General features: G+C 54.0%; 66 protein-coding genes and 1 tRNA gene (2 of these 67 cut by a window edge). 46 read left to right on the top strand and 21 right to left on the bottom strand.

Annotated features, from left to right (window positions below; translation table 11 throughout):
- Nucleotides 1–309, top strand: partial view of a 30S ribosomal protein S3 gene (gene rpsC, locus ACXLHR_RS12720; RefSeq protein ID WP_458791794.1) — the 3' portion only. Its footprint begins 393 nt before the window's first position; 309 of the gene's 702 nt are visible here — the last part of the coding sequence; the start codon falls outside the window, past its left edge; the stop codon is at nt 307–309.
- Between the two features lie 12 nt (nt 310–321).
- Nucleotides 322–735 (top strand): 50S ribosomal protein L16, encoded by a 414-nt coding sequence (gene rplP / locus ACXLHR_RS12715; protein ID WP_458791793.1) that lies wholly within the window; start codon nt 322–324, stop codon nt 733–735.
- A 69-nt stretch (nt 736–804) separates the two neighbouring features.
- Here the strand turns inward: rplP and ACXLHR_RS12710 are convergent, their stop codons facing one another.
- Both ACXLHR_RS12710 and ACXLHR_RS12705 read right to left on the bottom strand, forming a co-directional pair.
- The gene (locus tag ACXLHR_RS12710; RefSeq protein WP_458791792.1) at nt 805–1,614 is read right to left on the bottom strand and encodes a TerB family tellurite resistance protein; all 810 of its coding nucleotides are present in this window, start codon (nt 1,612–1,614) and stop codon (nt 805–807) included.
- Nucleotides 1,611–2,060 (bottom strand): hypothetical protein, encoded by a 450-nt coding sequence (locus tag ACXLHR_RS12705; protein ID WP_458791791.1) that lies wholly within the window; start codon nt 2,058–2,060, stop codon nt 1,611–1,613. Before ACXLHR_RS12705 ends, ACXLHR_RS12710 begins: the two co-directional genes overlap by 4 nt.
- Before the next feature lie 191 nt (nt 2,061–2,251).
- Between ACXLHR_RS12705 and ACXLHR_RS12700 the strand changes: the two genes are divergently transcribed.
- The gene (locus ACXLHR_RS12700; protein ID WP_458791790.1) at nt 2,252–2,746 is read left to right on the top strand and encodes a DUF2127 domain-containing protein; all 495 of its coding nucleotides are present in this window, start codon (nt 2,252–2,254) and stop codon (nt 2,744–2,746) included.
- A gap of 49 nt (nt 2,747–2,795) precedes the next feature.
- On the opposite strand, the gene gdhA is transcribed toward ACXLHR_RS12700, so the two are convergent.
- From gdhA to ACXLHR_RS12685, 3 genes are all read right to left on the bottom strand, one after another.
- Complete coding sequence (gene gdhA, locus ACXLHR_RS12695; protein WP_458791789.1) at nt 2,796–4,145, bottom strand: NADP-specific glutamate dehydrogenase; 1,350 nt, start codon at nt 4,143–4,145, stop codon at nt 2,796–2,798.
- 66 nt (nt 4,146–4,211) lie between these two features.
- Nucleotides 4,212–4,832 (bottom strand): 2OG-Fe(II) oxygenase family protein, encoded by a 621-nt coding sequence (locus tag ACXLHR_RS12690; RefSeq protein WP_458791788.1) that lies wholly within the window; start codon nt 4,830–4,832, stop codon nt 4,212–4,214.
- A gap of 49 nt (nt 4,833–4,881) precedes the next feature.
- On the bottom strand, nt 4,882–5,034 hold the full coding sequence (locus ACXLHR_RS12685; protein WP_458792548.1) for a DUF465 domain-containing protein: 153 nt from the start codon (nt 5,032–5,034) through the stop codon (nt 4,882–4,884).
- 212 nt (nt 5,035–5,246) lie between these two features.
- On the opposite strand from ACXLHR_RS12685, the gene rpmC reads away from it, so the two are divergent.
- The 29 genes from rpmC (at nt 5,247) to ACXLHR_RS12540 (ending at nt 25,852) form a co-directional block, all read left to right on the top strand.
- Nucleotides 5,247–5,453, top strand: coding sequence for a 50S ribosomal protein L29 (gene rpmC / locus ACXLHR_RS12680; RefSeq protein WP_458792547.1), 207 nt, complete (start codon nt 5,247–5,249; stop codon nt 5,451–5,453).
- A 3-nt stretch (nt 5,454–5,456) separates the two neighbouring features.
- On the top strand, nt 5,457–5,687 hold the full coding sequence (gene rpsQ, locus ACXLHR_RS12675; protein WP_458791787.1) for a 30S ribosomal protein S17: 231 nt from the start codon (nt 5,457–5,459) through the stop codon (nt 5,685–5,687).
- Between the two features lie 84 nt (nt 5,688–5,771).
- Nucleotides 5,772–6,140: a 50S ribosomal protein L14 gene (gene rplN, locus ACXLHR_RS12670; protein WP_458791786.1), complete on the top strand. Its 369-nt coding sequence runs from the start codon at nt 5,772–5,774 to the stop codon at nt 6,138–6,140.
- A gap of 2 nt (nt 6,141–6,142) precedes the next feature.
- Nucleotides 6,143–6,448 carry a 50S ribosomal protein L24 gene (rplX, locus tag ACXLHR_RS12665; protein WP_458791785.1) on the top strand — a complete coding sequence of 102 codons (306 nt, stop codon included), beginning with the start codon at nt 6,143–6,145 and terminating at the stop codon, nt 6,446–6,448.
- Nucleotides 6,448–7,011: a 50S ribosomal protein L5 gene (gene rplE / locus ACXLHR_RS12660; protein WP_458791784.1), complete on the top strand. Its 564-nt coding sequence runs from the start codon at nt 6,448–6,450 to the stop codon at nt 7,009–7,011. Before rplX ends, rplE begins: the two co-directional genes overlap by 1 nt.
- 21 nt (nt 7,012–7,032) lie before the next feature.
- Nucleotides 7,033–7,338 (top strand): 30S ribosomal protein S14, encoded by a 306-nt coding sequence (gene rpsN, locus ACXLHR_RS12655; protein WP_458791783.1) that lies wholly within the window; start codon nt 7,033–7,035, stop codon nt 7,336–7,338.
- 15 nt (nt 7,339–7,353) lie between these two features.
- Complete coding sequence (rpsH, locus tag ACXLHR_RS12650; protein ID WP_458792546.1) at nt 7,354–7,746, top strand: 30S ribosomal protein S8; 393 nt, start codon at nt 7,354–7,356, stop codon at nt 7,744–7,746.
- A 12-nt stretch (nt 7,747–7,758) separates the two neighbouring features.
- Nucleotides 7,759–8,292 carry a 50S ribosomal protein L6 gene (gene rplF / locus ACXLHR_RS12645; protein WP_458791782.1) on the top strand — a complete coding sequence of 178 codons (534 nt, stop codon included), beginning with the start codon at nt 7,759–7,761 and terminating at the stop codon, nt 8,290–8,292.
- A gap of 11 nt (nt 8,293–8,303) precedes the next feature.
- Nucleotides 8,304–8,669, top strand: coding sequence for a 50S ribosomal protein L18 (rplR, locus tag ACXLHR_RS12640; RefSeq protein ID WP_458791781.1), 366 nt, complete (start codon nt 8,304–8,306; stop codon nt 8,667–8,669).
- Nucleotides 8,670–8,808: 139 nt separating this feature from the next.
- A complete protein-coding gene (gene rpsE / locus ACXLHR_RS12635; RefSeq protein WP_458791780.1) occupies nt 8,809–9,393 on the top strand; it encodes a 30S ribosomal protein S5 in 585 nt (194 codons plus the stop codon).
- Between the two features lie 12 nt (nt 9,394–9,405).
- Complete coding sequence (gene rpmD / locus ACXLHR_RS12630; RefSeq protein ID WP_458791779.1) at nt 9,406–9,594, top strand: 50S ribosomal protein L30; 189 nt, start codon at nt 9,406–9,408, stop codon at nt 9,592–9,594.
- Between the two features lie 560 nt (nt 9,595–10,154).
- Nucleotides 10,155–10,637, top strand: a complete 483-nt coding sequence (rplO, locus tag ACXLHR_RS12625; RefSeq protein WP_458791778.1) for a 50S ribosomal protein L15 — start codon at nt 10,155–10,157, stop codon at nt 10,635–10,637.
- Between the two features lie 103 nt (nt 10,638–10,740).
- Nucleotides 10,741–12,102 carry a preprotein translocase subunit SecY gene (secY, locus tag ACXLHR_RS12620; RefSeq protein WP_458791777.1) on the top strand — a complete coding sequence of 454 codons (1,362 nt, stop codon included), beginning with the start codon at nt 10,741–10,743 and terminating at the stop codon, nt 12,100–12,102.
- Nucleotides 12,099–12,743 carry an adenylate kinase gene (locus ACXLHR_RS12615; protein WP_458791776.1) on the top strand — a complete coding sequence of 215 codons (645 nt, stop codon included), beginning with the start codon at nt 12,099–12,101 and terminating at the stop codon, nt 12,741–12,743. The genes secY and ACXLHR_RS12615 overlap by 4 nt, the downstream gene beginning before the upstream one ends.
- A gap of 248 nt (nt 12,744–12,991) precedes the next feature.
- On the top strand, nt 12,992–13,360 hold the full coding sequence (gene rpsM, locus ACXLHR_RS12610; protein ID WP_458792545.1) for a 30S ribosomal protein S13: 369 nt from the start codon (nt 12,992–12,994) through the stop codon (nt 13,358–13,360).
- 15 nt (nt 13,361–13,375) lie between these two features.
- Complete coding sequence (gene rpsK, locus ACXLHR_RS12605; protein WP_007206630.1) at nt 13,376–13,765, top strand: 30S ribosomal protein S11; 390 nt, start codon at nt 13,376–13,378, stop codon at nt 13,763–13,765.
- Nucleotides 13,766–13,878: 113 nt separating this feature from the next.
- A complete protein-coding gene (locus ACXLHR_RS12600; protein ID WP_458791775.1) occupies nt 13,879–14,895 on the top strand; it encodes a DNA-directed RNA polymerase subunit alpha in 1,017 nt (338 codons plus the stop codon).
- 113 nt (nt 14,896–15,008) lie between these two features.
- Nucleotides 15,009–15,431 (top strand): 50S ribosomal protein L17, encoded by a 423-nt coding sequence (rplQ, locus tag ACXLHR_RS12595; protein WP_458791774.1) that lies wholly within the window; start codon nt 15,009–15,011, stop codon nt 15,429–15,431.
- Nucleotides 15,432–15,648: 217 nt separating this feature from the next.
- On the top strand, nt 15,649–16,260 hold the full coding sequence (locus ACXLHR_RS12590; RefSeq protein ID WP_458791773.1) for an autoinducer binding domain-containing protein: 612 nt from the start codon (nt 15,649–15,651) through the stop codon (nt 16,258–16,260).
- A gap of 63 nt (nt 16,261–16,323) precedes the next feature.
- On the top strand, nt 16,324–16,914 hold the full coding sequence (locus ACXLHR_RS12585; RefSeq protein WP_458791772.1) for an acyl-homoserine-lactone synthase: 591 nt from the start codon (nt 16,324–16,326) through the stop codon (nt 16,912–16,914).
- A 38-nt stretch (nt 16,915–16,952) separates the two neighbouring features.
- The gene (locus ACXLHR_RS12580; protein ID WP_458791771.1) at nt 16,953–18,263 is read left to right on the top strand and encodes a replication-associated recombination protein A; all 1,311 of its coding nucleotides are present in this window, start codon (nt 16,953–16,955) and stop codon (nt 18,261–18,263) included.
- 31 nt (nt 18,264–18,294) lie between these two features.
- Nucleotides 18,295–18,654, top strand: coding sequence for a fluoride efflux transporter CrcB (gene crcB / locus ACXLHR_RS12575; protein ID WP_458792544.1), 360 nt, complete (start codon nt 18,295–18,297; stop codon nt 18,652–18,654).
- Nucleotides 18,651–19,706, top strand: a complete 1,056-nt coding sequence (locus ACXLHR_RS12570) for an RluA family pseudouridine synthase (RefSeq protein ID WP_458791770.1) — start codon at nt 18,651–18,653, stop codon at nt 19,704–19,706. Before crcB ends, ACXLHR_RS12570 begins: the two co-directional genes overlap by 4 nt.
- The gene (locus tag ACXLHR_RS12565) at nt 19,699–20,367 is read left to right on the top strand and encodes an HAD-IA family hydrolase (RefSeq protein WP_458791769.1); all 669 of its coding nucleotides are present in this window, start codon (nt 19,699–19,701) and stop codon (nt 20,365–20,367) included. The genes ACXLHR_RS12570 and ACXLHR_RS12565 overlap by 8 nt, the downstream gene beginning before the upstream one ends.
- Before the next feature lie 4 nt (nt 20,368–20,371).
- The gene (locus tag ACXLHR_RS12560; RefSeq protein ID WP_458791768.1) at nt 20,372–21,082 is read left to right on the top strand and encodes an ATP12 family chaperone protein; all 711 of its coding nucleotides are present in this window, start codon (nt 20,372–20,374) and stop codon (nt 21,080–21,082) included.
- Between the two features lie 213 nt (nt 21,083–21,295).
- Entirely contained in the window at nt 21,296–22,315 is a 1,020-nt protein-coding gene (locus ACXLHR_RS12555; RefSeq protein WP_458791767.1) for an amino acid ABC transporter substrate-binding protein, read from the top strand.
- Nucleotides 22,316–22,451: 136 nt separating this feature from the next.
- The gene (locus ACXLHR_RS12550) at nt 22,452–23,729 is read left to right on the top strand and encodes an amino acid ABC transporter permease (protein WP_458791766.1); all 1,278 of its coding nucleotides are present in this window, start codon (nt 22,452–22,454) and stop codon (nt 23,727–23,729) included.
- 3 nt (nt 23,730–23,732) lie between these two features.
- The gene (locus tag ACXLHR_RS12545; RefSeq protein WP_458791765.1) at nt 23,733–25,046 is read left to right on the top strand and encodes an amino acid ABC transporter permease; all 1,314 of its coding nucleotides are present in this window, start codon (nt 23,733–23,735) and stop codon (nt 25,044–25,046) included.
- 14 nt (nt 25,047–25,060) lie between these two features.
- Nucleotides 25,061–25,852, top strand: a complete 792-nt coding sequence (locus ACXLHR_RS12540) for an amino acid ABC transporter ATP-binding protein (protein WP_458791764.1) — start codon at nt 25,061–25,063, stop codon at nt 25,850–25,852.
- Between the two features lie 49 nt (nt 25,853–25,901).
- On the opposite strand, the gene ACXLHR_RS12535 is transcribed toward ACXLHR_RS12540, so the two are convergent.
- The 7 genes from ACXLHR_RS12535 to ACXLHR_RS12505 form a co-directional block, all read right to left on the bottom strand.
- On the bottom strand, nt 25,902–26,414 hold the full coding sequence (locus ACXLHR_RS12535; RefSeq protein WP_458791763.1) for a SixA phosphatase family protein: 513 nt from the start codon (nt 26,412–26,414) through the stop codon (nt 25,902–25,904).
- Complete coding sequence (locus ACXLHR_RS12530) at nt 26,411–27,025, bottom strand: ferredoxin (RefSeq protein ID WP_458791762.1); 615 nt, start codon at nt 27,023–27,025, stop codon at nt 26,411–26,413. Before ACXLHR_RS12530 ends, ACXLHR_RS12535 begins: the two co-directional genes overlap by 4 nt.
- A complete protein-coding gene (argB, locus tag ACXLHR_RS12525; RefSeq protein WP_458791761.1) occupies nt 27,025–27,879 on the bottom strand; it encodes an acetylglutamate kinase in 855 nt (284 codons plus the stop codon). The genes ACXLHR_RS12530 and argB overlap by 1 nt, the downstream gene beginning before the upstream one ends.
- 17 nt (nt 27,880–27,896) lie before the next feature.
- Entirely contained in the window at nt 27,897–28,544 is a 648-nt protein-coding gene (gene yihA / locus ACXLHR_RS12520) for a ribosome biogenesis GTP-binding protein YihA/YsxC (RefSeq protein ID WP_458791760.1), read from the bottom strand.
- Nucleotide 28,545: 1 nt separating this feature from the next.
- Complete coding sequence (locus ACXLHR_RS12515; protein WP_458791759.1) at nt 28,546–29,301, bottom strand: MOSC domain-containing protein; 756 nt, start codon at nt 29,299–29,301, stop codon at nt 28,546–28,548.
- The gene (gene yidC, locus ACXLHR_RS12510; protein ID WP_458791758.1) at nt 29,302–31,134 is read right to left on the bottom strand and encodes a membrane protein insertase YidC; all 1,833 of its coding nucleotides are present in this window, start codon (nt 31,132–31,134) and stop codon (nt 29,302–29,304) included.
- Between the two features lie 154 nt (nt 31,135–31,288).
- Nucleotides 31,289–32,278, bottom strand: coding sequence for a putative bifunctional diguanylate cyclase/phosphodiesterase (locus ACXLHR_RS12505; RefSeq protein ID WP_458791757.1), 990 nt, complete (start codon nt 32,276–32,278; stop codon nt 31,289–31,291).
- 215 nt (nt 32,279–32,493) lie between these two features.
- Here ACXLHR_RS12505 and ACXLHR_RS12500 point away from each other — a divergent pair, with 215 nt between their 5' ends.
- On the top strand, nt 32,494–33,432 hold the full coding sequence (locus ACXLHR_RS12500) for an IS110 family RNA-guided transposase (protein ID WP_458789636.1): 939 nt from the start codon (nt 32,494–32,496) through the stop codon (nt 33,430–33,432).
- Here ACXLHR_RS12500 and ACXLHR_RS12495 read toward each other — a convergent pair whose 3' ends face one another.
- From ACXLHR_RS12495 to rpmH, 5 genes are all read right to left on the bottom strand, one after another.
- The gene (locus ACXLHR_RS12495; RefSeq protein ID WP_458791756.1) at nt 33,433–33,876 is read right to left on the bottom strand and encodes a diguanylate cyclase domain-containing protein; all 444 of its coding nucleotides are present in this window, start codon (nt 33,874–33,876) and stop codon (nt 33,433–33,435) included.
- A gap of 85 nt (nt 33,877–33,961) precedes the next feature.
- Entirely contained in the window at nt 33,962–34,807 is an 846-nt protein-coding gene (gene ttcA, locus ACXLHR_RS12490) for a tRNA 2-thiocytidine(32) synthetase TtcA (RefSeq protein WP_458791755.1), read from the bottom strand.
- 32 nt (nt 34,808–34,839) lie between these two features.
- The gene (gene yidD, locus ACXLHR_RS12485) at nt 34,840–35,061 is read right to left on the bottom strand and encodes a membrane protein insertion efficiency factor YidD (RefSeq protein ID WP_458791754.1); all 222 of its coding nucleotides are present in this window, start codon (nt 35,059–35,061) and stop codon (nt 34,840–34,842) included.
- The gene (rnpA, locus tag ACXLHR_RS12480; protein ID WP_458791753.1) at nt 35,058–35,450 is read right to left on the bottom strand and encodes a ribonuclease P protein component; all 393 of its coding nucleotides are present in this window, start codon (nt 35,448–35,450) and stop codon (nt 35,058–35,060) included. Before rnpA ends, yidD begins: the two co-directional genes overlap by 4 nt.
- A 44-nt stretch (nt 35,451–35,494) precedes the next feature.
- Nucleotides 35,495–35,629, bottom strand: coding sequence for a 50S ribosomal protein L34 (rpmH, locus tag ACXLHR_RS12475; protein WP_458791752.1), 135 nt, complete (start codon nt 35,627–35,629; stop codon nt 35,495–35,497).
- Nucleotides 35,630–35,921: 292 nt separating this feature from the next.
- On the opposite strand from rpmH, the gene ACXLHR_RS12470 reads away from it, so the two are divergent.
- From ACXLHR_RS12470 to ACXLHR_RS12455, 4 genes are all read left to right on the top strand, one after another.
- Nucleotides 35,922–36,644 carry a TVP38/TMEM64 family protein gene (locus ACXLHR_RS12470; protein ID WP_458791751.1) on the top strand — a complete coding sequence of 241 codons (723 nt, stop codon included), beginning with the start codon at nt 35,922–35,924 and terminating at the stop codon, nt 36,642–36,644.
- Nucleotides 36,645–36,646: 2 nt separating this feature from the next.
- Nucleotides 36,647–38,065, top strand: coding sequence for a dihydrolipoyl dehydrogenase family protein (locus tag ACXLHR_RS12465; protein ID WP_458791750.1), 1,419 nt, complete (start codon nt 36,647–36,649; stop codon nt 38,063–38,065).
- A 17-nt stretch (nt 38,066–38,082) separates the two neighbouring features.
- Nucleotides 38,083–39,483 carry a sensor histidine kinase gene (locus ACXLHR_RS12460; RefSeq protein ID WP_458791749.1) on the top strand — a complete coding sequence of 467 codons (1,401 nt, stop codon included), beginning with the start codon at nt 38,083–38,085 and terminating at the stop codon, nt 39,481–39,483.
- 61 nt (nt 39,484–39,544) lie between these two features.
- A tRNA-Arg gene (locus ACXLHR_RS12455) sits at nt 39,545–39,621 on the top strand.
- 336 nt (nt 39,622–39,957) lie between these two features.
- Here the strand turns inward: ACXLHR_RS12455 and phoB are convergent.
- Together phoB and phoU are read right to left on the bottom strand one after the other, a co-directional pair.
- A complete protein-coding gene (phoB, locus tag ACXLHR_RS12450) occupies nt 39,958–40,641 on the bottom strand; it encodes a phosphate regulon transcriptional regulator PhoB (RefSeq protein ID WP_458792543.1) in 684 nt (227 codons plus the stop codon).
- 9 nt (nt 40,642–40,650) lie between these two features.
- Nucleotides 40,651–41,358 (bottom strand): phosphate signaling complex protein PhoU, encoded by a 708-nt coding sequence (phoU, locus tag ACXLHR_RS12445; RefSeq protein WP_458791748.1) that lies wholly within the window; start codon nt 41,356–41,358, stop codon nt 40,651–40,653.
- On the opposite strand from phoU, the gene ACXLHR_RS12440 reads away from it, so the two are divergent.
- Nucleotides 41,344–41,592, top strand: coding sequence for a hypothetical protein (locus ACXLHR_RS12440; protein ID WP_458791747.1), 249 nt, complete (start codon nt 41,344–41,346; stop codon nt 41,590–41,592). The genes phoU and ACXLHR_RS12440 overlap by 15 nt on opposite strands.
- A 73-nt stretch (nt 41,593–41,665) precedes the next feature.
- Here the strand turns inward: ACXLHR_RS12440 and ACXLHR_RS12435 are convergent, their stop codons facing one another.
- On the bottom strand, nt 41,666–42,730 hold the full coding sequence (locus tag ACXLHR_RS12435) for a sensor histidine kinase (RefSeq protein WP_458791746.1): 1,065 nt from the start codon (nt 42,728–42,730) through the stop codon (nt 41,666–41,668).
- Nucleotides 42,731–42,903: 173 nt separating this feature from the next.
- A complete protein-coding gene (locus ACXLHR_RS12430) occupies nt 42,904–44,283 on the bottom strand; it encodes a mechanosensitive ion channel family protein (protein WP_458791745.1) in 1,380 nt (459 codons plus the stop codon).
- A gap of 480 nt (nt 44,284–44,763) precedes the next feature.
- On the opposite strand from ACXLHR_RS12430, the gene leuC reads away from it, so the two are divergent.
- The 8 genes from leuC to ACXLHR_RS12390 form a co-directional block, all read left to right on the top strand.
- On the top strand, nt 44,764–46,170 hold the full coding sequence (leuC, locus tag ACXLHR_RS12425; RefSeq protein ID WP_458791744.1) for a 3-isopropylmalate dehydratase large subunit: 1,407 nt from the start codon (nt 44,764–44,766) through the stop codon (nt 46,168–46,170).
- A gap of 137 nt (nt 46,171–46,307) precedes the next feature.
- Nucleotides 46,308–46,913 carry a 3-isopropylmalate dehydratase small subunit gene (gene leuD, locus ACXLHR_RS12420; RefSeq protein WP_458791743.1) on the top strand — a complete coding sequence of 202 codons (606 nt, stop codon included), beginning with the start codon at nt 46,308–46,310 and terminating at the stop codon, nt 46,911–46,913.
- A 22-nt stretch (nt 46,914–46,935) separates the two neighbouring features.
- Complete coding sequence (locus ACXLHR_RS12415; protein ID WP_458791742.1) at nt 46,936–47,142, top strand: hypothetical protein; 207 nt, start codon at nt 46,936–46,938, stop codon at nt 47,140–47,142.
- 55 nt (nt 47,143–47,197) lie between these two features.
- Nucleotides 47,198–48,136 (top strand): hypothetical protein, encoded by a 939-nt coding sequence (locus ACXLHR_RS12410; protein WP_458791741.1) that lies wholly within the window; start codon nt 47,198–47,200, stop codon nt 48,134–48,136.
- A gap of 17 nt (nt 48,137–48,153) precedes the next feature.
- Nucleotides 48,154–49,191, top strand: coding sequence for an endonuclease/exonuclease/phosphatase family protein (locus ACXLHR_RS12405; RefSeq protein ID WP_458791740.1), 1,038 nt, complete (start codon nt 48,154–48,156; stop codon nt 49,189–49,191).
- A 70-nt stretch (nt 49,192–49,261) separates the two neighbouring features.
- A complete protein-coding gene (gene leuB / locus ACXLHR_RS12400; protein WP_458791739.1) occupies nt 49,262–50,365 on the top strand; it encodes a 3-isopropylmalate dehydrogenase in 1,104 nt (367 codons plus the stop codon).
- 83 nt (nt 50,366–50,448) lie between these two features.
- Nucleotides 50,449–51,423: a DMT family transporter gene (locus ACXLHR_RS12395; RefSeq protein ID WP_458792542.1), complete on the top strand. Its 975-nt coding sequence runs from the start codon at nt 50,449–50,451 to the stop codon at nt 51,421–51,423.
- 554 nt (nt 51,424–51,977) lie between these two features.
- Nucleotides 51,978–54,040, top strand: the 5' portion of a protein-coding gene (locus tag ACXLHR_RS12390; RefSeq protein ID WP_458791738.1) for a cation:proton antiporter. The gene runs 451 nt beyond the window's last position; 2,063 of the gene's 2,514 nt are visible here — the first part of the coding sequence; it begins with the start codon at nt 51,978–51,980; its stop codon lies beyond the right edge, outside the window.

Below are 54,040 nucleotides of genomic sequence, written 5' to 3'. Positions count from 1 at the left end.
CGCGCTATGAAGCGCTCGGTACAGAACGCAATGCGCATGGGCGCACTTGGTATTCGTGTGAACCTTGCCGGCCGTCTTGGCGGTGCAGAGATCGCACGTACCGAGTGGTACCGTGAAGGTCGTGTGCCGTTGCACACATTGCGTGCGGATATCGATTACGCACTTTTCGAGGCTATGACACCCTACGGTATCATCGGCATCAAGGTCTTCATCTTTAAAGGTGAGATCATGGAGCACGATCCGCAGGCTCATGACCGTAAACATGCTGAGCTGCAAGAGGGCGCTGTCCCTCGCGGCCCACGTCGCTAAGGAGCTAGATAGATGCTACAACCAAAGCGTACAAAACACCGCAAGCTGCACAAAGGTCGTATTCGTGGTGAAGCAAAGGGCGGGTCTGACCTGAACTTTGGCACATATGGCCTGAAAGCAATCGAGCCTGAGCGTATCACTGCGCGCCAGATCGAAGCTGCACGTCGTGCAATGACACGTCACATGAAGCGTCAGGGCCGCGTCTGGATCCGTATTTTCCCAGACACACCTGTCACCTCCAAGCCCGTCGAAGTGCGTATGGGTAAAGGTAAAGGCTCCATCGATTTCTGGGCATGTAAAGTGAAACCAGGTCGCGTGATGTTCGAAATTGACGGCGTCAGCGAGGCAACTGCACGCGAGGCCCTGCGCCTTGCTGCGATGAAGCTGCCAATCAAAACACGCACAGTCGTGCGCGAAGACTGGTGATATTGCCTTAGGCAAACTCGCTAGGCATTCATGAAAGAGCCCCCGCCGAGAGATCGGCGGGGGCTTTTGCTATTGTTGACTTCGCTTGAATTTGGGCAGCCAAGCCGAGAACGAGAATGCCCCTTCTTTACTAAAGATCGCGGCGACCCGTTCGATCGCTAGTTCTTCGCGTTCGTCCAGAACATGGTCGGCCTGCGCGATCTCATTGAGGAAGTTTAGAAGGTCGGTGGTCATGTGGCTGTAGTTACAGTCGGGATTGGCTTTTACAAATGCAGACACCTGTTTGGCGATTGCTTTAACCGTGCCATCGTCGGTGTTTTCGTCGATGACTTTCAGCGCTGCGTCGACATAGTCAGCGTTGATCCCCCATTCGCGCACAAAATACTGCTGAATGACTGTGGCTTCACGGCTGTCAAAGTCACCATCGATTTTTGCAATCCGTACCGCCAGCGGCGCAATAAGATCCACGAGATTTGCGCCCAGAATATCGATGGGTGTGTTGATGAACTGTGGGACTTCGGCGACGCGGTTTGAAGAATAGCCGCGCAAAATGCGTGTAACACCGTAGTAGGCTGCGCCGGAAACTGCACCTGCGGCAACGATCCATCCAACGGGCGTTGCGGCGGCACCGCCAAGACCCACTGCCGCAAGCACACCAGTCTTTGCAAAGAATGTGCTCGCGACGGTCGCTGATGATGCCAGGCCTGCGCCTGTCGCAACAAAGCCGCTGACGTCCCATAGCTCTTGGACTTTTTTGCCATATTTCAGCGAGGTAAATGCATCCGCTCCAATGCCAAGTTTTAACTTGAAGCGTAATTCGTCCGAGACGACTTCAACCACGTCGTCAAAGTAGTGGACTTGCTCTTCATGTGTGCTCATGGGCGTAGCACCGCATACTCGGCCTCTACAGCATCCATGCGCGCCCGAAAGCTACTGGCTTGAAAATCCGCAATTGCGCCCATTCCCACGCCAAACGCCAAAAATATTGGCATCAAAATCGGACCAACCAACACGCCTATCAAAGGGATACTGCTGATGAGTAGGGTTAAAACAGCCCCGACGATGACGCCAAAAGTTGTCTGCGGAAAAGCCTTCAGAACGTTGAAGATGGTTGTCACAATCTTGAGCCCAATCGAGATCACCGCCTTGCCAACGGTGACTGTCATTTCAGACACTTTCACAATCCACATTTTTGCATCGGCGGAAATATCCTGCCGATCAAGCCAGCGCTTCAGAGCACTTTTTTCTAATAGGTCCTGATGGAACGTTGAAAAGTCGTGGCCCGCAAGCGGCGTCGTATATTCGTTTAGTTGATGTTCTGTCATTCGTGACGCGCTCCATTATGTTCACACGAATGAATAGGTGCGTTTGCTCAAGATAAACTTAAAATGTGAAACACTGCATGATATTTCGGATAGATGGCAAACGGGCTGCACGTCAGTTGCGTATTATTTCACCCCTGTGAATCACCCTACAGAAGCCCTATATGCGAGCGACACGAACACGAGAGCCTAATATGCACGAACCTACCCCCGCAGAAATCAGTCGCTTCGCGCATATCCTGTTTTTGGTGACGATCATCGGCAAGCTGGTGTTGGGCGTGTCTCAGTTGTTGATTGCTCTAACGATTTTTTGGGGGCTGATCACAAAACTGCCTGCTTTGGCGCGGTGGTTTTTTCAGGATGAGTTGGCTGAAAACCCGACCGACTTTCTGGCGAATTGGATACTCACGCAGGTTGGCACGTTGCCCTCGATGGATCTGACGTTCTACCAAACCTACTTTGCGGCGCACGGGATGCTGCATGTGGTGGTGGCTGGTGCGCTGCTTTACGGGGTTGGCTGGGCCTATCCTGCATCGATCGCGACGCTTGCGGTTTTTGTCGTGATCCAGATGGTAGAGTGGGCGCAGGTGGGTGGTGTGGTGCTGTTGGTGCTGACGGCCATTGATCTGATCGTGATCGGGCTGACGTGGATTGAATGGCGCAGTCGCGGACCCAAACAACGTGGGTGACGTGAAAGCCCCCGCCAGTTAACGGCGGGGGGGGGGGGCAGTCGATATCTTAGATCACACCCATTGCGCGCATCGCTTCGGCCACGCGCACAAATCCGGCGATATTGGCACCCAGAACATAATCGCCCGGCGCGCCATATTCGTCGGCGGTCTCGTAGCAGGCGGAATGGATATTCGTCATGATTTCTTCCAGCCGGCTTTCGGTTTTTGCAAAACTCCAGCTATCACGGCTGGCGTTTTGCTGCATTTCCAGCGCAGAGGTTGCAACACCGCCCGCGTTGGCCGCTTTGCCCGGTGCAAACAGAACACCGGCCTCGCGGAACATCTGCACGGCCTCGGGGGTGCAGGGCATATTCGCGCCTTCTGCCACCGCGATCACGCCATTCTCGATCAAAGTCTTGGCGTGCTTGCCGTGCAGCTCGTTCTGCGTGGCGCAGGGCAGTGCGATGTCGCAAGACACATCCCAGATCGACCCGTCGCTTACATAATGCGCGCCATCACCGCGCAGTGCGACATACTCTGAAATGCGACCACGGCCGCCTTCTTTAATTTGCTTGACCAAATCCAGATCAATGCCGTTTTCATCGAAAATATAACCGCCGGAATCAGAGCAGGCGACGATTTTCCCACCAAACGATAGTATTTTTTCCATCGCATAAATCGCGACGTTGCCGGACCCTGACACGACGCAACGCTTGCCGTCAAAATCTGTGCCTTTTTGCGCCAGCATCGAGCGGACAAAGAACGCGGTGCCAAATCCGGTGGCTTCCTTGCGGGCACGTGATCCGCCGTAAGCCAAACCTTTGCCGGTCAAAACGCCCGCTTCAAAGCGGTTATTCAGGCGCTTGAACATGCCAAACATATAGCCGATTTCGCGCGCGCCAACGCCGATATCACCCGCAGGCACATCAACATATTCGCCGATATGGCGGTGTAACTCGATCATAAACGACTGGCAGAACCGCATGATTTCGCGGTCCGATTTACCTTTGGGATCAAAGTCGGACCCACCCTTGCCGCCGCCAATCGGCATACCTGTCAGGGCGTTTTTGAACGTCTGCTCAAAACCCAGAAACTTGATGATGCCTACGTTGACCGATGGGTGAAACCGGATGCCACCTTTGTAGGGACCTAGCGCAGAGTTGAACTGCACCCGAAAACCACGGTTGATTTGCACCTGATTATTGTCGTCGATCCATGGGATACGGAAAATGATCTGGCGCTCTGGTTCGCAAATGCGCTCGATCAGCGCTTCTTCGGAGTATTCAGGATGGCGTTCAATCACGCGGCCCAGGCTTTCCAGCACTTCACGCGCGGCTTGGTGGAATTCAGGTTCGCCCGCGTTCCGGTGTAGTACTGTCTTGAGAATAGGTTGTAGTTTTTCGTCGATAGTGTTCACAAGGTGATCCTTTTGTTTTGATAGCTAACAGGTTGGGAAAGTCCGCCCTAAAATCGCGATAGGGGACTACTCCCAGCCGTAATTGAAACTCACTGAAATTCTCTCTTCCTCGGACATGTTCATCGGCACCTCATGGCGCAGCCAGCTTTCCCAAAGCAGCACATCACCAACGTCAGGGGCTGCATATATAAACTGGCGCATCTCGGGGCGGGCATCCTTGATCCGCATCGGCGCGGCCATCATCATCGCGGAACGCGGGTCCTCGAATTTGATCGCACTTGCCCCCTCAGGCATCGCCACATAGGTCGTGCCGGAAATTACTGAATGAGGGTGAATGTGGCTGGTATGAATGCCGCCTTCTGGCAGGATATTGATCCACAAGCTGTCCAGCTTTAACGCCTTATCGCCCAGATCAAATTGCAGGTCCTTGGCAAACTCGGCCACATGCTTGTCCAGCACCTTGACCAGATCTTTGAAAATCGGAAACCGCCATGCAAGATCGGCAAGCGACGCGTAGGAGGTATATCCGGGATAACCGTTATCCTCGCACCATTGCTGGCCCGCCTCGTCATCGTCGGCTATCGACAGACATGACGCTTCCAGCTCGGCAGGATCTACAGATTTACCTAATTCGCCCAAGGTGGCGCGATACAGGCGGGTGACAAAAAGTGATTCAATATGTGACATGACCGCTCTTTACCGCAGCTTGGCGGTCATGGCGAGAGGGCCCCGTAACTTACTCCGTGTGCTGGTTTAAATAGGTGTTGATCTGCTCTTTCAGCGCTATGCGCAGCCTGCGCATGTCAACCAGATGAACGTCCGATGTTGGCGCGACATCGGTTTCGGCACGATGAACAGTGCAGTTCACCACATGATAGCCGTCTGCCAGTTTTACGAAATGCAGATCAAAAGCGGGCAGGGGCCTTGATGTGGCGCAAGCGAGTAGTCATAAAACATGTCCATACACCAACCTGCTAACCCTGTGCTGCAAGGGGTTGCCAGCACAGGCCGCACGTCCTATACGGCCAACTTCTACCCACTCCATTGGATTCGGGGTGACCTGTCATGGGCCCGCCAATGTATGAAAAAAGGAATATGGCTATGAATGCCAATGAACTGCGTAACAAGACGCCCGACGAGCTTCGTGGCGAACTTGTGAACCTGAAAAAAGAAGGTTTTAACCTTCGTTTTCAGCAAGCGACCGGCCAGATGGAAAACACATCCGGTATTCGCAAAGCACGTCGCGCTGCGGCGCAAGTGAAAACAATTCTGAACGAAAAAGCGGCTGCTGCTGCCAAGGAGGCTTAATCAATGCCTAAGCGTATCCTGACCGGGGTTGTCACAAGCAACCAGAACGAACAGACGATCACAGTATCGGTTGAGCGTCGTTACAAGCACCCGTTGCTTCAGAAAACAATTCGTAAGTCCAAGAAATACCGGGCGCACGACGAGCTAAACGCATGTAAAGTGGGCGATCAGGTTCGCATCATCGAATGTGCGCCACGTTCAAAAACGAAACGTTGGGAGCTTGTGGCCGCTTAAGGTCGCAACTTTTAACATAAATCGAAACCCTAGGGGCCCGGTCGGAAATCGGGAGTAGCCCTGTAGGTCGAAAAAGGAAACCAAATGATCCAGATGCAGACAAATCTGGATGTAGCTGACAACAGCGGCGCTCGCCGTGTTCAGTGCATCAAGGTTCTGGGTGGTTCACATCGTCGTTACGCCAGTGTTGGAGACATCATTGTTGTTTCGGTGAAGGAAGCCATTCCTCGCGGTCGTGTGAAAAAAGGTGACGTGCGTAAAGCTGTTGTCGTTCGCACTGCCAAAGAAGTACGTCGCGCAGACGGCACAGCTATTCGTTTTGATAGCAATGCTGCCGTTATCCTCAACAACAACAACGAGCCAGTAGGTACACGTATCTTTGGACCAGTTGTTCGCGAATTGCGTGCGAAAAACTTCATGAAAATTATCTCGCTTGCTCCGGAGGTGCTGTAACCATGGCTGCTAAACTCCGTAAAGGTGACAAAGTCGTCGTTCTTGCTGGCAAGGACAAGGGCACCACTGGCGAGATCAAATCGATTGACCCGAAATCTGGCAAAGCAATTGTTGACGGTGTCAACATGGCTGTGCGTCACGTTAAACAATCCCAAGCAACACAGGGTGGCCGCACGCCAAAAGCGATGCCAATCCAACTGTCAAACTTGGCTGTTACTGATGCAAACGGCAAAGCAACCCGCGTCGGCTTCCGTATGGACGGCGACAACAAGGTTCGTTTTGCCAAGACAACAGGGGATGCGATCTAATGCTTGATACCGCAAAATATACACCCCGTTTGAAGGCAGAGTACGCTTCCACAATTCGCGCTGCGATGAAGGAAGAATTCTCCTACAAGAACGACATGCAGATCCCACGTTTGGACAAAATTGTTCTGAACATCGGCTGTGGCGCAGAAGCTGTCCGTGACAGCAAGAAAGCGAAATCCGCTCAGGAAGATCTTTCAACAATCGCTGGTCAAAAGGCCATGACGACTATTGCAAAGAAATCCATCGCTGGTTTCCGCGTTCGTGAAGACATGCCCTTGGGCGCGAAGGTTACACTTCGTGGCGACAAGATGTATGAATTCCTCGACCGTCTGATCACCGTTGCAATGCCTCGTATCCGCGATTTCCGCGGCGTATCTGGTAAATCCTTCGATGGTCGTGGCAACTACGCCACGGGCCTCAAAGAGCATCTGGTGTTCCCCGAGATCAACTTCGATAAAATCGATGAGAACTGGGGCATGGACATCGTCATCTGCACGACCGCAGCAACCGACGCCGAAGCAAAAGCGCTGTTGAAGAACTTCAACATGCCTTTCAACAGCTAAGCGGTAGGGAGAAAACTAGATATGGCTAAGAAATCCATGATCGCACGCGAAGTTAAGCGTGAGAAGCTGGTCAAGCAGTATGCGTCACAGCGTGCAGCCTTGAAAGCAATCATCAACGACAAAGAGAAGCCTGTAGAAGAGCGCTTCAAAGCAACTTTGCAACTCGCAAAATTGCCACGGAACTCTTCTGCTGTGCGTCTGCACAACCGTTGCCAACTCACCGGGCGTCCACACGCTTACTACCGTAAACTCAAGATCAGCCGGATCGCGCTGCGGAACCTTGGTTCCAATGGCGAAATTCCCGGCATGGTCAAGTCAAGCTGGTAAGGAGCACATATTATGATGAACGATCCTATCGGCGACATGCTGACACGCATTCGTAACAACCAGATGCGCGGCAAATCCACGGTCATGACACCAGCTTCCAAGCTGCGTGCACGTGTTCTGGATGTGCTGGCTGACGAAGGTTACATTCGTGGCTATGAAGCAACGACTGGTGCAGATGGCCATCCGGCTCTCGAAATCAGCCTGAAGTATTATGAAGGCACTCCTGTCATTCGCGAAGTGAAACGGGTCTCCAAGCCCGGTCGTCGCGTTTACATGGGTCCAAATGACATTCCCGTTGTCCGTCAGGGCCTCGGTGTGTCGATTGTCTCCACCTCCAAAGGTGTGATGTCGGATGCAAACGCACGGGCGGCCAATATTGGCGGCGAAGTGCTCTGCACTGTATTCTAAGGAGCCATAGACATGTCTCGTATTGGTAAAAAAGCGGTTGAGCTTCCAGCAGGTGTTTCGGCATCTGTGTCTGGCCAGACCATCGAAGTGACGGGCCCAAAAGGCACGCGCACTTTCAAAGCAACAGACGACGTGACCATCACAGTTGATGGTCAGTCGGTTTCCGTCACGCCACGTGGCACCTCCAAGCGCGCGCGCCAGCAGTGGGGCATGAGCCGCTCTATGGTCGCAAACTTGGCAACAGGTGTCTCCGTCGGTTTCAAGAAAGAGCTTGAGATCAACGGTGTGGGTTATCGCGCACAGATGCAGGGCAACAACCTGAAACTGGCGCTTGGTTATAGCCACGATGTGAATTTCGAAGTGCCGGAGGGTGTGACAGTCACAGCCGCAAAGCCAACCGAAATCACTGTGGAAGGTATCGACCAGCAACTTGTAGGTCAGGTCGCGGCAAACATCCGCGAATGGCGTAAGCCCGAGCCATATAAAGGCAAGGGTATCAAGTATAAAGGCGAGTTTATCTTCCGCAAAGAAGGCAAGAAGAAGTAAGGACGCAAAAAATGGCAAACAGCAAAAGAACCCTGTTTCTGAAGCGCCGCATGCGCGTCCGGAACAAACTTCGCAAGGTAACAGCGAACATCGGGCGTCCGCGCCTGTCCGTTCACCGTTCCAACAAAAACATCAGCGTCCAGCTGATCGACGATGTGAACGGCGTGACAATCGCGTCCGCGTCCACATTAGAGAAAGCACTGGGCGTTGTCGGACAATGCAATATCGCAGCAGCGACCAAAGTGGGTGCTGCAATTGCAGAGCGCGCCAAGGCCGCTGGCATCGAGCAAGCATTCTTCGACCGTGGTGGTTTCTTGTTCCACGGCAAAGTGAAGGCAGTCGCCGACGCAGCACGTGAAGCAGGTCTCAAAATATAACAAAGTAGGGTGCGCATAGCGCGCACCCTATGACCCCCCTGTAGGGTGCGCGTTTATGCGCACCGTCGATGATCCGGGACGCATGCGTCACTAGGATCGTGAAATTTGGCGAAAGCCACAGAATTAAAGGACGCCAACAATGGCAGAACGTGATAACAACCGCGGTGGCAATCGTCGCCCACGCGAAGAAGCAACACCAGAGTTTGCTGACCGTCTGGTCGCAATCAACCGTGTTTCTAAAACTGTAAAAGGCGGTAAGCGCTTTGGTTTTGCAGCGCTCGTCGTTGTTGGCGACCAAAAAGGCCGCGTCGGATTTGGTAAAGGGAAAGCAAAAGAAGTTCCTGAAGCCATCCGCAAAGCTACCGAGCAAGCCAAGCGTCAGATGATCCGCGTTGCACTGCGCGACGGTCGCACGCTGCACCACGATGTCGAAGGTCGCCACGGCGCCGGACGCGTTGTGATGCGCACAGCCGTTGCCGGTACTGGTATCATCGCCGGTGGCCCAATGCGTGCCGTATTCGAAATGCTGGGTGTACAGGACGTTGTGTCCAAGTCCATCGGCACATCAAACCCGTACAACATGATCCGCGCGACAATGGACGGCCTGACCAAAATGCAGTCCCCACGCAATGTCGCACAGCGTCGTGGCAAGAAAGTTGCAGACATTCTCCGCAAGGAAGATGCCCCTGTAGCAGAAGCCGCTCCAGAAGCCGCAGAAGCGTAAGGAAGAAATAAAATGGCAAAAACTATTGTTGTTAAGCAGGTTGGCTCGCCAATCCGCCGCCCCGCCGACCAGCGCGCGACGCTGATCGGTCTTGGCCTGAACAAAATGAACCGCACTCGCGAACTGGAAGATACTCCTTCCGTCCGCGGCATGGTTCGCAAGATCTCGCACATGGTAGAGATCATCGAAGAAAAAGGATAAATACCTGTCCGGGCCTTCGGGCTCGGCAAATGCTCTAGTGACGCATTTGTGGTGTTTAAGGGCGGAGCTGCGGGGGTAACCCTACGCGAAACCCACTACCTACAAACGCCCTGCGGGAAACTGCGGGGCGTTTTGCGTTACCAAATCTGCTTTCCTCGACCTTTATTGTATGAAAAATAGGAAGCCGCCTTCAGAAATATTTTCTAAATAAACCCAAACGTTACAACGGTTTTGTCCTACTCCAATCTAATCTCGCCGCTAAACCACAGGCACCTGAATCGCTATCAAAAACGTGACGAGGTTCTCGCGTACTCACATCATTGTCACTTCGAATTTAAGTTTTCCCACGCAGATCCAGCATGGCCTTGAGACACAAGATTTGCACCTTCACGGATACCGCTAAAACTAACTTTGACGCTTGGCGGCAATGCCCCCCTTGCCACGCCCCCCATTCCCCCGCTATACGCCGCTAGTCCGTGCATTTGCGCCGACTCATATGTAACGCCGCGTTTGACCACTTCCCGTCGCTGGGGGTCAGTTCCGGCAAAAGGAGAAGCGACATGAAACTGAATCAACTTTCCGACAATCCAGGCGCCACCAAAGCACGCAAGCGCGTTGCACGTGGTCCGGGTTCAGGCATGGGTAAAACCGCTGGCCGTGGTATCAAAGGTCAGAAGTCACGTTCCGGTGTAGCCATCAAAGGCTTCGAGGGCGGCCAAATGCCAATCTACCAGCGTCTGCCAAAGCGTGGCTTTAACAAGCCGAACCGCAAGGCATTTGCTGTGATCAACCTTGGTCTGATCCAGAAATTCATCGATGCCGGCAAAATCGACGTCAAAGCCGACATCACTCAAGAGGCACTTGTTGCTTCTGGCGCTCTGCGCCGCGTGAGAGACGGCGTGCGCGTTCTGGCCAAAGGCGAGTTCACTGCAAAAGCCAATATCATCGTGCATGGCGCATCTGCTGGTGCAGTCGAAGCAGTGGAAAAAGCTGGTGGTAAAGTGACCATTACAGCCACACCAAAAGCAGCGGCAGCCGAGTAAGTCCTTGTGAGCGACCAATCGGTCGCTTACATATCTTAAAGCATTCCCAAGCGCCGCCACACGGGAAAACCGTTGGCGGCGTTTTTCATAAGAAGAGAGACGCATGGCATCCGCAGCAGAACAAATGGCTTCCAACATGAGCTGGAGCGCGTTCGGTAAAGCAACCGAACTGCGCCAACGTATCCTTTTCACCCTCGGCCTCTTGGTGGTTTACCGCCTTGGTACCTATATTCCGGTTCCGGGGATCGATGGCGGCGCATTGCGCACCTTCATGGAAGACGCAGCTCAGGGAATCGGCGGCATCTTGTCGATGTTCACCGGCGGCGCGCTGGCGCGGATGGGCATTTTTGCGCTGGGTATCATGCCATATATCTCCGCGTCGATTATTATTCAGTTAATGGGATCCATGTGGGAGCCGCTCAAGAACCTCAAGAAAGAGGGCGAGCAGGGCCGCCGCAAACTGAACCAGTACACACGTTATCTGACCGTGATTCTGGCAACGTTCCAAGCCTACGGTCTGGCACGTTCGCTCGAAGCAGGCGATCTAGCCTCAAATCCGGGCCTATACTTCCAAGCTGCCTGCGTAATTACCATCGTTGGCGGGACCATGTTCCTGATGTGGCTGGGCGAGCAGATCACTGCACGCGGTATCGGTAACGGCATCTCGCTGATTATCTTTGTCGGCATCATCGCCGAAGTGCCCGCTGCTGCTGCGCAATTCCTGTCCCAAGGGCGCTCGGGTACAATCTCTCCATTCGTCATCATCGGCGTGATTTTGATGATTATAGCGATCCTGACATTTGTGGTCTTCATGGAAAGGTCGCTGCGCAAAATCCACATCCAATACCCGCGTCAACAACGCGGAATGAAGGTCTATGACGGCTCCACGTCGCATTTGCCGATTAAAGTGAACCCTGCTGGTGTCATCCCTGCGATCTTTGCATCCGCTTTGCTATTGCTGCCTACAACCATCAGCACCTTTTCAGGCGGCTCAACTGGCCCGGTGATGTCGACGATCCTCGCCTACTTTGGCCCTGGTCAACCGCTGTATCTGTTGTTCTTCGCCGCGATGATCGTGTTCTTCACCTATTTCTACACGCGTGAAGTTGCGTTCAAGACGGACGAAGTTGCGGACAACCTGAAAAACCAAAACGGATTTATCCCCGGCATCCGCCCCGGCAAGAAAACCGCTGACTATCTCGACTATGTTGTGACACGGATTCTGGTCCTCGGCTCTGGTTATCTGGCTCTTGTGGCGTTACTACCAGAAATCTTGCGCAGCCAATTCGCTATTCCTTTTTACTTTGGCGGGACCTCGGTTTTGATTATTGTGTCCGTAGGTATGGATACGATCCAACAGATCCAGTCCCATTTGTTGGCCCATCAATACGAAGGGCTTATTGAAAAATCCCAACTGCGAGGGAAAAGTCGCGCTGGGAAAAAGAAAGGGCCATCGCGTCGATGAATATTATTCTGCTGGGACCGCCAGGGGCGGGCAAAGGGACGCAAGCGCGCAAAATTGTTGAAGAACGTGGCATGGTGCAATTGAGCACCGGCGACATGCTTCGGGCGGCGCGCACAAGTGGCACAGAAATAGGCAAAAAAGTTGCCGCCGTCATGGATGCGGGCAACTTGGTGACGGACGAAATCGTGATCGGTCTGATCCGCGAACAGCTTGCCTCCGATAATGCACCCGGCGGATATATCTTTGACGGCTTCCCACGGACTTTGGCGCAAGCTGACGCGCTGGGGGATTTGCTGGTCGAGATGGGCGAAGCACTTGACCGCGTTATCGAGATGCAAGTCGACGACGAGGCACTGGTGGCACGGATCACGGCACGTTCGACCTGTGGGTCCTGCGGCGAGGTCTATAACGACAACACCAAACCAATCCCTGCGGATAACAAATGCACCAACTGCGGCGCATCCGACTTCCAACGGCGCGCTGACGACAACGAAGAAAGCCTGCGCACACGGCTGATGGCCTACTACAAACAGACCTCGCCATTGGTTGGCTATTATTACGCCAAAGGCGATCTGAAACCTGTCGACGGACTGGCTAGCATGGACGACGTTGCCGAGAGTATTAAGGCAGCTTTGGGTTAATCACGATTCTCCACAGAATTGTAAGTTTCCGAATTTTACACAAAATTCGGGCGCTTACATCAGGGTCTTGACCCCCACGCGCTTCCCCCCTAAACAGCCCCATCCCTTAGGGGAATCAATTTATGCTACGGGGGTCGCACCCCTGACACATAAGACACCTCGATATGACGCGGCCCGACATCGTTCGGGCCTCCGTTGTGAAAAAAGGTTCCGGAAATACGGAATCGCAACGAAAAGGAATTAACACCTTGGCACGTATTGCTGGCGTGAACATCCCAACTGGGAAACGTGTTCTGATCGCCCTCACATATATCACTGGTATCGGTCCAGCTAAGTCAGAAGAAATCTGCGAAGCTGTCGGTATTGATCGCGCACGTCGCGTTAACGAACTGTCGGACGCCGAAGTCCTGAAGGTACGTGAATACATCGACGAGCACCTGCAAGTGGAAGGCGACCTTCGCCGTGAAACGCAGATGAACATCAAGCGTCTGATGGACCTTGGTTGCTACCGTGGCTTGCGCCACCGTCGTAATCTGCCGGTTCGTGGTCAGCGGACTTCAACCAACGCACGTACACGCAAGGGCCCTGCAAAGGCTATTGCTGGTAAGAAGAAATAAGGGAGGGCATCAGATATGGCACGCGATACTAAACGCACCAAGAAGAAGGTCTCCAAGAACATCGCCGCAGGCGTTGCTCACGTGAATTCTTCTTTCAACAACACAAAAATTCTGATTTCCGACGTTCAGGGCAACGCGATCGCTTGGTCGTCTGCTGGTACAATGGGCTTTAAAGGCTCACGGAAATCGACACCTTACGCGGCTCAGATGGCTGCGGAAGATGCAGGCAAAAAAGCACAAGACCACGGTGTTAAGACACTTGAAGTCGAAGTGCAGGGCCCTGGTTCTGGTCGTGAGTCCGCATTGCGCGCTCTGGCCGCTGCTGGTTTCAACATCACATCGATCCGTGACGTGACTCCAATGGCACACAACGGCTGCCGCCCACCAAAGCGCCGCCGCGTCTAAAACGATTGAGATGGTTGGGGGTCGTGGATGTTTTCCACGGCCCCAATCCGTCATTTTGAAACCTCGGGCGTTTGCCTTTTGGACATGAAAGGCAGACAAGTATGGAGGGACACATGATCCACAAGAACTGGGCTGAATTAATCAAGCCAACACAGCTTGACGTCAAGCCGGGCAATGACCCGCTACGTCAAGCAACAGTTATCGCAGAACCGCTAGAACGGGGCTTCGGCCTGACGCTGGGCAACGCCCTGCGCCGCATTTTGATGAGCTCCTTGCAAGGTGCCGCCATCACTGCCGTTCAGATTGACAATGTTCTGCACGAGTTTTCATCCGTGTCAGGTGTGCGTGAAGACGTCACTGACATCGTGTTGAACCTCAAAGGCGTCGCGATCCGCATGGAAGTCGAAGGGCCTAAGCGCCTAAGCGTTCAGGCCAAAGGCCCGGGCGTTGTGACCGCTGCGGACATCTCCGAGACAGCTGGCATCGAGGTCTTGAACAAAGACCACGTGATCTGCCACCTCGACGAAGGTGCTGACCTCTACATGGAACTGACCGTGAATACGGGCAAGGGCTATGTTGCGGCGGAAAAGAACAAGCCGGAAGATGCACCTATTGGTATGATCTCGATCGACGCGATTTACTCGCCGGTCAAGAAAGTGTCCTACGACGTGCAGCCGACCCGCGAAGGTCAGGTTCTCGACTACGATAAGCTGACAATGAAAGTCGAAACAGACGGCTCCATCACGCCAGATGACGCAGTTGCTTATGCAGCCCGCATCTTGCAGGACCAACTGTCGATCTTTGTGAACTTCGACGAACCAGAATCCGCAAGCGCGGGTGCTGACGACGATGGCCTCGAGTTCAACCCGCTTCTGTTGAAGAAAGTGGACGAGCTGGAACTGTCTGTCCGTTCTGCGAACTGCCTGAAGAACGACAACATTGTCTACATCGGCGATCTGATCCAGAAAACCGAAGCAGAAATGCTGCGTACACCAAACTTTGGCCGCAAATCTTTGAACGAAATCAAAGAAGTGTTGTCGGGCATGGGTCTGCACCTTGGCATGGACGTCGAGGACTGGCCACCAGACAATATCGAAGATCTGGCGAAAAAGTTCGAAGACCAGTTCTAAAGAAATCTGGGCGGGGGGTATCCTCCGCCCGATTACGGCCCGGGCATTCTGCCCCAATAACGTGGCTGGCACGCATCAGACCACCGCACAAAGCATAATTAGGAGACACTCAAATGCGTCACTCAAATGGTTACCGCAAACTAAACCGGACACACGAACACCGCAAAGCGATGTTCGCAAACATGTCCGGCTCGCTTATTGAACATGAGCAAATCAAGACAACTTTGCCTAAGGCAAAAGAACTTAAGCGCGTGATTGAAAAGCTGGTTACACTTGGCAAGCGCGGCGATTTGCACGCACGTCGTCAAGCCCGCGCTCAGTTGAAGCAGGACATCCACTGCGCAAAACTTTTTGAAATTCTCGGGCCACGTTACGCCGAGCGTCAGGGCGGCTATGTGCGCGTTCTGAAGGCTGGCTTCCGTTATGGCGACATGGCGCCAATGGCGATCATCGAATTTGTTGACCGTGATGTTGACGCAAAAGGCTCCGCAGACCGTGCGCGCCTCGCAGAATTCGACGACACCGCCGAAAGCTAAAACTTTTTACTATCAAATTCTAAAAATGGCCTCGCATTTTGCGGGGCCATTTTTTTTGTGACATCGACAGATATCGGTTATTACATAGCTGGCTTACGTTGGGTCAATTAAGCATTATAAAGATTGTCCGAATTGAACTAAGCCTTCAGAAATAAGTAATATAATTTGATTACAATTTTAGGTTGACGACCGCACTGATAAGGCGAAATAAGAAATGATGTCCCTACGTACGAGTGTTGATTATCATACTGCACGGCTTTCCGAATTGGCTCCTAAGGGGTTCTTTTACGCGCTGCATATTCGTTTTGCCATGCCGTTGATGCATCATCAAACCTACCCGCAGGGATGGATCGATCTATATACAGAGGAGGCATATGCGCTACGCGATCCGATCATAGCCTGGGGGTTTAGCCAGATCGGCACATCGCGGTGGAACGACATTAAAATACCTGATCCATTTGATATCTTGGGCCAGGCACGTCTTTACGAAATGAACCACGGTTTTGCCGTGTCTTGTGGACCTATGCAGTCTCGTACAATCGCCTCTGCGGCGCGTGCGGATCGGGAATTTACCGATGACGAGATCTTGGAATTCTCCAGGTATGTTCAACAACTTCACACACTTACAGAACCCCCGAAGTCTTTAACAAACGCCCAAGTCGAAGCCCTGCAGTGTATTGCAAACGGGGATCGTCATGCAGCCGCCGCTGCGCGTTTAAATATTTCGGAAAGCGCGTTTAAAGCGCGCTTAACGGCAGCCCGTGCAAGTCTTCTGGCACGGACTACCGCCGAGGCTATTCAACGCGCGAGGGATTACAGGTTGTTGTGAAGTCCGCATTTTTGATGCTCTGGCAGGTCATTTGACTCTAACCCCCCTGCCAGGAGGCCAACTATGCTTAGTACAACTCTCTCTTTCGCCAATATGCACAACCATGGCGAACTATTCGCAAACATTCTTCGCGCACGCCGCGAGTCATTTATCGTCAAAAACAATTGGGATCTGCCTCAAACCATGGGCATGGAGTATGATCAATATGACACACCTGTGTCGCGTTGGTTGGCCGTGCACGATGATACGGGACGCGTTCTTGCCGGCGTGCGTTTGACGCCGACAACTGCACGCTGCGGAATTTATAGCTATATGATCCGCGACGCGCAAAACGGCTTACTCGATAGCATCCCCGAAGATCTACTCTACGACGCCGCGCCTGCTTTATCTACAACTTGGGAGGCAACACGCGGCTTTGTGGTGCACGATCTTGCCGCAGGTATGCGCCAGCGCGTCCGACTGAAATTGGTGATGCAAATGCTGACCACCTCGCGCGAAGAGGGGATCACCAAAATGGTCGCGCTTTTGCCATCAAACTGGGGACGCTGGGCCGCGCGGTGCAAGTTGGACATGCAGCCGGCAGGTCGCAACATGAATATGGGTGGCATTGATTACCAAGCGGTCTGGATCGACTTCTCCTCACAGCTGCACTGATCCTTTTCAAAGGGGACAAGGGGGCTTAGATTGCTTTCATGAGTGATCTTTTTGACAGCACCCCAAATCCCGCCGCAGGCGGTCCGCGGCCTTTGGCCGACCGCCTGCGGCCGCAGGTATTGGGCGACGTGATCGGGCAAGAGCAAGTGCTCGGCCCCGATGCGCCGCTTGGTATTATGCTGGCCTCAGGGTCGTTAAGTTCGCTGATTTTCTGGGGACCTCCGGGCGTTGGTAAAACAACGATTGCCCGCTTGCTTGCTCATGAATCTGACCTGCATTTTGTCCAGATTTCTGCGATATTTACCGGCGTGCCCGATCTGCGTAAGGTGTTTGAAGCCGCAAAGATACGGCGTCAGAACGGTAAAGGGACCTTGTTGTTCGTTGACGAAATCCACCGTTTTAATAAAGCCCAGCAAGACGGATTTCTGCCCTATATGGAGGACGGCACGATCCTTTTGGTGGGGGCCACGACCGAGAACCCGAGCTTTGAGTTGAATGCGGCGGTCTTGTCGCGCTCGCAGGTATTGATCCTGACGCGCCTTGATTTGAAAGATCTGGAACGATTGGCCCAACGCGCCGAGCAGGAGTTGGGCAGCGCGTTACCATTGGACGGCGATGCCCGCGATGCGTTGTTGAATATGGCCGATGGCGATGGCCGTGCATTGTTGAACCTGATCGAGCAGATCGCGGCGTGGAAAATGGACGGTAAAATCGGCCGCGACGCGCTGTCGAAACGCTTGATGAAGCGGGCCACAAAATACGACAAATCCGGCGAAGAGCATTATAACCTAATTTCGGCGCTGCATAAGTCAGTGCGAGGCTCTGATCCTGATGCGGCGCTTTACTGGTTTGCGCGCATGTTGGAAGGCGGCGAAGACCCGCGTTTTCTGGCGCGACGCCTGGTGCGTATGGCAGTTGAAGATATCGGGCTTGCCGATCCACAGGCACAGGCGGTTTGTTTGCGGTCGTGGGAAACCTACGAGCGACTGGGCAGCCCAGAGGGCGAGTTGGCGTTATCGCAGGCAGTGATATATCTTGCGTTAGCACCTAAATCCAACGCGAATTATGTGGCCTACAAAGCCGCGCGCAATGCAGCCAAGCAGTTCGGATCAGAACCGCCGCCGACCCATATTCTGAATGCGCCTACAACCTTGATGAAAAAACAGGGCTTTGGCGCGGGCTATGCCTATGATCACGATGCCGAAGACGGGTTTTCGGGACAGAACTATTTCCCCGAAACAATGAAGCGTCCGATCTATTATGCCCCCGTGGATCGCGGGTTCGAACGTGACTTGAAGAAGCGCGTCGAATTCTTTGCGGGTTTGCGTGCAAAGCGTAGCAAGAATTGACAACTGGCCCACTTTGGGCCAAGGCAAGATGATGATAACACCTGTGATCTCTGTCGCGTTAGGCGGCGCGTTCGGCGCTGTGGCACGGTATCTTGTGGGGCTCGCCGTGGCGTTCCCGTTGGGCACCTTGACCGTGAACGTGGTAGGATCACTGGCGATAGGCGTGGTCTGGGCCGCGTTCACCGAGCGGGGCCTGCATGGCTGGTTACCGTTGGTGTTAACTGGATTTTTGGGCGGCTTTACGACTTTCAGCGCGTTTAGCCTAGATACCATGCGGCTGATGGAAACCGGCAAATTCGGTGCTGCGGGCAGTTATGTCGTAGCGTCGGTGTTGCTGTCGCTGATGGCCTGTGCTTTGGGCCTTTGGCTTGCAAAAGGAATGACAACATGAGCGGTGTACAAACCCGTGTAATCGGCCCCGACGATGGTGATCAGCGGCTTGACCGCTACTTTCGCCGTCTGTTCCCACATGTGACCCAAGGGCGCGTCGAAAAGATGTGCCGCAAGGGTGATATTCGTGTGGATGGTGGTCGTGTGAAAACGAACACCCGTTTAGAAGTGGGTCAGACAATCCGTATCCCGCCTCTGCCGACCGAAGAACAAGCGGCCGTATCTGCGTCGCTGCTAAAACATGGCGTGACCAAAGCGGACGCCAAGCTGATCCAGTCTTGTGTGATTTACAAAGACGACCACATTATCGCGATCAACAAACCTGCGGGACTGGCGACACAAGGTGGCTCAAAAACCCACCGTCACGTTGATGGCATGGCCGAGGCGTTGATGTTCGGGTATGATGAAAAGCCCCGCTTGGTGCACCGTTTGGACAAGGATACATCGGGCGTTTTGTTGCTGGCACGGACCCGCACGATGGCCCGTTTGCTGACCGAGAACATGAAACACCGCGATACCCGCAAGATTTATTGGGCTGCGATTGCTGGCGTGCCGCATCCGCGGGCTGCGACGATAAAATACGGCCTGCTGAAGGCTGGCGGTCATGGCAAAGGCGGCGAAAACGAGAAAATGCGCTGCATTCATCCAAGTGAAGTTGCGAGCACCGAAGGCGCCAAGCGGGCAACCACTGATTACGCGGTAATGGATACCTTGGCGAAACGCGCATCGTGGTGCGCCTTGGTGCCGATTACCGGCCGCACCCACCAGCTGCGTGCGCATATGGCCGAGATCGGGCATCCGATTATTGGTGATGGTAAATATGGCGGTTCCGAGCAAGAAAATGTCGGTGACGGGTGGGGCTCTGGCATGGGCGAAGATATCGGTCGTAAGATGCATTTGCATGCGCGGTCTATGACGATCGAACACCCTGAAACGGGCAAGATGTTGAACCTTATCGCGGACCTGCCGCCGCATATGCAAGCGACGTGGGACTTTGTTGGTTGGGTTGTCAGCCATGCGCCCGCTGATCCGTTTAACATGCCCGATGAGTGATTTGCGGCTGGTCATTTTTGACGTCGATGGCACGCTTGTTGATAGTCAGGCAGAGATCATGGCCGCGATGACGCAGGCGTTTGCATCCGAGGGGATGCCAATGTTGGCGCGCCCCGAGGTGTTATCGATTGTCGGATTGTCGCTGACCGAGGCGTTTGTGATTTTATGCCCCGAGGCCGAACAGGCGCAGCGGACCCGCATGGTGCAGGCCTATAAAGATGCGTTTAATGATCTGCGTGGGGCGGCTGGCGAGGCAGAGCTATCGCCGATGTTTGCCGGCGCCAAACAAGCGTTACAGGACCTGCACACACAAGACGAGGTTTTGCTGGCGGTTGCGACAGGCAAGTCAAAGCGCGGCCTGGACAAGATGATTGAGCGCCACGGACTTGAGGGGCTGTTTATCAGTCAGCAGGTTGCGGATTTCCATCCCAGCAAGCCGCATCCCGCGATGGTTTTAGCGGCCTTGGCCGAGACTGGCGTGTCTGCGCACCGTGCCGTGATGGTGGGTGATACCACATACGACATGGATATGGGGCGGGCAGGCGGCGTAGGCACGATTGGTGTGAGCTGGGGCTACCATGATGCGGTAACACTCAATGCAGATATTTTGATAGATCGGTTTGCAGGGCTACCTGACGCGATTGACCAACTGACGGAATAAAAGAATGAGCATCCTCAAGCAAAGACGGTTCTGGAAAACGGCCACAACAGTGCCGCGTGATGGCGGATTTGGCGTGATGCTGGATGCGCGGGTTGTGAACACCCCCAATAAAACCCCGTTGGTATTACCTACGCTGAAAATGGCCGAGGCGATTGCTGTCGAATGGGATGCCCAACCTGAAAAAATCGACCCGCTGACGATGCCTGTGACCCGCGCTGCCAATTCGGCGATTGATAAGGTGGCGCCGCAACACGCCGAGGTTGTCGCCGAGTTGGCACAATATGGTGGCACGGATTTGCTGTGCTACCGTGCGGTAGGCCCGATTGAATTGGTCACGATCCAAGCCGCAAAATGGGATCCTGTTTTGGACTGGGCGGCGTCAGAATTTGGTACACGTCTGAATGTCTGCGAAGGTGTGATGCATATTTCTCAAAATGCGTCACTTATGACAAAGCTGCACGCAGAAGTCTCAGCCTTCGACAATTTCGCCCTCGCAGGTGTGCATGATCTGGTCGGCATTTCCGGTTCGCTGATTCTATCGCTAGGTGTCACGCGCGGGGCGATCTCTGCGGACGATGCATGGCTTTTGTCGCGTGTTGACGAGCACTGGCAAGCCGAACAATGGGGTGCTGACGAAGAGGCATCCGCGCATGAACTGCTCAAAAAAACAGCGTTTTTGAATGCAGCGCGTTTTTTCAACCTATCATTTACCTAGCGTCATATTGACGATTTAAGGTCTTTCTGTCTGTTTTAGGGTGATTCGGCGGGCGTGTTGCCCTCGAATTCCACTGGCGGTCTTGACGTTGAGGGGTGTCTGCGCACAGTATTATTCGATTGGGGCTGGTTTGATGCTTCAAGATACTCATCAGCCCTTTGGGCAAAAAACGACTGCTCCATTAAAGGAGCGGAAACTCAGGAAGAGGTAAAAATGAAAAAAACCGTATTTTTTGGCGCGCTGACCGTAGCTACTTTGGTTGCTGGCGTCGCATCCGCGGCAACACTTGACGATGTTAAAGCCCGTGGCGCGCTTAACTGCGGCGTAACAACTGGCTTGGTCGGCTTTGCTGCCCCTGACGCGAACGGCGTCTGGGAAGGTTTCGACGTTGATATGTGCCGCGCAGTCGCCGCTGCGATCTTTGGTGATCGTGATGCCGTTGTTTTCGTTCCGACAACTGGTCAGACTCGCTTTACTGCGCTGGCATCCGGCGAGATCGACTTTCTGGCACGTAACACAACTTGGACCATGTCGCGCGACACAGATCTCAAGTTTGATTTCGTCGGCGTAAACTACTACGATGGTCAGGGCTTCCTTGCGCCAAAAGCGCTGGGTGTGACATCTGCAAAAGACCTTGATGGCGCGACTGTCTGTATCCAGACCGGCACAACAACCGAGCTGAACCTCGCAGACTTCTTCCGGACAAACGGCATTTCCTACGAGCCAGTGCCTATCGAAACAAACGCAGAAGGCCAGCAGCAGTATCTTGCAGGTGCATGTGACGTTTACACAACCGACGCATCCGGTCTTGCGGCGACACGCGCGACGTTTGAATCGCCCGGCGATCACACATTGCTGCCAGAAATCATCTCCAAAGAGCCACTTGGTCCGCTTGTGCGCCACGGCGACAGCGAATGGGCTGACATCACACGTTGGACATTAAACGCGCTGATTTCTGCGGAAGAACTGGGCATTACATCTGCGAACATCGCTGAATTGTCTGCCGCACCAACTGACAACCCGGAAATCAACCGTCTTTTGGGCACCGAAGGTGAACTGGGCGCGATGATGGGTCTTGAAGCTGACTGGGCCAAGAACGCGATTATGGCTGGTGGTAACTACGGCGAGTTGTTCGAAAAGAACATCGGCGAAAGCACACCAATCGGTCTTGCGCGTGGATTGAACGCACAGTGGACTGATGGTGGCCTGATTTACTCCCCACCATTCCGTTAAGCATGACGATGCAAAAGGCCCAAGCATTGCTTGGGCCTTTTGTCCTTAAGATAGATCAATGAGCATCCCGCCATAGGGCGCTTCGGTATAATCCGGAGGCAGACCCATCAATAAGCGGGAGCCGGGGAGATTATATATGTCGACGTTGACCGACCCGCCGAAACCTCCGTTTCGGCTGAGCCAGCTTCTGTATGATACGCGATATCGTTCGATTACGATTCAAATTGTCGCGATCATTCTTATCGCCGTTGGGATCTGGTGGCTTGCAACCAATACAATCGCGAATCTGAATGCCTTGGGCAAAGATTTCGATTTTGGCTTTCTAGGCACAGCAGCCGGTTATGATATTAACCAGACACTCATTCCATACAATAACCAGATGACGCACGGGCGCGCGGCGCTTGTGGGGATACTGAACACCCTGCTTGTCGCCTTTCTTGGCTGTGTGGCTGCGACCATCATCGGCGTGATTGTAGGTGTTTTACGACTGTCGAAAAACTGGATCGTAAGCCGCCTGATGTCGGTTTACGTTGAAGGGTTCCGGAACGTGCCTTTGCTGCTATGGATCATTCTGATCGGGTCGATCATGACCGAGGCCATGCCGCAACCGAACGCATTTCGTGGCGAGAACGCAACTGCCAGCATGATCGCGAACGATAGCGTCGCGATTACGGGGCGCGGTATCTATATCCCGCGCATCGGTTTCACCAACTCATTAAGCGGCAATGAAGCGGTGGCTCCGCGCGAGGGCTATGTGGCTGTTGCTTCTGGCGGCATCGACTGGCTTTTGGTGTTCGGCGCGCTCGCGCTTGGCCTGATCGGGATCCGCTATCTGCGCGCCCGCGCAAGCCGTATTCAACAATCGTCTGGCGTGCGTCCGACGACATGGCATATGCAGCTGGGCTTGTTAATCATCCCCGTCGGGATTGTATTTGTTTTGCTTGGCGCGACCGTTGTGCAGCCGTTCTTGAAAGGGTTTAACTTTACCGAAGGCACATTCTTGCGCAATTCGCTGATCGCGCTTTGGTTCGCGTTATCGCTATATACCGGTGCGTTTATTGCTGAAACTGTGCGCGCGGGCATTTTGTCGGTGAGCAAAGGGCAGTCGGAAGCAGCTGCTGCACTGGGCATTTCACCACGGCGCACCATGAGCCTTGTGATCTTACCACAAGCGATGCGCGTCATCATTCCGCCGCTGATTTCGCAGTTCTTGAACCTGACTAAAAACTCTTCGCTGGCGCTCGCTGTGGGTTACATGGACATTCGCGCGACGCTTGGGGGGATCACGCTAAGCCAGACAGGGCGCGAGCTTGAGGGCATGCTTTTGCTGGGTCTGTTCTATCTGACAATTTCGCTGATCATCTCTGCGGTCATGAATTTCTACAATAGCTCGATGAAACTGAAGGAGCGTTGAAATATGTCTGATACACACGCACAAACTGTTTCTTATGTTCGCGATACGATGCTGGATCAGCAAACCCCGCCTGTGACACAGGTTGGGGCCGTTAAATGGGTGCGGGAAAATCTATTCCCCACATGGTTGAACGCGATCCTGACAATTGCTTCGATCTTCGCGATCTACTATGTAATCTCGCACGTCGCGCCTTGGGCGCTTGGCGGAATTTGGGACTCGGGCTCCCTGACGGAATGCCGCGAAATCCGCAACACGACCATGCCGCCAGATACATCTGTCGCTTGCTGGGCTGTTTTATCAGATCGCTGGCATCAGTTGCTGTTCGGCTTTTACCCTAGTCACCTTTACTGGCGCCCGATTCTGGCACTGGTATTGTTTCTGGCTGGTGTCGCACCGATCCTGTTTCCGGAAATGCCACGCAAATCGTTGATACTGACAGCACTCGCGCCGTTTATCTGCTTTTGGTTGCTCTGGGGTGGTTCGGTCTGGTTGCCAGTTTCTATCGCACTTGGGTTCGTCGTTGCGTATTTTGCGTTTAGACTTCTCGCCAAAGTGGGCCAGTTGGCAGGCATCATCGCAGCGTTCGTCGCACCGGTTCTATTCTGGGCTTTGCTCTCAGGACCGTTTGCAGGATTTATGAATAACGTCCTGCCGTTCAGCATCGAGTTTGTGGAAAGCCGCGCGTTTGGCGGTTTCATGTTATCGATTGTGATCGGGTTATCGGCAATCGTCTTGTCATTGCCTCTAGGCATTCTGCTTGCCCTCGCACGGCAGTCGGACCTGTTCATCATCAAAACATCGGCAGTGCTCTTCATCGAAGTAATACGCGGCGTGCCGTTGATCGTTTGGCTGTTCACGGCGCAGTTGTTGCTGAACTACTTCTTGCCACCCGGCACCAACTTTGACCTGACCCTGCGGGTGATCATCATGGTGACGCTCTTTGCCTCTGCTTATATCGCAGAAGTTGTGCGCGGCGGCTTGGCCGCATTGCCATCGGGTCAGTATGAAGGGGCCAATAGCCTTGGCTTGAATTACTGGCAGTCGATGCAACGGATCGTGCTGCCGCAAGCCTTGAAAATTTCGATCCCCGGGATCGTAAACACGTTTATCGGTCTGTTCAAAGACACGACATTGGTGGTTTTCATCGGCCTGTATGACCCGCTTGGGATTGCATCCACGATCCGCGCCAGCACCGATTGGAACGGCATCTACTGGGAATTGTTCATCTTCATTGGCGTCATGTTCTTCATCTTTTGCTTCAGCATGGGCCGCTATTCACTTTACCTGGAGAACAAACTCCAGCGTGAAAACCGTTAAAGGAGGCATGCGATATGTCGAATACAACAACCGAACGCGCGATTGATCGTAGCAAACTGCAAGTCTCTGACGAGGTAGCGATTGAAATCCGCAACATGAACAAATGGTATGGCACGTTCCATGTTCTGCGCGACATCAACCTGACGGTGCAACGCGGCGAGCGAATAGTTGTTTGCGGCCCGTCCGGCTCTGGCAAATCAACGCTGATACGCTGCATCAACCGTTTGGAAGAACACCAAAAGGGCCAGATTATCGTTGAAGGCACCGAGCTATCGTCGGATCTGAAAAACATCGACAAGATCCGCTCAGAAGTTGGCATGTGCTTTCAGCATTTCAATCTGTTCCCGCATTTGACGATCCTTGAAAACTGCACTTTAGCTCCGATCTGGGTGCGTAAAACGCCCAAGAAAGAAGCCGAAGAAATCGCAATGCACTTTCTCGAAAAGGTGAAAATTCCCGATCAGGCGATGAAATATCCGGGCCAATTGTCCGGTGGTCAACAACAGCGTGTGGCGATTGCCCGATCATTGTGCATGAAGCCACGGATCATGTTGTTTGACGAGCCGACATCTGCGCTTGATCCAGAGATGATCAAAGAGGTGCTGGACACCATGATCGAGCTTGCGCAAGAGGGTATGACGATGATCTGCGTAACGCATGAGATGGGCTTTGCCCGTCAGGTTGCGAACCGCGTGATCTTTATGGATCAAGGCCAGATTGTCGAGCAAAACGAGCCGGAAGAGTTCTTCCTGAACCCGCAGTCCGAGCGCACGCAGTTGTTTTTAAGCCAGATTCTCGGCCACTAAATCGTCTGAAAATCAGAAAATCCCGCGTCATTGGCGCGGGATTTTTGTCTTAATCAGCGTCGTGCCCTGCGTCCCCGATCAGATCACGCGGCACGATGAAGTCAACGCAATGCCCCGCATTTGGTGCAGGCTTACGCGCAAAATCAATCACCGCAGTAGCGCAGGTCGGATAGTCGTCGAATCGTGGATGATGCGGCGCTTGCATGACCAGCCCGCTTGCCGCCATGCCTATTCCAGGGTTGTGCCCGATGACCGCAATTGTTTGTGCATCATGGTTGTTCACCGCACCCAGCACAGTATCGGGTGAGGCGTGATAAAGCTGCGGTAGATAATGGACATCGGGCTGCGAGGGCAGGGCTGCGAGGATAAACTTTGCCGTTTCAACCGTCCGCTGTGCGTCAGAAACCAGCATTACATCAGGCGCATAGCCCTTATCGGCCAACCACATGCCAATTGCGGTTGCGGCATCCCTGCCACGCGGGTTCAACACACGGTCATGGTCGTCTTGCAATGGGTCGCCCCAGCTGGATTTTCCGTGTCTGATCAGAATAAGGCGAGTCATAAAAAGGCCTCCATGTGAAATGCGGATTGGGCGGGCAGGCGACGGTGTGCGCCAACAGGACAAGCGCGACGCGCGGCGCAACCCGTCGTGACGCAGGCGGTATTTTCGCCGATATAAGTCTTGCAGGTCGCAACGTCGTATCCGTCTGCCAATGCGTCTACTGGACAGGCGGTCTTGCACGGTGCTGCGCAGGTGTTGCACGGCATATCCCGCGCTGTGATCGCGCATGTCTGGGGCACCCAAATCGTGCCGCGATAGGACACAAACAATCCCGCCACATCATGCACCAGAAACCCGATAGGCGATGCCCACGCGCGACCAGAACGCAGCGCCCAAGTATAAAAGGGATGAAATGGTGCGCCACCAAACGGGTAGTATGCCGTGCCGTTTGATCTGGCGGCGAGCCCGTCAATAATGCGCCGCGACCAGCGGTCCATTGGGTCAGGCTGATCGTCGTTGTATTCGGCTGACTGTGTAAAGACCGGCCAGAACTGCGGCTCATCCGGCCCTAGCAGTATCAGCGAGCCGCCATGATGTGATAGCCCGTCGCGTTCCTCAAGCGGACACTGGCCCAAGAGCGCCAGTCCTGTCCCCTTGAGGTCAATCGCCATTAGTCGCGTGGTTCGCGGATCAGAGATCCTGCGCCGTGATCGGTGAACAGCTCTAGCAGACACGCATTTTGCACACGGCCATCTAGGATAACAACCGCCCGCACACCCGCCTGAATGGCATCCAGCGCAGTTTCGGTTTTGGGTATCATACCGCCAGCAATGGTGCCGTCAGCGATCAGTTTTTCGACTTGGGCAGGGGACATTTCGGTCAAAACGTTGCCGTCCTTGTCTTTCACACCCGACACATCAGTCAGAAGCAACAATCGATCGGCCTTCAGCGCACCCGCAACAGCACCCGCAACCGTGTCACCGTTCACGTTATAGGTTTCGCCATCAAAACCCATGCCAAGCGGGGCAATCACGGGGATCGCTTTAGCCGCATGCAGGTCGCGCAGGATCGTAACGTTCATTTTTACGGGGGTGCCAACCAGACCCAAATCTGGGTCGGTCTGTTCGCAAATCATCAGGTTCGCATCTTTGCCAGAAACGCCCACGGCTTTGCCGCCTTCGTCACTGATTGCTTGCACGATGCGGTTATTGACCTTGCCGGATAGGACCATCTCGACCACATCCATCGTCGCCTGATCCGTTACACGTTTGCCGTTCACAAATTCGGATTTGATATCGAGTTTCTCGAGCATCTCGTTGATCATCGGACCACCGCCGTGGACAACGACAGGGTTCAGGCCAACCTGTTGCATCAGTACGACGTCACGCGCAAAGCTATACATCGCCTCGTCGCTGCCCATCGCGTGGCCGCCAAGTTTAATAACAACAGTGGCGCCTGCATAGCGCTGCAAATAAGGCAAAGCCTGCGAAAGCGTCCGCGCGGTAGCGATCCAGTCCTGGTTCATGTCTTCAGTCCTTTTTTTCATGCGATCCCTGCTATGATTGCGCGCAATGTCTCCACGCCATCACCTTTTTCTGACGAAGAAAGTATAAGCTCCGGATAGGCGGCGGGGTGTTTTGCGAGGGCCGCACGGGTCTTGGACAATGATTCCTCTAACGCATCGCCGCGCAACTTATCCACCTTGGTCATGACAACTTGGAATGTCACGGCCGACCGGTCAAGCAGCGTCATAATCTCTTCGTCCACAGCTTTTGCACCGTGCCGCGCGTCGATCAAAACAAACACACGGCGTAGGGTTGGGCGGCCCGACAGATATTGCTTGAGCAAGCGCTGCCATTTTTCAACGACAGCCAATGGCGCATTCGCAAAGCCATAGCCGGGCAAGTCGACGACATAGATGTCGCCAGCGGTGAAAAAGTTAATTTCCTGGGTGCGCCCGGGTGTGTTAGACGCGCGCGCTAGACCTTTGCGCCCCGTTAACGCATTGATAAGCGACGATTTCCCAACGTTCGAGCGACCTGCAAAACAGACCTCAATGCGGTCTGCATCGGGCAGCCCGTCCATGGCAACGACCCCCTTGAGGAACGTCGTCTCGCCTGCGAACAGTAACCGCCCTTTTTCAATTGCTTCTGGTTCTTGTGTCGCGGCTTCGGTGAAGCGGATTTCCATATCAAAGTACCTCGGCTGTATCGCCAAGGCTGATTTTACCGCCTTGGATGACTTCGGCATATACGCCGAAATCCTGATGTTTCCAATTTTCGCGCAGTGCCGCAAGGGTGTCTGCGTCTCGTATGCCGGTGATCGGGTTGGCGGTGGTATGCTTGCAGCGTTTAATCGGTTCGCGTATCCGCATTATCGCCCCGCCAATCGCGATGTCACGGCCTATCCAATCCCATTCGGCCCACGGCGCCAGTCCGTCGAGCCAGATATTGCCGCGCCAGCGTTCCGCCTCTAACGGCTGCCCCATCGCGTCGCTAACCGCCGCGTGGCTGGCCGTGTTCATCAATGAAATTGACGGGTAATTTGTGTCGGTGATGCCGCGATCCGGAACTTTGACGACGGCCGTTGGTTGGCGCTCGTCTACGGGGCAAATCGGGCGAACCCATGCGATGAAACGCGCCACATCGGCAAGGCTTTCGGGATCGAATGAAATCTCACCCAAGGCTTGATGGCGCAGCGTTATTCGCGCGTGAACGGTGTCGAGTTCGGCCCAAATACCCGCAAGGGCAGGTGTTGCTGCACCGATCATAAAATTACGACACATCACCCATTCAGGGTGGGTTGCATCGAACTTTGTATCGGCATGAGTAACAGCCCAATGGCGATCCCAAGGGACTGTTTTTCCCGCCACCAAATCGACAAAAGCCAAGGTCTCGCGACCATGGCTTTTGATTGGGTGACGCCACAATGAAGCGACAGTAACCATTTATTTACCCTTCGGGGCTTTGGGGTCGTTGGCCGCTTTTGACGATCGCTTGAAACCACCTTTGATATTTTCAAACACATCGGGCCGCGCGCCGTGGCTCGTCATAATCGCATACTGTTGCAAGAAAGTGATCGTGTTGTTTGCAATCCAGTATAGCACCAAACCGCTGGAGAAAGAGCCCAGCATGAACATGAAGACCCATGGCATCCATGCAAAGATCATCTTTTGCGTTGGGTCCGTTGGGGCAAGGTTCAACTTTTGCTGAAGCCACATAGAGATGCCGAGCAGGATCGGCAAAATGCCAAGGCTAAAGATCGCAAAGATGCTGCCGACCTCTGGCACACCCCATGGCAACAAGCCAAACAGGTTCAGGATTGAAGACGGATCAGGTGCGCTCAGATCTTTGATCCAGCCAATCCATGCGGTGTGACGCAATTCGATTGTGACAAAGATCACCTTATACAACGAAAAGAAAATCGGGATTTGCAAGAAAATCGGCAGACAACCCGAGGCCGGATTAACCTTGTTTTCCTTGTATAGCTTCATCATGCCTTGCTGCATTGCCTGCTTGTCATCGCCGCTACGCTCTTTCAGCTTTTCCATTTCTGGTTGCAGTTCTTTCATCTTCGCCATCGAGACATAAGATTTGTAGGCCAGTGGCAGAACCAATGCTTTCAAGATGAAGGTCAGCGCAATAATCGACCAACCCATATTGCCGATATAGTTATGCAAAGAGTGCAGCAGCCAGAAAATCGGCTTGGTCAGGAAGAAAAACCAACCCCAATCGATGCTGTCGAGAAAGCCGGTGACGCCTTCGTCATTTTCGTAGTTACGGATCGCTTCCCATTCTTTGGCACCAGCAAAAAGACGTGTTGTGACAGTGGCGGTGTCACCCGGGGCGACGGTGCTCACGTCCATCACGGCTTCTGCCTGATAGAGATCACGAGATGCATAGTACTTGCTGGTGGATCGGAAAGAGGATGCTTGATCAGGGATCAACGTCGTCATCCAATAATGATCAGTGTAGCCGATCCAACCGCTGTTCGTGACATCGATGCGCTCGGCCTGAGTGCCTTCGCGCGAATCGATTTCATAGTCGGTCAGCTTGGAATATTTTGTCTCTTCCAATTCGCTATCGGACATCCGCACAAGACCTTCATGCAGAATAAAGAATTTCTTGAGATTGCTCGGCTCGCCATGACGGCGCAACAGGCCATAGGGGCGTGCGGAGACATCCGCTTCGGTTGTGTTTTCAAGAGACTGTGCAAATGTGAACATGAATTTGTCATCCACGCTTACAGTGTTGCGGAAAATCAAGCCTGCGTCGTTGTTCCAAACCAGTGTGACTGGACTCTCTGGCGTTAAGGTCTCGCCGCTTTCGACCTCCCACAGGGTATCGGGACCAGGGACAGCATCCGCAGCTAAACCCTCTGCGCCAGCCCATCCGAATGTCGCAAAATACGCGTCGGCTTCACCAACCGGACGCAGCAGTTTTACAATGGGCGATCCTTCGTCGAGCGTTTCTTTGTATTGCGTTAGCGCAAGATCGTCGATCCGTCCGCCAAGCAAGGACATCGTGCCTGACAGTTCCGGCGTCTCGATATTAACGCGCGGCGCATTTGCCGTTGGGCTCGCGTCTTGCATCGGTGCTGTGCCGCTTAGCGTCGCCTCGCCACCCACTGTCGGCGTGGTCAAGTCCCCACCTTCTATGGCGGCGACTTCAGCGTCGGGAACTATTGCTAGCTCCTCCGGCGGGAACAGCCAAAACCACGTGAGGATCACGAGGAAGCTCAGCGCTGTTGCGAGAATGAGGTTCTTGTTCTGGTCGTCCATCTGAAAACCGCCCAATTTTGCAGGAAAAATATCAGGGTTGTTCAACCCCCGCAGGGGCCAAAGGTCAAGCAGTTTTCAGTGAATTTGCAGAGTTGGCAGGATATTGTGACTACAGCGGGCGTTTGCGGCCCGCCATTGTCGTGGGGAATAACAGTTATTGGACGCGTCTAAGGTGGGCCGGACCGTGTTGGCGAGCTTCATATTGTGAAATCCATGCTGTTGCGTCGATTAGGCTCAAAGGGTGTGACAATGCGTATCCCTGCATAAATCCACACCCCATTGCGGTCAGTTGGGCTTGTTCTTTTAGTGTTTCCACGCCTTCGGCGAGTGTGGCCAGCGTCAGACCACTCGCCATCGTCAGGATCGCAGAGGCCATATTTTGTTGATCTTCGTCCCTATCTATGTGGGTGACAAACGAGCGATCAATCTTGATCCGGTTGATTGAGAATTTCCGGATTGACGTAATAGAGGCGTGTCCCGTGCCAAAATCATCGAGATCAATTTCGCAACCCAAGCGGGCCAATGCACGCAGGTTTCGCTCAATTATATCTTCTCCTGTCGAGGCAACAACGGTCTCCAGAACTTCGATAACCAAGCGGTTCGCCGATGTGTTGTAACGGTCCAGTTCCATCATGATGTGATCTACCAGATTCGGATTCCGCAATTCTGCATTTGACATGTTGATCGACACTTTTGGGACAAAAAGACCAGCCTGATCCCACGATGCGAGTGCGGCGAGCGAGTCGCTTAACATCTTGTTTCCCAAAAGTCGCATGAGTCCCGCTTGTTCAAAGGCAGGTAAGAACTCAGCAGGAGAGATGGTACCCTGTTCCGGATGTTCCCACCGCGCCAGTGCCTCAAGCCCTGTAACCTGAAGGGTTTGAAGACTGATTTGTGGTTGGAAATATGCCTTGATCTGTCCTTTTTCGACAGCGCTTTGCACTTCGTTCATCAATTCGTCGCGGAATTTGATCCGGCGGTGCATAGCGTTGGAATAGCTACGAATAGCGTCGGGGCCAGCGCGAGAGGCTTCAAGTTGGGCAATACTAGCGGCACGCAAGAGTTGTTGGGCCGTTTGAGGGGTATCTGCATCCGCCAAGGCGAATCCAATCGAGATCGTCGTGTGGATCGTTTTTTGACCCACGAGAAATGGCTTGTCTTATAATGAACTTGGCTCCTGCTTTATAATGGGGCCACTGCCCGCCACGTCATTTGTGACAGGCAGTGGCGGCGGTTGGATCGTAAATGGCTGGGTCATGATGGACCGCTCCAGAGTTTGATCAACCGCCGTCTTCCCCAAAGGCCTGAACGGATACGCGTGCAACAAGTCACGTATGACAAGCATAGGATATGGAGAATATGACAGATCATAACATTGGCGTGGACATTTCTAAATCCCATCTGGACGTGTTTCGATTGGAAGACGACATGGCTAAACGCTTCGATAATTCAATCACAGGCTTCCGTGCTCTTATCAGATGGTTGGGCAAGGCGACCCGTGTAGCGAGGGTCGTTTACGAGCCGACAGGATCGTATCACAAAGCCTTTGAAGCGACACTTGGGAAGGTGTTACCATTGGTCAAGGTAAATCCTTTGCAGGCGCGCCGTTTTGCGCAGGCCCATGGTACGAGAGCTAAGACTGATGCAGTCGATGCTCGAATGTTGGCGCTTATGGGCGCGGCATTTAATCTTGAACCACAAGTGCCTCTCCCGAAAGAAGCAATTGACCTCAAAGACTTGCATGTTGCGCGGGCTGGGTTGGTCAAGGATCGCACCAGATTGCGCAACCGTGCTCAAATTCAGGGGTTATCTCTCCTGAAACGCCAAACCAAAGCGCGTCTCACGCTAGTGGAACGCCAGATCGTTGAGTTGGACGCCGAGATAGCAGCGCTGATCCAGGCGCGGGAGAGCACCGCACGTACGCATGATATTTTGCGTTCCATGCCCGGTGTCGGCGCTGTTTCTGCTGCCGCAATATTGACCCTGATGCCCGAACTCGGCACGCTAGATCGCAAACAAGTGGCCAGCCTGGCTGGTCTCGCCCCCATCACACGCCAGTCTGGATTATGGCAGGGCAAAGCGTCCATCGGAAGCGGGCGCAAGCCCTTGCGCGATGCCCTTTACATGCCCGCATTAGTCGCCATGCGCTGGAACCCAGACCTCAAAGCAAAATACGAACACCTACGAGACGTGGGAAAACCCGCCAAGGTCGCAATTGTCGCTATAATGCGGAAGCTAATCGAAATCGCAAATGCACTTGTCAAAGCTAATCGCAAATGGACACCAAAAACCGCTTGATCAAGACGGATACTCTGACATGATTTTCTGCAATCGCACCGATAGTTCGGTTGCCGCTTCGAGGTCAAGGCGTCGATACGGCGAGAGTGCGATGGCGAAACGGTGGGCCTCCACGCGCGCGGTGACATCGCTTGCGCGCATGTAGGGCGAAATGCGTTTGCAAACCTTTGCCAGCAATGCCTCTGTGACATCAAGATCATAGACCTCTTCCAGCTTGTTAAACGAGTCGATTTCAAAAACCAGCGCTGCGGCGGACGTCCGCAATTCGCTGCCTTCTGATAAAAAACGGGTCAAGGCATCCGTGATGTCGGTGCGACAGCCTGTTTTGATCGCAAAGCGCCTTTTTAGCGCCAGAAACGATGTTGCTCTATGTGTTGCGCGTTCTGCTGCATGCCATAGAGCAACAGCGACATCGCGCACACGATGTGTCATTGCTTTACGCATGTGGTTAGCCTTTTTTGGACCGAAAGAATCGACCTGCATTGTTGCGGTTATGCGCTAACTTAGCGGTACCAGTCTGACTAAACCGTTAATTCTGCGGGTTTTCTTTTGTGTCGCGCGATAGCCCCGCAAAATCAAACAGGTTGGGGTCTAGCAAGTGCGAAGGGCGGGCGTTTGTCAGCGATTTGAACATGATCTGGCGCCTGCCGGGGCTGTTTTTTTCCCAGCCGTCAAGGATTTCTTTGACCTGCTGGCGTTGTAATCCGTCCTGTGATCCACACAGATCGCAGGGGATTATTGGATAATTCATCGCGGTCGAGAATTTCTCGCAATCCGCTTCAGCGACATGTGCCAGCGGGCGGTAGACAAATAGATCCCCTTCCTCGTTGACAAGTTTGGGCGGCATTGTCGCCAAGCGGCCGCCATGAAACAGATTCATGAAGAAAGTTTCTAAAATATCATCACGATGGTGGCCTAGCACAATGGCCGAGCAGCCCTCTTCGCGGGCGATCCGGTAAAGGTTTCCGCGGCGCAGGCGCGAGCATAGGGCACAGAACGTGCGACCAGCCGGCACTTTGTCCATGACGATAGAATAGGTGTCCTTATATTCGATCCGGTGTGGCACGCCCATTTTCTTAAGGAACGCGGGCAAGACGGTTGCTGGAAAGTTGGGTTGCCCCTGATCCAGATTACAGGCCAGAATATCAACTGGTAATAGCCCCCGCCATTTCAGCTCGTGCAGCACTGCAAGCAAAGTATAGCTATCTTTGCCACCAGACAGACAGACCAGCCAACGCGCATCCCGTTCGATCATCCCGTATTGCTCTATGGCTTCGCGGGTTTGGCGCACGATGCGTTTGCGCAGTTTTTTGAACTGCGTTGTGGACGGTGCGCCGTGGAAAAGAGGGTGAATGTCGTCGTTATCATCTAGCATGCCGTCGATATGCCAGATGTGAATGCCGCTGCCTAGTCAGGAACGTTATCGATCCCTGATCCACCAAGCGGGTGGCAGCGTCCGATGCGCCGGATGGTAAGCCACCCTCCTTTAAACCCGCCGTGTTTTTCCAAGGCCTCAAGCGCATAGGCCGAGCATGTGGGCTGATAGCGGCAGCCGTGACCGACCCATGGGGACAGAAGGATGCGGTAGGCTCTGACGGGCAGGGCGAAGGCGTGGGCCAAGGGGGTCATGCATGCACCTTGGTAAGCGCGCGGCGCAGGTCGCGGATCAGATCGGTAAAGGGCAGGGTCGCTGTCACCGTGTTGCGACCCACCAGCACATAATCCCAACCGTCGCGGCCTTCGGTGCACAACACAAGGCGGGCCACTTCGCGCAAGCGACGTTTGGCACGGTTGCGGGCAACAGCGTTGCCGACTTTCTTGGAACAGGTATAGCCCACGCGAATGCCAGAGGCTTCGCCGTCCGCACGTTTGCGGGCTTGCAGGTGGATACCGGGGGTACCTTGTCTGCGTGCACTGGACGCACGGACAAAATCCGCACGTTTGGTCAATATCGTCAGTGGCAGACAAGCGGAAACCGCCGGTGACCCGCCCTCGAAATCAGCTGAAACGCTGTCCATGGGGGTCACCGGCGGCATCAAGTCGTTAAACCGAATACTGGCGCTTATGCGCTCAACTTCGCGCGGCCTTTGGCCCGACGCTTGTTGATGATGTTGCGGCCCGCTTTGGTCGCCATACGTGCACGGAATCCGTGACGGTTTTTACGAACGCGGTTAGATGGTTGGAACGTGCGCTTCATAGCGGTGTCCTTTGGTTTTTGGGCCAAACCCATAAATGGATTCGAAGCCGATCTACAATTCAGACTTGTCCTTTAGACAGGGCGCGGCCTGCTGTCAACGCGCAAGCGGCGTTCATTCTGCAACAATTACCGGAATTCTGTGGCGGCAAATGTTACAACGACCATACAACGACCCGCAAAACAGGGTGTTTTGCTCGGTTCGCATCAACGAGACGTGAGTGGGCTATGACATCCCAAGCATCCAGTCCATCTATGTTTAAGCAATAGCGCTGATGCAAGAAAGTCTTAAAATATGTCCAACACCCCACAAAATGCGATTCTGCGACGCTTGCCGCTGATACTGATTCTCTGCGTTGCAGCCTTTGGCGCGTTTTTCCTGCGTGACTACCTGTCGTTTGACACATTGCGCGACAACCGCGAGTCACTCTTGGCCTACCGCGATGATAACTATCTGGCGACCGTGCTGGTGTTCGTCGCGGTCTACATCCTGATCGTCGGCTTCTCACTGCCCGGTGCGACCGTCGCCAGTCTCACAGGCGGGTTTCTGTTCGCCACCTTCCCGGGCGCACTATTCAACATCGTCGGCGCGACTATTGGTGCGACCGCGATATTCATGGCAGCACGCTGGGGCTTGGGCGAAAAACTCTCTGCAAAAATGGATAGCTCCCAAGGGGGCATCAAAAAGATCAAATCAGCCATCGACGCCAACCAGTGGGAGGCGCTGTTCCTGTTGCGCCTTGTGCCCGCGGTGCCGTTCTTCGTGGCTAATCTGGTCCCCGCACTGGTCGGAGTGCCGCTTTACCGCTTTGTCGTGACAACCTTCATCGGGATCATTCCGGGCACTGTTGTTCTTACATCTGTGGGGGCGGGCTTGGGCGAGGTGTTCGACCGTGGCGATACGCCGGACTTGGGGATATTTACTGAACCCGCCTTCGTGTTGCCTATTCTTGGTCTGTGTTTACTGGCCGTCCTTCCTATCATCTTAAAAGCCCTGCGCGGCAAGAAAGGTTTGTAATCATGACCCGTATCAAAACAGACATCTGCATCATCGGCGGCGGCTCTGGTGGACTATCCATCGCAGCGGGGGCCGTGCAAATGGGCGCAAAGGTCGTCTTGCTGGAAGGCCATAAAATGGGCGGCGATTGCCTGAATTACGGGTGCGTACCATCCAAGGCATTGATCGCCTCAGCAAGGCAAGCACACGCGATGCGGCATGGCGAAAAATACGGGATCGCAGACGCCGACGCTGTAGTGGATTATGCCGCTGCCAAAGATCACGTTGCTGACGTTATAGCCACCATCGCGCCTATCGATAGCGTTGAGCGGTTCGAAGGACTGGGCGTGCATGTGATCCAGGAATTCGGCCGCTTCATCTCGCCCACCGAATTGCAAGCGGGCGACACCATCATCGAGGCCCGCCGCTTTGTGGTTGCCACAGGATCACGGCCTTTCGTGCCGCCCATCGATGGTCTGGACAGCGTAAGGTATTACACCAACGAAGATATTTTTGACCTGCGCGAAAAGCCCGACCATCTGATTATCATCGGCGGTGGTCCGATCGGCATGGAAATGGCGCAGGCGCATGTGCGGCTAGGATCACGCGTGACAGTGATTGAGGGCGCGAAGGCGTTTGGCAACGACGACCCTGAAATGGCAGCAATCGTGCTTGAGAGTTTGAAGGCCGAGGGCATCGAGGTTATCGAGGACGCACAAGCGGGCAAAGTCAGTGGCAAGGGGGCAGACATAACCGTCCATACCCCCAAAGGCGACTTCACCGGCACTCATCTGCTGATTGCCGTCGGGCGCAAAGTGAACATCGAAAAGCTGGATTTGGAAAAAGGTGGTATCGAGTTTACCCGCAGCGGGCTCAAGGTCGGCGACGATCTGCGCTCTGTCAGCAACCGCAAAGTGTATGCAGCGGGTGATGTGGCGGGCGGTCTGCAATTCACCCATGTGGCGGGCTATCACGCGGGTGTTTTGATTCGCTCTATTTTGTTCGGATTGCCGTCAAAGCAAAAAACCTCTCATATTCCTTGGGCTACTTATACCGACCCTGAACTGGCGCAAGTTGGCATGACTGAAACCCAAGCGCGCGAGAAACATGGTGATAAACTAGAGGTCGTGCGTTTCGATATGGTTCACAATGATCGCTTGATTACAGAGCGCAAAAACAAGGGGCTCATCAAGATCATGGTGGTGCGCGGCCGCCCCGTTGGAGCCTCTATCGCCGGACCGCAAGCAGGTGAATTGATCGGCATGTGGGCCATGGCCATCGCCAATAATCTAAAGATGTCGGCAATTGCCAATACCGTGCTACCTTACCCAACAGTGTCAGAGGTTAACAAACGCGCCGCAGGTGCCTATTTTAGCCCCAGACTGTTTGAAAGCACTATGGTTAAGCGGGTGGTGGGATTCGTCCAGCGCTGGCTGCCGTAAAAAAATAACGAGGGCATATGCTCAACACACTTTCGGGTCGGTTTCTGATCCTGACCACGGTTTTTGTCATGCTGGCAGAAGTCCTTATTTTTGTGCCCTCGGTTGCGCGGTTCCGCGAGGATTATATGCTGGCGCGTCTGGAGCGGGCGCAACTGGCGTCCTTGGCCCTGGAAGCTGACGATATGATCTCTTCCGCACTGGAAGCAGAGCTATTGCTGAACGCCGGTGTTTATAACGTTGTTTTGCGGCGTGACGAGATACGGCAACTTGCGCTGTCCTCGCCTATTCCATCACCGATAGATGCGACTTACGACATGCGCGGCGCTACGGCCACGACCCTGATCAGCGACGCGCTCAAGACACTGGTAAACCCCGAAGACCGAATCGTGCGGGTGATCGGTAATCCGGTGCGCGACGGGGGGCTGCTAATCGAAGTCACGATGGATGAAATGCCGCTGCGCACTGCAATGATCGATTATGGATTAAACGTCTTGGTATTATCGGCGGTGATTTCCGTGATTACCGCGTTCCTGCTGTTTCTAGCCGTACAAGGACTTCTGGTGCGCCCGATCAAACGGGTGGTCGGACATATGCAAAGCTATTCAAAAGCTCCCGAAGACGCGCGGCGAATCATTGTGCCGTCTGCCAGCGTGACGGAACTCCGCGATGCGGAAGTGGCGTTGCAAATGATGCAAACCGAACTGACCGGCGCGCTCAAGCAAAAAGAACGGTTGGCGCAACTTGGGGGTGCTGTCGCCAAAGTAAGTCACGATCTGCGCAATATTTTAACATCCGCACAGCTGTTCACTGACCGCATTGAAGGGTCCGATGACCCGCTGGTCAAACGGATGGCCCCCAAACTCGTCGGCTCGATCGCGCGTGCGGTAAACCTGTGTGAAACAACCCTTGCCTTTGGACGGGTGGACGAACCCGCGCCAACGCTCGGTCGCGTGAACCTTGCCGCAATCGTCAACGATGTGATCGACAGCGAACGCTTGGCGGCGGGCGACTACGACCTGTCCTTTGCCGAAGACGTGCCCGCCAGCATGACCCTTCGCGCTGACAGCGAACAACTCTACCGCGCGATTTTCAACCTTGTCCGCAACGCGCGTCAGGCGATTATGGCAACCGGTAAGGCGGGCGAAATCAGCGTGGAAGGCTATGAAGACGACATCGCTTGGTGGATCAAGGTGAAAGACACAGGGCCGGGCCTGCCGTCCAAAGCCCGTGAATTCCTTTTCCAGCCTTTCCAAGGCGGAGTGCGCAAGGGTGGCTCGGGCTTAGGACTTGTGATCGCCGGAGATCTTGTGCGCGGACATGGTGGCAGGCTCGACCTGGCACAAACGGATGCAACCGGCACGTCCTTTGTTATTCAGCTTCCAAAAGGGGACCTTTCACTGTCATCTGCAAGAGAATGAAAAACTTACGCATTTTGCACTTGCATAACAACGACAGCCCCGCTAAATCCCGCAACATAGTGGATTGGTAGCTCAGTTGGATAGAGCACTTGACTACGAATCAAGGGGTCGGGGGTTCGAATCCTCCCCAGTCCACCATATCACCCTTTCGTTGGGTAAGAGCAGGTCGCCTTGGGCGGCCTTTTTCTTTTGTCCTAAGGTTTTTCAAGAAAATCCATTTATCTCGTCGCCCACATCAAGCTGTCACAAAGCCGCGCCTTTTTAGGTCCGTGCCCATTGGCTGCTCACCCCCGAGATGTTTTTGACGCCCATAGGCATGGGCTCCGTGGACGCGCGCACCGCAATTGACCGCGTATTCGTGGGAAGGAACGACAGTTCAATGATCGATTCCTTGCGAAGGCAACCCACTGACCGTTTGGGCCAAAATTTTACAACCTGCGGCAGCAAATCAACCATTTGCGACAGGTCTAAAGCTTACCCAAGGGCGTATCCGACACCCCGCACCGTGCGGATCGGATCGCTGGCTTCGTACAGCGTCAGTGCCTTGCGCAGGCGAGCGACGTGGACGTCTATTGTGCGCGTATCAACGAAAACGTCGCGCCCCCATACAAGGTCGAGCAACTGGTCACGACTGAAAACCCGGCCTGGCCGCTCCATTAACCTGCTCAATAATTTGAATTCGATTGGCCCTAATTTCAGTTCGTGCATGTCGCGGGTAACACGGTGGGTTACTGGATCAAGAATAATACCCTCAAACGTCAGCGCATTGCCCGTACCACTCGGACGTGACCGGCGCAGTTGCGTGCGCACACGTGCCATCAGCTCGTTGACCGAATACGGCTTGATCACATAGTCATCCGCGCCGATTTCCAGACCGCGCACCGTATCAACCTCTTCGGATCGCGCAGATAGCATGATCACCGGAATGTGCCGCGTCTCTTCGCGTGATCTGATTTGACGACACACTTCGATGCCACTGAGCAACGGCATCATCCAATCGAGTATCACCAGATCAGGCAACGCTTCGGCGATCAACAAAAGAGCCTCTTCACCGTTTTCGGCGCAACGCACTATGAAACCCTCGGATTCAAGATTGTAGCGTAGAACCTCGCGTTGGGCCGGTTCATCCTCAACCAGCAGAACTTGCGCCTTGAGCATTGCCACTGATTAAACCCCTGTTGTTGTAGATGTTTCGTCTGCTTTTGCCCGCGCTTCTTCCGGTTGCTTGCCGGTCGTCAGATAAATGACCTGTTCTGCAATCGAAGTCACATGGTCGCCCATCCGTTCGGTATTCTTGGAAATGAAATGTAGATGTAAGCAGGCCGGGATGTTGAGCGGGTCTTCCATCATGAAACTCAGCAAGTCACGAAATAATGCATTATACATCTGATCGACATCGATATCGCGCGCGATGACATCAGCGGCCAGCGCCGCGTCGCGTTGGATATAGGCGTCCAGCGCGTCCTTCAGCATCCCCTCAACGGCGCGTGTCATACGGCGAAGGGTGCCAATGCTGTCGCTGATTGGCGCGGTTTTTGACAGGACTTCGGTACGTTTCGCCATGTTCTTGGCGTAATCGCCGATCCGCTCAAGGTTACTGCTGATCTTGATCACACTCAGGATGAGACGCAGATCAATGGCGGTTGGTGCGCGCATGGCAATAATTCGCGCGGCGCGTTCGTTGATCGTTTCTTCTAGCTGGTCGATCAAAGTGTCCGTCGCTCGAACCTGCTTTGCAAGTTCTTCATCGCGGGTTTCAAGAGCATTCATAGCCAGACGAATGGCATTTTCGACAAGGCCGCCCATTTTCATAATCTCTGCTTGAACACCATCCAAGTCGGTATCGAAGGCGGATGAAATATGATTATTTGTCATGGGCTATCCAATCCTGACAGTGATGTAGCTTTCGCTTCTCGGGTCATCGGGCGCTGTAATTATGTGGTCTGTATCGCTGGATTTCACCAAATTGCCAAGCTTAAAGAATGTGGTTTTCTGACCGATCCGCGCGGTAGCTGCGGGATCAAGGGCAGACACGGCTCATCCATGCAACCGCATTCAGAAGCCGTGCCAACGACAATGCCAAACGACGCCGCAGAATTCAAAACCTGACGCATTGTCTCGGATTGCGTAGCAACATACGTGCATTGGGGTGAACGTTTTAGCGAAGAGAATGCGCGCGCCGTTACGCATCATCCGGTAGCGGAGGCAATATAACAGTAAACTGTGATCCCTTCCCAACTTCGCTCGTGACTTTTAATCGCCCGCGATGACGATTCAAAATGTGTTTCACAATCGCCAAGCCTAATCCCGTCCCACCAAGCTCACGACTGCGATGGTCGTCGACACGATAAAAACGTTCGGTCAGTCGCGGCAGATGAATGGCGGCTATTCCCGGACCTTCGTCACCGACAACGATTTCAATCGCAGGACCACGCAGGACAGGGTCATGCAATGGACGCTGCGCGGTAATACTCACGGTCCGGCCCGATCCACCATATTTGATCGCGTTTTCGATCAGATTGGTAAAAACCTGCATCAGTTGATCGGACTCGCCGATAATTGGCAACGGATCCGACCCCAAATTCAGCTGCACCGTCACATTGCTGTCAATCACCAACGGATCAAGTGTGCGCAAGGTCGTTTGCACCACATCGCGCAAATCAACCTGTGCGGTCGGGCGCACCCGCTCATCGACCTCGACCCGACTGAGCGTCAACAACCGGCCCACAAGCCGGTTCATGCGTTCCGCTTCCGACGCCATGATATCGAGAAAGCGCGCGCGCGCTGTGGCGTCATCGCGGGCAGAGCCGCGAAGTGTATCAATGAACCCCATGACAGACGTTAGCGGCGTGCGCAGTTCGTGGCTGACGTTGGCCACAAAATCGCGCTGCATCAGTTCTGCATGCTCTACGCCCGACACATTTTCAAAACTGAGTAACAACAGGTTAGTCCCGTCAATGACCTGCAAATGAGCATTGTAGGTCACGTCATTGCCGTTTTCGACAGTTTTATAGGTCACGGTTTGCGGCGCGCGTGTTTCCGAGCCCCGCTCAACCGCAGCGACCAGTTTGGGGTGGCGTAATGCGGTCGTAAAGTGCCGGCCCAACACAGCCTTTTCCAACATGATTTCGGCAGCGCTATTGAGGGCAACAATGATCTGCTCGTCCCCGATGATCAACGTCGGCAAGGGAAAGGCAGCAATAAGGTCGTGGGCCATCAGACGATGTTCGAGATGTCGGTTGGGCATAAATTTTCCTCTGACATAACACTTACGCGAATTGTATCTTAATTCCGGACGCAGCAAAACGATAATCGGCTCAGGATTACGATGAGATTTCAAGAGGTTTTAGGAAAGTTTGGGATCAAGAAACGGTGGTATCTGAATACATCCGCGATTCCTGCAATCCGCGACGGTGCCACTCAGGATTGGGTTGGAAAATCCCTGTCGCTCTTGATCGGCATGTCCTTGTCGTTCAAAACCTTAATTTCGCGCTGCGGAAATGGAATTGAAATGCCGTTTTCTGCAAATGTATCCCAAAGCGCAAGAAAGACATTGCCGCGAATGTTGGTCAGGCCACCAGTCGGATCGCTGATCCAGAACCGCAGGATATAATCGACCGAACTGTCGCCAAAGCCCACAATATGACAGACGGTGGGCCGCGTTCTCAACACACGTTCCACGCTTTGTGCTGCATCAATCGCAAGCCTGCGCACGTCATGTGGATTGTCGCTGTAAGATGTGCCAAAAAAAATATCAAGCCGCACAAAATCGTTGGAATGCGACCAGTTGACCACTTGTCCGGTGATCAGATCCTCGTTCGGTATCAGGTATTCCTTACCATCGCGGGTGACGACAGAGACATAGCGCGCGCCCAACGAATTGATCCAGCCGAACGTGTCACCAAGTGAAATCACGTCACCCGGCTTGATCGACTTATCGAGCAGAATAATCACCCCCGACACAAGGTTCGACACAACCTTTTGCAGACCAAAACCCAGACCCACACCTATCGCACCCGACAGCACCGCAAGCCCTGTCAGGTCAATCCCGATGGCCTTGACGCCAATATAAAACGCCGCTCCGTAAAGCCCGATTTGCAATGCTTTGACGATCAATACCTGCATCGACGGGCTAATGTCATCATTGGCGCGGATTTTGCTTGTCGTTGTTGTGGTCACAAAACGGGCCAGCGCAATCAGCACCCCGATAATGATAAACGCCTGCACCAGTAACAAAAGTGAAAACCGGAAATCGCCAATGTGGAAATCCGCGCGATCAAGCCAGTCCGTCGCATCTTCGCGCAGGCCAAACACTTCCAACGTCACATATGTCCAGGCGACCCAACGCACGAGTTTGCGCAAAAACTGGCTTTTGATCAGCCGCGTCACAAACACAATCAACAGCCAAGCGGTCGCCAGATTCGCAAAAATCGCAAGTAAATAACTGCGACTCGTCCAGATCGTAATCTCGCGCATCACGACGACAGCCGCCCATAACAGCGCCACATAAAATATCGCACGCAGTCGCTGATGCACGACCGCCAATATACGCATCCGCCATTTGGGCCAATTATCCCGACTTGCCATCCAGCTTCGGATGCGAGGACCAAAGATCAGGCGTAAAACATGCGCCACACCAAACAGCACAATCGCAATGCCGACCTGATACAGATTCCACGTCCGAAACAGCATTACCAGCAGCGCTTCAAGTTCCCCCAGCAACGACTGCCCCACGTCAACAATCTGCGTCAGCGGCACGTTTTGCAGGGTCTCGCCGCCGGTATCATCATGCTGTGCCATATGCGCGGGGCTCCCTTTTTATCAGTGTGGCATGGGTTCCGCGCCAATTTCAAGCACCGACAACGCGAGGCAATCACAGACCGATCAATTCTATTCGACCAAGCTGTCGATCTGCGGGACAGTTTTTGAACGCAACATCCTGCCCCCCCACAGAATGAACATTTCATCTTGTGCGACCGTCATGGCGGCTTTTCCGACGCAGACAGTCAATAGCAGCGACAGCTACGCTCGACTTGTGCCTGAACGCAGCTAAACGGCCGTTAATTCGGGCGGACCGGGGTGCCAACGCTCCGGTCTGCCCTTGCGAGATTTGCTTTTGGTCTATATCTGCGTAGACATGACACAGGTATTTGACATGGATGATCGCGCACGACTGCCTTGGCGGTTCTTCGGCGCATCTTGCACAATTCGCGCAAACGGCTAACCGCCGCTCCCATTCGCCTGCCCACTATTCAACATCCATTTATACGGGAGAGGACCATGTCCCCCAAAACGCTCTATGATAAAATCTGGGACGCGCATGTCGCACACGAAGCAGATGACGGCACCTGTCTGCTCTATATTGACCGGCACCTCGTTCACGAAGTGACCAGCCCGCAAGCCTTCGAAGGGCTGCGCATGACTGGCCGCACGGTGCGCGCACCTGACAAAACCATTGCTGTGCCTGATCACAACGTGCCAACGACGCTGGACCGTGCGAATGCCGCATCGATGACAGAAGACAGCCGCATTCAGGTCGAAGCACTCGACACCAACGCAAAAGAATTCGGTTTGCATTATTATCCTGTGACCGATGTGCGCCAAGGTGTTGTGCATATCGTTGGACCTGAACAAGGCTGGACATTGCCCGGCATGACCGTCGTTTGCGGCGACAGCCACACCGCCACACACGGTGCGTTCGGCTCGCTGGCGCATGGTATCGGTACATCCGAGGTCGAGCACGTCTTGGCCACCCAAACGCTGATCCAGAAGAAATCCAAAAACATGAAGGTCGAAATCACGGGCAAACTTGCGCCCGGTGTGACCGCAAAAGACGTGACCATGGCGGTGATTGGTCAAACCGGCACCGCTGGCGGCACAGGCTACGTGATTGAGTATTGCGGCGAAGCAATCCAATCCCTGTCCATGGAAGGGCGGATGACCGTCTGTAACATGGCGATCGAGGGCGGCGCACGCGCTGGGCTTATCGCACCTGATGAAACCACATACGCCTACTGCATGGGGCGGCCACACGCACCAAAAGGCGCGCAGTGGGAAGCGGCTCTGACCTACTGGAAAACCCTCTTCACCGACGAAGGCGCACATTTCGACAAAGTGCTGACCATCAAAGGCGAAGACATCGCACCATTGGTCACTTGGGGCACTTCGCCCGAAGACGTGCTGCCAATCACTGGCGTCGTGCCTGATCCGTCGTCGTTTAAGGGCGGTAAAGTAGGCGCGGCGCAACGCTCGCTTGACTACATGGGCCTGACCGCTGGTCAAAAACTGACTGACATCAAAATCGACACCGTGTTCATCGGCTCTTGCACCAACGGACGCATCGAAGATTTCCGCGCCGCTGCGGCAATCTTGAAGGGCAAAAAGATCAAAGAAGGTATGCGTGCGATGGTTGTGCCTGGCTCTGGTCTGGTGCGTGCGCAGGCCGAAGAAGAAGGCATTGCACAAATCTTCATCGATGCAGGTTTCGAATGGCGTTTGGCGGGTTGTTCCATGTGTCTGGCGATGAATCCGGATCAACTCGCACCCGGTGAACGCTGTGCTGCGACATCGAACCGTAACTTCGAGGGCCGTCAGGGACGTGGTGGACGTACTCATCTCGTGTCACCTGCGATGGCGGCTGCGGCTGCAATCACGGGCCACCTGACCGACGTGCGTGACCTGATGTAAATCGCTTGGGGGTGCAAGACGCGGGGAAGACGCAATAAAGACGCGTTCAAGACACCGCTTTTTGCGCCCCAAAGGTTAACAGCATCGTCACACCTGATTAACGAATTGCCCCTACAGGGCTGAACAAGGACCTGAAAATGGAAAAGTTCACGAAACTTAGCGGCATCGCCGCACCGCTGGATCTGGTCAATATCGACACCGATATGATCATTCCGAAACAATTTCTTAAGACAATCAAACGCTCCGGCTTGGGCGTAAATCTGTTTGACGAAATGCGCTACGACGACGACCGCAACGAAATTGAAAGCTTTGTGCTGAACCAACCGGCCTACCGCGACGCGCAAATTCTGATCGCTGGCGACAACTTTGGCTGCGGCTCGTCACGCGAACATGCGCCTTGGGCGATTGCCGATTTTGGCATCACTTGCGTGATTGCGCCATCCTACGCCGACATCTTTTACAACAACTGTTTCAAGAACGGCATCCTGCCAATCGCACTGCCACAAGAACAGGTCGACGTGTTGATGAAAGACGCCGATAAAGGCGCAAACGCGCGCATCGAAATCGACCTCGAAGCGCAAACAATCACGTCCTCGGACGGCGAAGTGTTCACCTTTGAAGTTGATTCATTCAAAAAGCATTGCTTGATGAACGGTCTGGACGACATTGGCCTGACGATGGAAAAAGCCGCCGCAATTGACACATTCGAGGCCGCCGCATCCGCATCGCGCCCTTGGGTTTAAGATAGATTATGGTGCGGTCATTATGACCGCACCAACAGACCCGCTGAAATTGAAGCTAATTCCAATTTTAGATTATGATCCTTCAGACATGCTGGTTAATCAATCACTTATGCAACTGGGGCGTGTATTGCTCGCAAACGCTACATATTGTGGTCACCCGCAACATGTCCTCTGCGCCGCTTTTAAATGGTTGCAATCCCGCACCACCCCTGTCGCAAATCTGCCCTAGTTTTTTTGTCAAGTGTCTCAGTGACTTGAACGGCTAACCAAAGTTGGGCAAACGTATGGTTAGAACGTGGCAGCCTGACGCGATTGCGCAGGATCAAAACGGCATAAGGGCGCGGCATCGTATCGTTTCCGGCCGCAATAAGGGTAGTAGAGCAGTGTTTTCACGTCTACCAGGAGCTTTAGCGCGCGCAGCGCTTGTCGTGCTGATGATCATCACACCATCAGTCATCTTGCCTATGTCGGGTGTTGATGCGACGCAAATTGTGACGCTTGTTGCGATCTTTGCTGCGTGTTTCACGATCGTTGAATATAGCGCCAGCAGTCCCAGCATTGTTGAATTTCGCTCCGCACCGCCCTTTAATCGCCTGCGTTTTGGTGCGCTGTTGGTGACTGTGATGTCGCTTTCGGTAATTTTCAGCCCGACCAATGACGCCTCGACCATCACTGTACTTATCCAGGAAATAGGCCAGCGTATCGGCGCTTCGATCGACTTCCCATACTCTCCCGTGCGGTTGTTTATGTTGTCTTTGCCTGCGGGCATGACAGCGGGTGAATTAGAACGTGTGCGAACAGCAGCGGGGCTAAGCTACTTGATTTCGCTTTTGTCGCTGGGCGTGTTTGTGGTGCTGCTGCGCATGCGCGGTTGGCCGCGAAATACAGGTGCCTTTAACGTCTGGGTAAACCTTCCCACCTTTGATCCGACGGCAGGCGGCGACGTTGTGGCCCGTCTGAACCGCGACAGCCAGGTTAACCTTATCTTAGGATTTTTGCTGCCATTTATAGTGCCAGCGGTTTTGCAGGTGATGACGCGCATGGTCGGTCAAATTCCGCTAGATGATCCACAAACGTTAATTTGGGCAGTCACAGCATGGGCTTTTTTACCCGCCAGTCTTCTTATGCGAGGCATAGCCCTAAGCCGCGTCGCGCAGATGATTTATATCCAACGCAAGCGCGCTTACGCCAAAGCCGCTGCCGATGGATTGTTGCCTGCATAGCTCTGTTTTTTGCGGGCATGGCGAGCGCCGAGACCCTGCGCATCGCCACTTTTGCGGCGCCTTTAAGTCGGGATGGTCCGGGCGTGTTGCTGCGCGATATTCGCAAGGGCGAGGATGCGCAGATCAATGCAATTGCCGAGGTGGTGGCAACGGTCGCGCCTGATGTGATTGTGCTCACTGATTTTGACTATGACCTTGATGGATTAGCTTTGTCGGCTGCGAAAGACTTGTTCGCCCGAAAGGGGGTTTTATTCGCGCACCGCTTTTCGGCACTGCCCAATACGGGGATGCAGACGGGGTTGGATATGGAAGGGGACGGACGCACAGGTGATGCGCGCGACGGGCAGGGCTATGGTCGGTTTAGCGGTGATGGCGGGTTGGACGTCCTGTCGCGGTTTCCGATTGATATAGCGAATGTGACTGATTTCTCGGCGTTGCTGTGGCGCGATCTGCGCGACGCAGAACTGCCGGAAAAAGACGGCAAATCCTTTCCTAGTCTAGAGGTGGAAGAGATCCAGCGGCTTTCGACATCGTCCCACTGGATTGTGCCGATTTTGCCGACGAGTGGTGTGCCGTTCGACATTTTTGCTTGGTCGGCGACCCCACCGGTTTTCGACGGGCCCGAGGATAAAAACGGACTGCGTAACCGTGACGAGTTGCGTCTTTGGGAGACGGTCATCGAAGACGGTCGAGATCTGCCTTTCTTTGTTGTGGGGAATGCAAATCTTGATCCATTTGACGGCGACGGTTTGATCGGAGCAATGTTAAATTTTCTGAGACGTGCCGAAATTCAAGACCCTGCGCCGCAAAGTTTAGGCGCGTTATTCGCAGCAGATCCCACGCACAAAGGACCTGCACAAATGGATACTGCCGACTGGCCGCAAGACGGGCCGGGGAATTTGCGTGTCAGCTATGTTTTGCCAAGTGTAGACTGGAAAGTGACGGATAGCGGCGTGTTCTGGCCCGCGCCCGATGATCCGCAAGCGGCTCTCTTGGGGGGGGATGGTATGGCTGCGGGGGCGCATCATTTGGTCTGGGTTGATGTTGCCCGTTAGGTGTTATCTTGATCCTTTAAGCGCAACGCGGTAGGGCATGAACAACAGTTTTTAGTCAAGGAAAAGCCAAATGTCGAACCCATCCCTTTTGATTCTTGCCGGTGACGGCATCGGCCCTGAAGTTATGGATCAGGTGAAGCGAATTATCGACTGGTTTGGTGAGAAGCGTGACCTGAATTTTGACGTGTCCGAGGATCTTGTGGGCGGCGCGGCCTACGACAAATATGGGGTGCCACTGCATGATGACACGATGGCAAAAGCGCAAAGCGCGGATGCGGTTTTGTTAGGTGCAGTTGGCGGTCCTGCTTATGATAACCTTGATTTTTCGGTCAAGCCCGAGCGCGGCCTTTTGAGGTTGCGCAAAGAAATGGACCTGTTCGCGAACCTGCGTCCTGCGCAGTGTTTTGATGCGCTTGCCGATTTTTCGTCGCTCAAAAAAGAGCTGATCGCCGGTTTGGACATCATGATTGTGCGCGAATTGACATCGGGCGTTTACTTTGGCGAACCGCGTGGCATTCATCTCGAAGATAACATGCGCGTTGGCATCAATACGCAGCGCTATACTGAAGCCGAGATCGAACGTGGCGCTCGTGCAGCGTTTGAAATGGCGATGAAGCGTAACAAAAAGCTGTGCTCGATGGAAAAAGCCAATGTCATGGAATCAGGCATCTTGTGGCGCGATGTTGTGACCGAAGTGCATGCCGATTACCCGGAGGTCGCGCTGACCCACATGTACGCCGACAACGGTGCGATGCAGTTGGTGCGTGCGCCCAAGCAGTTTGATGTGATTTATACCGACAACTTGTTTGGCGATATTCTGTCAGATTGCGCGGCAATGTTGACCGGCTCGCTAGGTATGTTGCCGTCCGCGTCGCTGGGTGCGCCGATGGCGAATGGCCGTCCAAAGGCGATGTACGAACCGGTTCACGGGTCGGCGCCTGACATTACAGGCCAAGGCAAGGCGAATCCGATTGCCTGTATTTTGTCGTTTGCGATGGCATTGCGTTATTCGTTTGATCAGGGTGACGAGGCGACACGCTTGGAAGCGGCGATTGAAAAGGTACTGGCAGATGGTGCGCGCACGGGTGACCTGATGGGCCCCGACGGCGGTGTGCCACTTTCGACTGTGCAAATGGGTGATGTGATTTTGGCGGCGCTTGACGCATCGCTTTAAAAAAATAGAGTGTTGCAAGGGGCTATTAACTAGTTTTGTGCAACACTCGTCCGCAAGCGGGTGTGAGTAAAGAGGGATTGCTGATGTCACCAAACGCCCGTGGCGCGCTGATTGCACTGGCTGCTTTTGCAATCTATTCGACCCATGACATCGCGATCAAAGTGTTGGGCGCATCGTACTCGCCAATTCAGATCGTATTCTTTTCGGTGTTATTGTCGTTCCCTTTGGCAACAGTCATGTTGATGCGTGACAACACTGCGGAAACGCTAATCCCTCGGCATCCGTGGTGGTTGGCTTTGCGAACAGTGGCGGTGGTCGCAACGGGCGTTTCGGCATTTTACGCCTTTACGGTTCTGCCATTGGCACAGGTTTATGCGATCTTGTTTGCCTCGCCGCTATTGATCACCATTTTGGCTATTCCTGTTTTAGGTGAAAAGGTGCGCAAGCGTCGTTGGGCGGCCGTGTTGGTCGGATTGGTCGGCGTTTTGGTGGTGCTGCGCCCCGGTTCAACGGAGCTATCTGCGGGCCATGTTGCCGCGCTTGTGGCGGCGCTTGGCGGTTCGATTTCCTCTATTGTCGTGCGGAAAATTGGTGGGAATGAGCGTCCCGTGGTGATGTTGTTATACCCGATGGTTACAAATTTTGTTGTGATGGCGTGCCTTTTACCGCTGGTTTATGTGCCGATGCCGATTGAGCATCTTGGTCTTTTGGGGGTTGTGGCGGTATTTGCATGGACTGCGAGCCGGATGGTTATTACCGCCTACCAATCGGGAGAGGCGGCGATTATTGCACCGATGCAATATAGCCAGATTATCTGGGCCAGTGCTTATGGTATGTTCTTTTTTGGCGAGACGATTGACCTGCCTACCGCGATTGGTGCGGGGATTATTATGACAAGCGGGTTATATATTGTGCTGCGCGAAACCCGCGCCGGAACGTCCAAAAATACCCCTGTTCTGCGCACACGGTCGCGAGGTGAGACGGGCACAACGCCGCGTATTAGTCTGTTTATGCGGGCCGCTGGCGTGATCCCTCCGCGTCAGCCCCGCAAGGACTAGTTGCCTATTTGACGGGCCAGATCAGCTTGTTGAAAGATACGCGTGAATGTGCGTGTGGGTTCCCACCTTGCACAGGGCTGGCCCGATCAATTCTGGACATCGCGGTTCCATCGCAGAATTCGCGTTAATTTTTTCGACTGTTGCATCGCACGCACGGCAAAAAGCTGACGTTACGCATGAACGCTTGCCCCGAGATGGTGACGTTGCGTGGTGAAAAGATTGATCGGAGACGCCAATACACATGCGTTGGGTTGGACCACGACTTTGACCGCGGTCTAGATCAAAATATCACTGCCGCTCGACATTTGCCAGCAAGCGCCTTCGCGCTGCGCACAAAATGGGCATTAAAGGAAAATGGTGGCGTTTGAGCGGTTGATTTGTAGACGTAAAGCCCATTTTCCCTGCGGAAAAATACCAGTCTGTCAGTTAGTGAAAAAATCCCAGAGAAAGGGGGCATTAGTGCCGTTTTCTTGGCGGGGTCCCAAATATTTATTTCCGGAACTCGGCTGTCATAGCTGTTCCAGCGCCGGTTAATCTAGGATACTTGTAACCTTATGGATATTGTTCTTGTTCTGGCGGTTATCGCTTCTCTTTTTATTGTAATCGGCGCAGCAGAACCGCTGGCAGCAAAGCTGCGTTTGCCATACAGCGTGATCCTTGCTCTTGTAGGCATCCTTATCGGATCTGGCGCAATCTTCTTTTTGCAAACTGACCTGACGGATGCGCTCAACCCGATCGCAGAGGCTATTCTTGGCTTTCCGATCAGGTCGAATGTTTTCCTCTATGTGTTTTTGCCAACACTTCTGTTTCAGGCAACACTTGGGATGAACCTGCGTCGGATGCTGGATGATTGGGTGCCGATCATGGTGCTAGCGGTTGTCGCGGTCGTCTTCGCCACATTCAGCGTGGGCTATGCGCTGTCTTGGGCGAGTTCGCTGCCGCTGGCGGCATGTCTGTTAATTGGGGCGATTGTGTCTACAACCGATCCGTCGGCTGTTGTGTCGATCTTTCGATCACTCTCGGCCCCGCGCCGCCTGTCACGGATCATCGAGGGCGAAAGCCTGTTGAACGATGCCGCCGCTATTGCGCTATTCGGGTTGTTTATGGGATTTGTGATGCTTGGCGCACCGGACCCCGAATTAGGCAATGCGTTGGCGCAGTTTCCGGTTCTGATCGCGGGTGGTGCGTTGACTGGGTGGCTGGCCGCGCGTGTAGCAATCTGGATCATGGCGCTGTTTGGTGCGCATGAACTAGCGCTCGTCTCGGTCTCGGTCTCCCTTCCATACTTGGCCTATATTGTGTCGGAACAAATTGTCGGAGCATCGGGGGTGATTGCCGTGGTATCGGCCGGTCTGACACTTAACCTGATGGGACCCGGGCGATTGCCACCCAAAGCATGGATAAACTTGGGCGAGGTGTGGGATTTGCTTGCGCACTGGGCAGGAGCGTTGATCTTTATTCTCGCCGCACTTCTGATTCCCCGCTTGCTGGAAGATGTCCGGCTTACAGATTTTGCGCTGATTGGCGTGGTGATAATGGCTGCGTTTGCCGCACGTGCGGTGATCATTTTTGGCCTTCTGCCTTTGCTTTCGATGATGAACTTATCTCCGGTTGTAGAGAGGCCCTACCGCACGGCAATCCTCTGGGGTGGGCTGCGGGGGGCTGTCACACTTGCGCTGGCGCTTGCTGTCACTGAAAGCCTGCGGGTGCCGATTGAAGTCAAGCGTCTGGTCGGCATCCTTGCTACCGGCTTTACTTTGTTTACGCTGCTGGTGCAGGGGACGACGCTACGCTTGGTTATCAGTTGGCTGGGGTTAGATCGTCTTTCGCCCATTGATGAGGCGATGTCACGCCAGGTGGTCGCGGTCGCGCTGCAAACCGTGCGTGAAGACGTGGCGCGCACAACCGAAGACTATTCCCTGTCCCATGATGTTGTGCGTTCAGAAGCAAAAATATTCGGTGACCGTTTGGAAATCGCAGTAAAAACTGCCGAGGAAAGCGATGACATCCAGGATAGGGACCGGATTACTTTGGGGCTGATCGCGCTGGCTGGTTTTGAGCGTGACACAATTCTCGACCGCGTTCACGAGCGCACAATCTCGGCGCGTATGGCAGAGCAAACACTGTTGGACGCTGATCGGTTGATTGAAGGCGCACGCGCTGGTGGACGAAACGGGTATCAACGGGCGGCGCGTCGGTCGGTCGCCTATGGGCGTGCTTTTCGCGCGGCGGGGGTGCTGCATGGACGGTTTGGGGTGTCGAAGCCGCTGGTGCGATTGACAGCGGATCGTTTTGAACTTTTGTTGTCGCAACGGCTGACACTGCGCGACCTCGATAGTTTCATCGTGGGGCGCATTCGGCGGATCCACGGGCGACGCGTGGCTGATCTTTTGCTTGAGCTTTTGACCCGTCGTGTCGAATTGATTGAAACCGCACTTGAAGGCCTTCGCTTGCAATATCCCGGGTATGCGGAGGAATTGGAACGGCGATTTATCCGGCGCACAACTTTGCGGCTGGAAGAGCGGGAATATACCACTATGCGCGAAGACGGTTTGATCGGCGCAGAGGTATACACCACATTGATGCAGGGCCTGTCATCGCGGCGCGCCGAGGCCGA

Source organism: Yoonia sp. MH D7 (assembly GCF_054439475.1).
Note: the sequence above shows the minus strand (reverse complement) of the source record. Positions and strands in the feature narration are given on the sequence as shown.

Excerpts from the sequence above, each read along its gene's own strand:
- rpmH (WP_458791752.1), bottom strand. The coding sequence starts at position 35,629 with ATGAAGCGCACGTTCCAACCATCTAACCGCGTTCGTAAAAACCGTCAC.
- ACXLHR_RS12615 (WP_458791776.1), top strand. The coding sequence starts at position 12,099 with ATGAATATTATTCTGCTGGGACCGCCAGGGGCGGGCAAAGGGACGCAA.
- ACXLHR_RS12570 (WP_458791770.1), top strand. The coding sequence starts at position 18,651 with ATGAGCGGTGTACAAACCCGTGTAATCGGCCCCGACGATGGTGATCAG.
- ACXLHR_RS12515 (WP_458791759.1), bottom strand. The coding sequence starts at position 29,301 with ATGGTTACTGTCGCTTCATTGTGGCGTCACCCAATCAAAAGCCATGGT.
- ACXLHR_RS12705 (WP_458791791.1), bottom strand. The coding sequence starts at position 2,060 with ATGACAGAACATCAACTAAACGAATATACGACGCCGCTTGCGGGCCAC.
- rpsQ (WP_458791787.1), top strand. The coding sequence starts at position 5,457 with ATGCCTAAGCGTATCCTGACCGGGGTTGTCACAAGCAACCAGAACGAA.
- ACXLHR_RS12550 (WP_458791766.1), top strand. The coding sequence starts at position 22,452 with ATGTCGACGTTGACCGACCCGCCGAAACCTCCGTTTCGGCTGAGCCAG.
- ACXLHR_RS12540 (WP_458791764.1), top strand. The coding sequence starts at position 25,061 with ATGTCGAATACAACAACCGAACGCGCGATTGATCGTAGCAAACTGCAA.
- yidC (WP_458791758.1), bottom strand. The coding sequence starts at position 31,134 with ATGGACGACCAGAACAAGAACCTCATTCTCGCAACAGCGCTGAGCTTC.
- rplN (WP_458791786.1), top strand. The coding sequence starts at position 5,772 with ATGATCCAGATGCAGACAAATCTGGATGTAGCTGACAACAGCGGCGCT.
- leuD (WP_458791743.1), top strand. The coding sequence starts at position 46,308 with ATGGAAAAGTTCACGAAACTTAGCGGCATCGCCGCACCGCTGGATCTG.
- rplP (WP_458791793.1), top strand. The coding sequence starts at position 322 with ATGCTACAACCAAAGCGTACAAAACACCGCAAGCTGCACAAAGGTCGT.
- rpmD (WP_458791779.1), top strand. The coding sequence starts at position 9,406 with ATGGCAAAAACTATTGTTGTTAAGCAGGTTGGCTCGCCAATCCGCCGC.
- ACXLHR_RS12495 (WP_458791756.1), bottom strand. The coding sequence starts at position 33,876 with ATGCGTAAAGCAATGACACATCGTGTGCGCGATGTCGCTGTTGCTCTA.
- argB (WP_458791761.1), bottom strand. The coding sequence starts at position 27,879 with ATGAACCAGGACTGGATCGCTACCGCGCGGACGCTTTCGCAGGCTTTG.
- ACXLHR_RS12590 (WP_458791773.1), top strand. The coding sequence starts at position 15,649 with ATGTCCCTACGTACGAGTGTTGATTATCATACTGCACGGCTTTCCGAA.
- rpsH (WP_458792546.1), top strand. The coding sequence starts at position 7,354 with ATGAACGATCCTATCGGCGACATGCTGACACGCATTCGTAACAACCAG.
- ACXLHR_RS12710 (WP_458791792.1), bottom strand. The coding sequence starts at position 1,614 with ATGAGCACACATGAAGAGCAAGTCCACTACTTTGACGACGTGGTTGAA.
- ACXLHR_RS12395 (WP_458792542.1), top strand. The coding sequence starts at position 50,449 with ATGTCACCAAACGCCCGTGGCGCGCTGATTGCACTGGCTGCTTTTGCA.
- rpsK (WP_007206630.1), top strand. The coding sequence starts at position 13,376 with ATGGCACGCGATACTAAACGCACCAAGAAGAAGGTCTCCAAGAACATC.
- ACXLHR_RS12690 (WP_458791788.1), bottom strand. The coding sequence starts at position 4,832 with ATGTCACATATTGAATCACTTTTTGTCACCCGCCTGTATCGCGCCACC.
- rplR (WP_458791781.1), top strand. The coding sequence starts at position 8,304 with ATGGCAAACAGCAAAAGAACCCTGTTTCTGAAGCGCCGCATGCGCGTC.
- phoU (WP_458791748.1), bottom strand. The coding sequence starts at position 41,358 with ATGACAAATAATCATATTTCATCCGCCTTCGATACCGACTTGGATGGT.
- ACXLHR_RS12415 (WP_458791742.1), top strand. The coding sequence starts at position 46,936 with ATGACCGCACCAACAGACCCGCTGAAATTGAAGCTAATTCCAATTTTA.
- ACXLHR_RS12435 (WP_458791746.1), bottom strand. The coding sequence starts at position 42,730 with ATGCCCAACCGACATCTCGAACATCGTCTGATGGCCCACGACCTTATT.
- ACXLHR_RS12600 (WP_458791775.1), top strand. The coding sequence starts at position 13,879 with ATGATCCACAAGAACTGGGCTGAATTAATCAAGCCAACACAGCTTGAC.
- ttcA (WP_458791755.1), bottom strand. The coding sequence starts at position 34,807 with ATGCTAGATGATAACGACGACATTCACCCTCTTTTCCACGGCGCACCG.
- ACXLHR_RS12560 (WP_458791768.1), top strand. The coding sequence starts at position 20,372 with ATGAGCATCCTCAAGCAAAGACGGTTCTGGAAAACGGCCACAACAGTG.
- leuC (WP_458791744.1), top strand. The coding sequence starts at position 44,764 with ATGTCCCCCAAAACGCTCTATGATAAAATCTGGGACGCGCATGTCGCA.
- rplF (WP_458791782.1), top strand. The coding sequence starts at position 7,759 with ATGTCTCGTATTGGTAAAAAAGCGGTTGAGCTTCCAGCAGGTGTTTCG.
- rpsN (WP_458791783.1), top strand. The coding sequence starts at position 7,033 with ATGGCTAAGAAATCCATGATCGCACGCGAAGTTAAGCGTGAGAAGCTG.
- secY (WP_458791777.1), top strand. The coding sequence starts at position 10,741 with ATGGCATCCGCAGCAGAACAAATGGCTTCCAACATGAGCTGGAGCGCG.
- rpmC (WP_458792547.1), top strand. The coding sequence starts at position 5,247 with ATGAATGCCAATGAACTGCGTAACAAGACGCCCGACGAGCTTCGTGGC.
- rpsE (WP_458791780.1), top strand. The coding sequence starts at position 8,809 with ATGGCAGAACGTGATAACAACCGCGGTGGCAATCGTCGCCCACGCGAA.
- ACXLHR_RS12500 (WP_458789636.1), top strand. The coding sequence starts at position 32,494 with ATGACAGATCATAACATTGGCGTGGACATTTCTAAATCCCATCTGGAC.
- ACXLHR_RS12555 (WP_458791767.1), top strand. The coding sequence starts at position 21,296 with ATGAAAAAAACCGTATTTTTTGGCGCGCTGACCGTAGCTACTTTGGTT.
- crcB (WP_458792544.1), top strand. The coding sequence starts at position 18,295 with ATGATAACACCTGTGATCTCTGTCGCGTTAGGCGGCGCGTTCGGCGCT.
- ACXLHR_RS12440 (WP_458791747.1), top strand. The coding sequence starts at position 41,344 with ATGATTATTTGTCATGGGCTATCCAATCCTGACAGTGATGTAGCTTTC.
- ACXLHR_RS12405 (WP_458791740.1), top strand. The coding sequence starts at position 48,154 with ATGGCGAGCGCCGAGACCCTGCGCATCGCCACTTTTGCGGCGCCTTTA.
- ACXLHR_RS12580 (WP_458791771.1), top strand. The coding sequence starts at position 16,953 with ATGAGTGATCTTTTTGACAGCACCCCAAATCCCGCCGCAGGCGGTCCG.
- ACXLHR_RS12535 (WP_458791763.1), bottom strand. The coding sequence starts at position 26,414 with ATGACTCGCCTTATTCTGATCAGACACGGAAAATCCAGCTGGGGCGAC.
- rplX (WP_458791785.1), top strand. The coding sequence starts at position 6,143 with ATGGCTGCTAAACTCCGTAAAGGTGACAAAGTCGTCGTTCTTGCTGGC.
- ACXLHR_RS12470 (WP_458791751.1), top strand. The coding sequence starts at position 35,922 with ATGTCCAACACCCCACAAAATGCGATTCTGCGACGCTTGCCGCTGATA.
- ACXLHR_RS12430 (WP_458791745.1), bottom strand. The coding sequence starts at position 44,283 with ATGGCACAGCATGATGATACCGGCGGCGAGACCCTGCAAAACGTGCCG.
- ACXLHR_RS12530 (WP_458791762.1), bottom strand. The coding sequence starts at position 27,025 with ATGGCGATTGACCTCAAGGGGACAGGACTGGCGCTCTTGGGCCAGTGT.
- yidD (WP_458791754.1), bottom strand. The coding sequence starts at position 35,061 with ATGACCCCCTTGGCCCACGCCTTCGCCCTGCCCGTCAGAGCCTACCGC.
- ACXLHR_RS12585 (WP_458791772.1), top strand. The coding sequence starts at position 16,324 with ATGCTTAGTACAACTCTCTCTTTCGCCAATATGCACAACCATGGCGAA.
- phoB (WP_458792543.1), bottom strand. The coding sequence starts at position 40,641 with ATGCTCAAGGCGCAAGTTCTGCTGGTTGAGGATGAACCGGCCCAACGC.
- yihA (WP_458791760.1), bottom strand. The coding sequence starts at position 28,544 with ATGGAAATCCGCTTCACCGAAGCCGCGACACAAGAACCAGAAGCAATT.
- ACXLHR_RS12565 (WP_458791769.1), top strand. The coding sequence starts at position 19,699 with ATGAGTGATTTGCGGCTGGTCATTTTTGACGTCGATGGCACGCTTGTT.
- ACXLHR_RS12465 (WP_458791750.1), top strand. The coding sequence starts at position 36,647 with ATGACCCGTATCAAAACAGACATCTGCATCATCGGCGGCGGCTCTGGT.
- rplQ (WP_458791774.1), top strand. The coding sequence starts at position 15,009 with ATGCGTCACTCAAATGGTTACCGCAAACTAAACCGGACACACGAACAC.
- ACXLHR_RS12545 (WP_458791765.1), top strand. The coding sequence starts at position 23,733 with ATGTCTGATACACACGCACAAACTGTTTCTTATGTTCGCGATACGATG.
- ACXLHR_RS12410 (WP_458791741.1), top strand. The coding sequence starts at position 47,198 with ATGGTTAGAACGTGGCAGCCTGACGCGATTGCGCAGGATCAAAACGGC.
- rplO (WP_458791778.1), top strand. The coding sequence starts at position 10,155 with ATGAAACTGAATCAACTTTCCGACAATCCAGGCGCCACCAAAGCACGC.
- ACXLHR_RS12700 (WP_458791790.1), top strand. The coding sequence starts at position 2,252 with ATGCACGAACCTACCCCCGCAGAAATCAGTCGCTTCGCGCATATCCTG.
- rplE (WP_458791784.1), top strand. The coding sequence starts at position 6,448 with ATGCTTGATACCGCAAAATATACACCCCGTTTGAAGGCAGAGTACGCT.
- ACXLHR_RS12460 (WP_458791749.1), top strand. The coding sequence starts at position 38,083 with ATGCTCAACACACTTTCGGGTCGGTTTCTGATCCTGACCACGGTTTTT.
- leuB (WP_458791739.1), top strand. The coding sequence starts at position 49,262 with ATGTCGAACCCATCCCTTTTGATTCTTGCCGGTGACGGCATCGGCCCT.
- rnpA (WP_458791753.1), bottom strand. The coding sequence starts at position 35,450 with ATGGACAGCGTTTCAGCTGATTTCGAGGGCGGGTCACCGGCGGTTTCC.